Annotated in this window: 39 protein-coding genes (1 of these 39 only partly in view); 20 read left to right on the forward strand and 19 right to left on the reverse strand. The window is 74.8% G+C overall.

Features of this window, described 5'->3' with window-relative positions; all coding sequences use genetic code 11:
* The 5 genes from ACFV1L_RS05310 to ACFV1L_RS05330 all read right to left on the reverse strand — a co-directional run.
* Positions 1–35, reverse strand: partial view of a carboxymuconolactone decarboxylase gene (locus tag ACFV1L_RS05310; RefSeq protein ID WP_380363059.1) — the 5' portion only. It extends 1,003 nt beyond the left edge of the window; the window shows 35 of its 1,038 coding nt (coding positions 1–35); it begins with the start codon at positions 33–35; its stop codon lies beyond the left edge, outside the window.
* A gap of 310 nt (positions 36–345) precedes the next feature.
* Positions 346–1,224, reverse strand: a complete 879-nt coding sequence (locus tag ACFV1L_RS05315; protein WP_380363061.1) for an SDR family NAD(P)-dependent oxidoreductase — start codon at positions 1,222–1,224, stop codon at positions 346–348.
* Complete coding sequence (locus ACFV1L_RS05320) at positions 1,221–1,856, reverse strand: carboxymuconolactone decarboxylase family protein (protein ID WP_380363062.1); 636 nt, start codon at positions 1,854–1,856, stop codon at positions 1,221–1,223. Before ACFV1L_RS05320 ends, ACFV1L_RS05315 begins: the two co-directional genes overlap by 4 nt.
* A 245-nt stretch (positions 1,857–2,101) precedes the next feature.
* A complete protein-coding gene (locus ACFV1L_RS05325; protein ID WP_380363064.1) occupies positions 2,102–3,649 on the reverse strand; it encodes a GMC family oxidoreductase in 1,548 nt (515 codons plus the stop codon).
* Positions 3,650–3,792: 143 nt separating this feature from the next.
* Positions 3,793–3,996 carry a hypothetical protein gene (locus ACFV1L_RS05330; protein ID WP_380363066.1) on the reverse strand — a complete coding sequence of 68 codons (204 nt, stop codon included), beginning with the start codon at positions 3,994–3,996 and terminating at the stop codon, positions 3,793–3,795.
* Here ACFV1L_RS05330 and ACFV1L_RS05335 point away from each other — a divergent pair.
* From ACFV1L_RS05335 to ACFV1L_RS05355, 5 genes are all read left to right on the forward strand, one after another.
* The gene (locus ACFV1L_RS05335; protein WP_380363068.1) at positions 3,983–5,899 is read left to right on the forward strand and encodes an ASPIC/UnbV domain-containing protein; all 1,917 of its coding nucleotides are present in this window, start codon (positions 3,983–3,985) and stop codon (positions 5,897–5,899) included. The genes ACFV1L_RS05330 and ACFV1L_RS05335 overlap by 14 nt on opposite strands.
* Positions 5,896–6,912: an enediyne biosynthesis protein gene (locus ACFV1L_RS05340; protein WP_380363070.1), complete on the forward strand. Its 1,017-nt coding sequence runs from the start codon at positions 5,896–5,898 to the stop codon at positions 6,910–6,912. The genes ACFV1L_RS05335 and ACFV1L_RS05340 overlap by 4 nt, the downstream gene beginning before the upstream one ends.
* Positions 6,913–6,983: 71 nt before the next feature.
* Positions 6,984–12,782, forward strand: coding sequence for an SDR family NAD(P)-dependent oxidoreductase (locus ACFV1L_RS05345; RefSeq protein WP_380363140.1), 5,799 nt, complete (start codon positions 6,984–6,986; stop codon positions 12,780–12,782).
* Positions 12,779–13,255, forward strand: a complete 477-nt coding sequence (locus ACFV1L_RS05350; protein ID WP_380363072.1) for an acyl-CoA thioesterase — start codon at positions 12,779–12,781, stop codon at positions 13,253–13,255. The genes ACFV1L_RS05345 and ACFV1L_RS05350 overlap by 4 nt, the downstream gene beginning before the upstream one ends.
* 5 nt (positions 13,256–13,260) lie before the next feature.
* Entirely contained in the window at positions 13,261–13,830 is a 570-nt protein-coding gene (locus ACFV1L_RS05355) for a flavin reductase family protein (RefSeq protein WP_380363074.1), read from the forward strand.
* 155 nt (positions 13,831–13,985) lie between these two features.
* Here the strand turns inward: ACFV1L_RS05355 and ACFV1L_RS05360 are convergent, their stop codons facing one another.
* Complete coding sequence (locus tag ACFV1L_RS05360; protein WP_380363076.1) at positions 13,986–15,383, reverse strand: cytochrome P450; 1,398 nt, start codon at positions 15,381–15,383, stop codon at positions 13,986–13,988.
* Positions 15,380–16,363, reverse strand: coding sequence for a DUF1702 family protein (locus tag ACFV1L_RS05365; protein ID WP_380363078.1), 984 nt, complete (start codon positions 16,361–16,363; stop codon positions 15,380–15,382). The genes ACFV1L_RS05360 and ACFV1L_RS05365 overlap by 4 nt, the downstream gene beginning before the upstream one ends.
* A 220-nt stretch (positions 16,364–16,583) precedes the next feature.
* Here ACFV1L_RS05365 and ACFV1L_RS05370 point away from each other — a divergent pair, with 220 nt between their 5' ends.
* Positions 16,584–17,555: a hypothetical protein gene (locus tag ACFV1L_RS05370; protein ID WP_380363080.1), complete on the forward strand. Its 972-nt coding sequence runs from the start codon at positions 16,584–16,586 to the stop codon at positions 17,553–17,555.
* Between the two features lie 100 nt (positions 17,556–17,655).
* Here the strand turns inward: ACFV1L_RS05370 and ACFV1L_RS05375 are convergent, their stop codons facing one another.
* The gene (locus ACFV1L_RS05375) at positions 17,656–18,297 is read right to left on the reverse strand and encodes a TetR/AcrR family transcriptional regulator (protein WP_380363082.1); all 642 of its coding nucleotides are present in this window, start codon (positions 18,295–18,297) and stop codon (positions 17,656–17,658) included.
* 79 nt (positions 18,298–18,376) lie between these two features.
* Between ACFV1L_RS05375 and ACFV1L_RS05380 the strand changes: the two genes are divergently transcribed.
* A complete protein-coding gene (locus ACFV1L_RS05380; RefSeq protein WP_380363084.1) occupies positions 18,377–19,762 on the forward strand; it encodes a carotenoid oxygenase family protein in 1,386 nt (461 codons plus the stop codon).
* Here the strand turns inward: ACFV1L_RS05380 and ACFV1L_RS05385 are convergent.
* Complete coding sequence (locus ACFV1L_RS05385) at positions 19,677–20,282, reverse strand: helix-turn-helix domain-containing protein (RefSeq protein ID WP_380363086.1); 606 nt, start codon at positions 20,280–20,282, stop codon at positions 19,677–19,679. The genes ACFV1L_RS05380 and ACFV1L_RS05385 overlap by 86 nt on opposite strands.
* A gap of 347 nt (positions 20,283–20,629) precedes the next feature.
* On the opposite strand from ACFV1L_RS05385, the gene ACFV1L_RS05390 reads away from it, so the two are divergent.
* The 4 genes from ACFV1L_RS05390 to ACFV1L_RS05405 all read left to right on the forward strand — a co-directional run bounded on the left by ACFV1L_RS05390 (position 20,630) and on the right by ACFV1L_RS05405 (position 25,064).
* On the forward strand, positions 20,630–22,480 hold the full coding sequence (locus tag ACFV1L_RS05390; protein ID WP_380363087.1) for an FAD/NAD(P)-binding protein: 1,851 nt from the start codon (positions 20,630–20,632) through the stop codon (positions 22,478–22,480).
* Positions 22,481–23,722, forward strand: coding sequence for a putative PEP-binding protein (locus ACFV1L_RS05395; RefSeq protein ID WP_380363088.1), 1,242 nt, complete (start codon positions 22,481–22,483; stop codon positions 23,720–23,722). It begins immediately after the preceding gene.
* Between the two features lie 173 nt (positions 23,723–23,895).
* Complete coding sequence (locus ACFV1L_RS05400) at positions 23,896–24,486, forward strand: hypothetical protein (RefSeq protein ID WP_380363090.1); 591 nt, start codon at positions 23,896–23,898, stop codon at positions 24,484–24,486.
* Entirely contained in the window at positions 24,483–25,064 is a 582-nt protein-coding gene (locus ACFV1L_RS05405; RefSeq protein ID WP_380363092.1) for a copper resistance protein CopC, read from the forward strand. The genes ACFV1L_RS05400 and ACFV1L_RS05405 overlap by 4 nt, the downstream gene beginning before the upstream one ends.
* A gap of 93 nt (positions 25,065–25,157) precedes the next feature.
* On the opposite strand, the gene ACFV1L_RS05410 is transcribed toward ACFV1L_RS05405, so the two are convergent.
* The gene (locus ACFV1L_RS05410; RefSeq protein WP_380363093.1) at positions 25,158–26,012 is read right to left on the reverse strand and encodes a helix-turn-helix transcriptional regulator; all 855 of its coding nucleotides are present in this window, start codon (positions 26,010–26,012) and stop codon (positions 25,158–25,160) included.
* A 140-nt stretch (positions 26,013–26,152) separates the two neighbouring features.
* On the opposite strand from ACFV1L_RS05410, the gene ACFV1L_RS05415 reads away from it, so the two are divergent.
* The 3 genes from ACFV1L_RS05415 (at position 26,153) to ACFV1L_RS05425 (ending at position 30,377) form a co-directional block, all read left to right on the forward strand.
* On the forward strand, positions 26,153–26,932 hold the full coding sequence (locus ACFV1L_RS05415) for an NAD(P)H-dependent oxidoreductase (protein WP_380363095.1): 780 nt from the start codon (positions 26,153–26,155) through the stop codon (positions 26,930–26,932).
* A gap of 178 nt (positions 26,933–27,110) precedes the next feature.
* A complete protein-coding gene (locus tag ACFV1L_RS05420; RefSeq protein WP_380363097.1) occupies positions 27,111–27,611 on the forward strand; it encodes a DUF6531 domain-containing protein in 501 nt (166 codons plus the stop codon).
* A 60-nt stretch (positions 27,612–27,671) separates the two neighbouring features.
* On the forward strand, positions 27,672–30,377 hold the full coding sequence (locus ACFV1L_RS05425; protein ID WP_380363099.1) for an ATP-binding protein: 2,706 nt from the start codon (positions 27,672–27,674) through the stop codon (positions 30,375–30,377).
* 12 nt (positions 30,378–30,389) lie between these two features.
* Here the strand turns inward: ACFV1L_RS05425 and ACFV1L_RS05430 are convergent, their stop codons facing one another.
* The gene (locus tag ACFV1L_RS05430) at positions 30,390–31,217 is read right to left on the reverse strand and encodes an alpha/beta fold hydrolase (protein ID WP_380363101.1); all 828 of its coding nucleotides are present in this window, start codon (positions 31,215–31,217) and stop codon (positions 30,390–30,392) included.
* Between the two features lie 186 nt (positions 31,218–31,403).
* Here ACFV1L_RS05430 and ACFV1L_RS05435 point away from each other — a divergent pair, with 186 nt between their 5' ends.
* From ACFV1L_RS05435 to ACFV1L_RS05445, 3 genes are read left to right on the forward strand one after another with little or no spacing between them, the layout of a single operon-like run.
* Complete coding sequence (locus tag ACFV1L_RS05435) at positions 31,404–33,014, forward strand: tannase/feruloyl esterase family alpha/beta hydrolase (RefSeq protein ID WP_380363103.1); 1,611 nt, start codon at positions 31,404–31,406, stop codon at positions 33,012–33,014.
* Positions 33,015–33,071: 57 nt separating this feature from the next.
* Positions 33,072–34,259, forward strand: a complete 1,188-nt coding sequence (locus ACFV1L_RS05440) for a hypothetical protein (RefSeq protein ID WP_380363105.1) — start codon at positions 33,072–33,074, stop codon at positions 34,257–34,259.
* 8 nt (positions 34,260–34,267) lie between these two features.
* Entirely contained in the window at positions 34,268–35,503 is a 1,236-nt protein-coding gene (locus ACFV1L_RS05445) for an ATP-grasp domain-containing protein (RefSeq protein WP_380363107.1), read from the forward strand.
* A 12-nt stretch (positions 35,504–35,515) separates the two neighbouring features.
* Here the strand turns inward: ACFV1L_RS05445 and ACFV1L_RS05450 are convergent, their stop codons facing one another.
* From ACFV1L_RS05450 to ACFV1L_RS05465, 4 genes are all read right to left on the reverse strand, one after another.
* A complete protein-coding gene (locus tag ACFV1L_RS05450) occupies positions 35,516–35,695 on the reverse strand; it encodes a hypothetical protein (RefSeq protein WP_380363109.1) in 180 nt (59 codons plus the stop codon).
* On the reverse strand, positions 35,692–36,750 hold the full coding sequence (locus ACFV1L_RS05455; RefSeq protein ID WP_380363111.1) for an alpha/beta fold hydrolase: 1,059 nt from the start codon (positions 36,748–36,750) through the stop codon (positions 35,692–35,694). The genes ACFV1L_RS05450 and ACFV1L_RS05455 overlap by 4 nt, the downstream gene beginning before the upstream one ends.
* Positions 36,751–36,917: 167 nt before the next feature.
* The gene (locus ACFV1L_RS05460; protein WP_380363112.1) at positions 36,918–37,844 is read right to left on the reverse strand and encodes an AAA family ATPase; all 927 of its coding nucleotides are present in this window, start codon (positions 37,842–37,844) and stop codon (positions 36,918–36,920) included.
* Between the two features lie 23 nt (positions 37,845–37,867).
* Positions 37,868–38,473: a VOC family protein gene (locus ACFV1L_RS05465; protein WP_380363114.1), complete on the reverse strand. Its 606-nt coding sequence runs from the start codon at positions 38,471–38,473 to the stop codon at positions 37,868–37,870.
* A gap of 264 nt (positions 38,474–38,737) precedes the next feature.
* Here ACFV1L_RS05465 and ACFV1L_RS05470 point away from each other — a divergent pair, with 264 nt between their 5' ends.
* Both ACFV1L_RS05470 and ACFV1L_RS05475 read left to right on the forward strand, forming a co-directional pair.
* Complete coding sequence (locus tag ACFV1L_RS05470; RefSeq protein ID WP_380363116.1) at positions 38,738–39,193, forward strand: SRPBCC family protein; 456 nt, start codon at positions 38,738–38,740, stop codon at positions 39,191–39,193.
* Between the two features lie 27 nt (positions 39,194–39,220).
* Complete coding sequence (locus ACFV1L_RS05475) at positions 39,221–39,646, forward strand: organic hydroperoxide resistance protein (protein ID WP_380363118.1); 426 nt, start codon at positions 39,221–39,223, stop codon at positions 39,644–39,646.
* Between the two features lie 6 nt (positions 39,647–39,652).
* On the opposite strand, the gene ACFV1L_RS05480 is transcribed toward ACFV1L_RS05475, so the two are convergent.
* On the reverse strand, positions 39,653–40,096 hold the full coding sequence (locus ACFV1L_RS05480; protein WP_380363119.1) for a nuclear transport factor 2 family protein: 444 nt from the start codon (positions 40,094–40,096) through the stop codon (positions 39,653–39,655).
* 197 nt (positions 40,097–40,293) lie between these two features.
* Positions 40,294–41,238, reverse strand: coding sequence for an alpha/beta hydrolase (locus ACFV1L_RS05485; RefSeq protein ID WP_380363121.1), 945 nt, complete (start codon positions 41,236–41,238; stop codon positions 40,294–40,296).
* A 132-nt stretch (positions 41,239–41,370) separates the two neighbouring features.
* On the opposite strand from ACFV1L_RS05485, the gene ACFV1L_RS05490 reads away from it, so the two are divergent.
* On the forward strand, positions 41,371–42,024 hold the full coding sequence (locus tag ACFV1L_RS05490) for a TetR/AcrR family transcriptional regulator (RefSeq protein WP_380363123.1): 654 nt from the start codon (positions 41,371–41,373) through the stop codon (positions 42,022–42,024).
* A gap of 34 nt (positions 42,025–42,058) precedes the next feature.
* Here ACFV1L_RS05490 and ACFV1L_RS05495 read toward each other — a convergent pair whose 3' ends face one another.
* Together ACFV1L_RS05495 and ACFV1L_RS05500 are read right to left on the reverse strand one after the other, a co-directional pair.
* Positions 42,059–44,827: an alkaline phosphatase family protein gene (locus ACFV1L_RS05495; RefSeq protein ID WP_380363125.1), complete on the reverse strand. Its 2,769-nt coding sequence runs from the start codon at positions 44,825–44,827 to the stop codon at positions 42,059–42,061.
* 5 nt (positions 44,828–44,832) lie between these two features.
* The coding region (locus tag ACFV1L_RS05500; protein ID WP_380363127.1) for an ABC transporter permease at positions 44,833–45,910 on the reverse strand (1,078 nt) is incomplete at its 5' end.

The following is a 45,910-nucleotide window of genomic DNA, read 5'->3' on the forward strand; positions in this document are numbered from 1 at the left end:
AGCGGCGCCTGGACGAGGCGCCGTCTGCCGCTCACGAGCCCGCTCCGGATCCGCTCACCGGGCCGCCGCGCTGCGCCCCCCGCTCGTCACCCGCAGGCATCCGCGAGTCCTCCCCTCCGGCTCGTCGTGTGTGCTGTCGGTGCTGCACCCGATCGTGACATCCGGACCGGGCTCTTCCTTCTCCGTCCTTGCGCTGTGCCCCGGCCGGGGCCGGGGCACGGCGCGGGGCCGACGGCTTCCGCGGGCGGGCGTGCGGGAGCGCGCACGGCAGGGGCGCCTCCGGGCCCGGGGGCCGGGGAGGCGCCTGCCGAGTCGGCGAGGTCCGAGGGGAATCCTCGGGCATGCCTAGGGAATTGGGAAGAACGCGCGGACGAACCGCTCGAAGAGCGCGTCGCCGATCGTCCACCGCATCCGCGGCAGCAGCCGGGACGGCACGCCGATCCGGTAGCGGATCCGCGGCCGGTCGCTGCTGACGGCCTTCTCGATGACCTTCGCCACCGTCTCGGCGCGGACCGCCATCCGGCCCCGGCCGGTGGGGTGGTCGGTCTCCCGGTAGGCGCCGTGCCAGTCGACGAAGTACTTCCAGAAGTCGTCGTACAGGCCGGTCCGCTCCTGCCCGGACATGCCGAGGTCGGCGACCGACATCGGCACGAACCCGCCGAGCACCGGCGACGGCTCGATCAGCACCACCTTGATGTTGTCCCGGGCCACCTCCAGGCGCAGCGAGTCGCCGACGGCCTCCAGGGCGTGCTTGGTGGCCTGGTAGTAGCCGCGGCCGGGGGTGGCGAACTGGCCGAAGATCGACGACATCATGACGACCCGTCCGCCGCCCTGGGCCCGCATGCCGGGCAGCACCAGCTGGGTCAGCCGGCACAGCCCGAACAGGTTGGTCTCGAACTGGCTGCGCACCTCGTCGATCGGGGTCTCGCCGATGGTGCCGTTGAGGCTGTACGCGGCGTTGTTGATCAGGGTGCCGACGGCGCCGTGCTCGGCGCTGATCTTCTCCACCGCGGCGGTCATCGACTCCTCGTCGTTGACGTCCAGGTGGAGCACCCGGATGCCCTCGGCGGCCAGGTCGGCGAGCGCCTCGGGGCGGCGGGCGGTGGCGTACACCGGCCAGCCGGCCCGGTGCAGCCGCAGGGCGGCGGCCCGGCCGGTGCCGGAGGACATGCCGGTGCTGGAGGAGGCGCCGGTCAGCAGGATCGCCCGCGAGCGCCCGCTCACCTGCCCTCCGCCAGGCGTTCCGCGGAGACCGTGGCGTCCTCCGGCTGGGAGGCGATCCGGCTGCGGGTGACGGAGTTGCCGAGGCCGAGGCCGTCGACCAGGCGGTTGATGAAGGCGAACAGGGCGGCGGTGAAGACGGCCTCCAGCATCTCCTCGTTGGTCCAGCCGGCGGCCTCGGTGGCGGCCCAGTCCTCGTCGGTGATCCGGAAGGCGCCGGTGCCGACCTTGGTGACCAGGCGCATCAGCACCTTGGTGCGCTCGTCGATCGGGAGCTCCTCCACCGAGGGGGCGTTCTCGATCGCGTCGGTGAGCTCCTGCGGGCCGCCGAACTGGGCCAGGAACCAGTTGTGGGTGCCGACGCAGTACGGGCAGCCGTTGACCTTGGAGCTCCAGGCGGAGATCATCTCGCGGGTCGCGCGCGGCAGCACGCCGTCGTTGAAGACGCCGCCGTAGCCGGCGATCACCACCTCCAGCAGGTCGGGGCGGCTGGAGACCAGCCGGAACATGTCCGGGACGAAGGGGATGCCCATCCGCGACTTGATCGCGTCGTACAGCTCCTTGGTGCGGCCCTCGGCGGCTGCCTCCTCGACCAGCGGGACGCGAACCGTGCTCAACACATTCGGATCGGTCATGGGTGATCGCCCTCCCTTTTCGACGGTGCGGACGCCCTGCGGAATTCCCGGGAAAAGCCGGGAGAATGCGCGGTATTTCCGGCCTGCGGGCGGCTGCGCGGTTTTTCCCATGGTGGCAGGAACGGGGGTGCGTTCCCGTCTCCCAGATTGCCCTGACCGGGCCGGCCCGGCGCACGCCGACGGCCGCCGCGGTGCGCGGGGCACCGGGGCGGCCGTCGGGTCGTGCGGGGTCGGGCGGGGCGGTCTCACTCGGCGCGCAGCCAGTCCGCCAGCCGCTCGCCGATCATGATCGAGGTGAGGTTGGTGTTGCAGTTGACGATCTGCGGCATGACCGAGGCGTCGGCGACGTACAGGCCCTCGACGCCGTGCACCCGCAGCCGCTGGTCGACCACCGCGCCCTCGTCCTCGGCGGTGCCCATCCGGGCCGTGCCGACCGGGTGGTAGCCGCTGTCCAGGCTGGTCCGGACGTACTGCTCGACCATCGCGTCCTTCTCGATCAGGCGGTCGCTCAGCACGATGAAGCCGTCGCCGCGGGAGGCGATCCCGGGGTGGTTGGCCAGTTCCCAGCAGGTGCGCACGCCCTCGACCATCTTCTCCAGGTCGCGCTCGGTGGAGAGGAAGTCCAGCTGGATGTCCGGCCCGGCGGCGGGGTCGGTGGAGGCCAGCCGCAGCCGGCCCACCGACTCGGGCTGCTGGTCGACCACCATCACGCCGAAGATCATCGGCGCCTGGGCCAGCATCTGGAGCTCGGGGAACAGCGTCAGGTCGAAGTGGTTGACCATGTAGTACTGCATGTCGTTGAAGTCGGCGGAGCCCTTGGAGGTGGTCCGCACCATCGACTGCAGGAACGGCACCTGCGCGTCCACCTCGCCGTCCTTGGGGCGCAGGAACACGCCGGTGCGCGGGTGGTCCTGCAGGTGGGCGCCGACGCCGGGGCGGTCGAGCCGCACGTCGACGCCGAGCCGGGCCAGGTCGGCGGCCGGGCCGATGCCCGAACGCATCAGCAGTGTCGGCGAGTTGACGGCGCCGGCGGACAGCACCACCTTTCGCGCGCGGAGCTCCTCGGGCTCCCCGCCGTCCCGCGCGGCCAGCACGCCGGCGGCCCGGTCGCCGTCGAACAGCACCCGGTGGACCAGGACGCCGCCGGCCACCGTCAGGTTGGGGCGGGAGCGCACCTCGGGGGTGAGGTAGGCCATCGCGGTGGAGACCCGGTAGCGCGGGTCGCGGCGGTTGGACGGGATCGGGCCGATGCCGGTCGCCTCGGGGTGGTTGTGGTCGGCGACCTCGGGGAACCCGGCGGCCAGGCTCGCCTCGGTGAACGCGGCCTGCATGGGCGTCATCTCGTCCGGCCCGAAGCGGCGGATCGGCACCGGGCCGCCGCTGCCGTGGTACCGGTCGGAGAAGTCGAGGTCGTCCTCCAGCCGCCGGTAGTACGGCAGCACCTGCTCGTACGTCCAGGCCGGGTTGCCGGCGGCCGCCCACCGCTCGAAGTTCTCGGGGACGCCGCGCAGCGCGATCGTGGCGCCGACCGCGGAGGAGCCGCCGGTGATCTTCCCGCGCGGGAAGATGATGCGCCGGCCGTCCAGGATCTCGGCGCGGTAGCGCCAGTCGTGCGCGTGCATCGACATTGCGTTGCCGTCGGTGATTTCGTGCGGGATGTCGGCCCGCTCGGGGAAGTCCGGACCGGCCTCCAGGAGAAGCACGGAACGGCCGGGATCCTCGCTCAGCCGGGCCGCGAGCGCTGCGCCGGCGGAGCCGGACCCGACGACTATCACGTCATACGTGTGCACCATGGATTAAACCTCGCCAGACGGGGATTCGAAGAGGCCGATCTCAGCCGAGTTTCTCAGCGGACCGGTGCCCGGTCTTCTCCGAGACTGCCCAACCGCGCACTCCCGGAAATCCCGCCCGGCGGCCGGTGCGAACCCCGGCAACGTCAGAGAAGCACGCTTTGCGGACCCGGGACATCCTCAAGTGTCAGGTCCGGCGGGGGATAGTCGCCGAATTGTTCGCAGCCGCCCCGGACAGCCGATTCACGTCGCCCACGGGAGGGAATGGAAATGTCGCCACGACGACGATTCCGCAGGCTCGTACCCGGGTTGGTCACCGTATTGGTGGCCGCCTCGATGTTCTTCGTCATCCGTTCCTCGGTGGCGGTCGCCGGCGGCGACGACGCGGCAGCGGCCTACAAATTCAAGGAACTGCCGATCGCCATGCCGCCCGGCTACGAGTCCCGGCAGATGAACACCATCCGCAAGGTCAATCCGGCGTACGAGAAGATCCGCGCCTGGATCTCGTCGGTCGGCGCCAGCATCGCCATCAACGACGTCACCGGCCACGGCCTCGCCGACGGCATGTGCATCGTCGACACCCGCACCGACTCCGTCGTGGTCACCTGGACCCCGACCGCGCCCGAGGCCGACCGGTTCACCCCGTTCCTGCTCGACGGCAAGCCGCTGCCGATGGACGACACCATGGCGCCCACCGGCTGCACGCCCGGCGACTTCAACGGCGACGGCCGCACCGACTTCCTGGTCACCTACTGGGGCCGCACGCCGATCCTGTTCATGGCGAAGGCGGACGCCGCCACCCCGTCCCCCGAGGCGTACGCGGCCCGCGAGCTGGTCGCCTCGGAGAGCCTCGACGGCCGCTACCACGGCCCGCGCTGGAACACCGACGCCGCGTACGTCGGCGACCTGGACGGCAGCGGCCACCCGTCGATCATCATCGGCAACTACTTCCCCGACTCCGACGTGCTCGACCCGAACGGCCTGCGCAACGTCCAGATGAACGACTCGCTGTCCAGCGCCAAGAACGCCGGCGGCGACCACGTGCTGCGCTTCCACTCCTCGACCACCGGCAACGAGCCGGACGCCCGGTTCGTCGAGGAGAAGGACGCCATCGCCTTCGACGCCTCCACCGGCTGGACGCTGGCCATCGCCGGCGCCGACCTGACCGGCGACGCCCTGCCCGAGGTGTACATCGCCAACGACTTCGGCCACGCCCACCTGCTGCACAACGTCTCCACCCCGGGCCGGATCCGGTTCGAGGAGGCCACCGGCGAGCGCACCCCGACCACCCCGAAGTCCTTCGTCCTCGGCAAGGGCTCGTTCAAGGGCATGGGCGTCGACTTCGGCGACGTCGACGCCAACGGCAGCTTCGACATGATGGTCAGCAACATCACCGTCGCCTGGGGCCTGGAGGAGAGCAACTTCCTCTGGATCAACCAGGCCAAGGACCAGGCCGAGATGAAGCGCAAGCTCTCCGCCGGCGTCGCCCCGTTCACCCAGGAGGCCGCCGACCACGGCGTCGCCTGGACCGGCTGGGGCTGGGACGCCAAGATGGGCGACTTCCTCAACAACGGGCAGCAGAACATCCTGCAGGCCGACGGCTTCGTCAAGGGCGACATCGACCGCTGGCCGTGGCTGCAGGAGATGGCCATGACCAACGACGACCTGCTGTCCAACCCGAAGATCTGGCCGAACGTCGGCCCCGGCGACGACCTGGCCGGCGGCGACGTGATGGCCTTCTACGCCCGCACCGCCGACGGCAAGTTCGCCAACATCAGCAAGCAGCTCGGCCTCGCCGTGCCGATCCCCACCCGCGGCATCGCCACCGCCGACACCACCGGCCGCGGCGCCCTCGACTTCGCGATCGCCCGGCAGTGGGGCCCGCCGGCCTTCTACGCCAACCAGTCCCCGGCCCTCGGCCACGACCTGACGCTGCGCCTGTACCGCCCCGCCGCCGGCTCCACCGCCGGCCAGGGCCTCGCCACCACCGGCGCCCCCGCCTACGGCGCCACCGTCACCGTCACCACCGCCGACGGGAAGAAGCAGATCGGCCAGCTCGACGGCGGCGGCGGCCACGGCGGCTTCCGCAGCTTCGAGGTCCGCTTCGGCCTCGGCGCCCAGAGCGGCCCCGTCACCGCCGACATCACCTGGCGCGACGCCACCGGAGGCGTGCACACCAAGACCCAGCAGCTCACCGCCGGGAGCCACACCCTCATGCTGACCGACGACATCAAGGAGGTGGCGGCCCGATGACCGCGACCGACATCGCCGGCGTGGCCGCCCGCCACGTCCGCCCCCGACCCGAGAAGAAGCAGCCCAACCGCGACCCGCGCTACCTGGCGCTGCGCAACTTCGCCATCTCGATGTCCGTCTTCAACATCTTCGGCTACACCCTGCTGGGCTTCGAGCAGCCCTGGCTGTGGCCGCTGATCTGCGCGCCGTTCGGCTACGTCGTCGAGCTCGTGCTGGAGATGATCAGCGCCTGGGCGCAGGAGCGCACCCCGCGCTTCCGCGGCAACGGCCTGCGCGGCCTGTACGAGTTCCTGCTGCCCTCGCACATCACCGCGCTCGCCGCGAACATGCTGCTCTACGCGAACGACCGGCTGCTGCCGATCCTGCTCGCCGTGTTCATCGGCGTCGCCGCCAAGCACGTCCTGCAGGCGCCGGTGTACGGCCGGATGCGGCACTTCATGAATCCGTCGAACTTCGGCATCACCATGGCGCTGGTGCTGTTCGGCTCCTGGGTCAGCATCGCCCCGCCCTACGAGTTCACCGAGAACGCCAACGGCTTCTTCCGGATCGGCATCCCGCTGATCATCACCACCGCCGGCACCGTCATCAACGCCATGCTGACCAAGCGCGTCCCGCTGATCGTCGGCTGGCTCGGCGGCTTCGTGATCCAGGCGCTGCTGCGGCACTGGATCTGGGACGTGGCGATCTTCTCCGCGCTCGGCCCGATGAGCGGCGTCGCCTTCGTCCTCTACACCAACTACATGATCACCGACCCGGGCACCACCCCGTCCAAGGGCCGCAACCAGTTCATGTTCGGCGCCTCGGTGGCCATGGTCTACGGCGTCCTGATGCTGTTCAACGTCGTCTACACGCTGTTCTTCGCCACCACGATCGTCTGCGGCCTGCGCGGCGCCGGCTGGTGGGTGGCGCACTTCCGGAACCGGAGCAAGCAGGGCAGCGGACCCGTCGCGGTCCCGTCCGGCCAGTCGGGGGCACCCGAGCGACCCATGGGCAACGAGGCGGTGGCGGCGTGACCGGCACGGAGCACGAGACCGACCCGGCCGGCGGGCAGCCGGCCGGCCGCGGCCGGATCGCGGTGGTCGGCATGGCCTGCCGCTACCCCGACGCGGAGAACCCCGAACAGCTGTGGCAGAACGTGCTCGCCGGCCGCCGGGCCTTCCGCCGGCTGCCCGACGTGCGGATGCGCGCCGAGGACTACTGGTCGCCCGACCCGGCCGCGCCCGACCGCTTCTACAGCGCCAAGGCCGCCGTCATCGAGGGCTTCGAGTTCGACCGGGTCCGGTACCGCGTCGCCGGCAGCACCTTCCGCGCCACCGACATGACGCACTGGCTGGCCCTCGACACCGCGGCCCGCGCCCTGGAGGACGCCGGCTTCCCGTTCGGCGAGGGCCTGGAGGACGCCAACACCGGCGTCGTCATCGGCAACACCCTCACCGGCGAGTTCAGCCGCGCCAACCTGATGCGCCTGCGCTGGCCGTACGTCCGCCGCACCGTCGGCGCCGCGCTGCGCGAACAGGGCTGGGACGACGCGCAGTTGAACGCCTTCCTGGACGGACTGGAGGGCCGCTACAAGAGCGCCTTCCCGCCGATCGGCGAGGACACCCTGGCCGGCGGACTCGCCAACACCATCGCCGGCCGGATCTGCAACCACTTCGACTTCAAGGGCGGCGGCTTCACCGTCGACGGCGCCTGCTCGTCCTCGCTGCTGTCCGTCTCCACCGCCTGCGACGCGCTGATCGACGGCCGGATGGACGTCGCCGTGGCCGGCGGCGTCGACCTCAGCATCGACCCGTTCGAGGTCATCGGCTTCGCCAAGACCGGGGCGCTCGCCACCGGCGAGATGCGGGTCTACGACAAGGGCTCCAACGGCTTCTGGCCCGGCGAGGGCTGCGGCATGGTGGTCCTGATGCGCGACGAGGACGCCCGCGCCCAGGGCCGGTTCCGCTACGCCACCATCCCCGGCTGGGGCTACTCCTCCGACGGCAAGGGCGGCATCACCCGCCCCGAGGCCAGCGGCCACCGCCTCGCCCTGACCCGCGCCTACCGGGCGGCGGGCTTCGGCATCGAGACGGTCGGCTACTTCGAGGGCCACGGCACCGGCACCGCCGTCGGCGACGCCACCGAACTGCGGGCCTTCTCCGAGGCCCGCCGCGCGGCCGGCGCGCAGGCCCCCGCCGCGATCAGCACCGTCAAGGGCAACTTCGGCCACACCAAGGCCGCGGCCGGCGTCGCCGGCCTGCTCAAGGCGATCCTGGCGGTCCGCCACCAGGTCATCCCGCCCGCCACCAGCCACGTCGACCCGCACCCCGAACTCACCGGCCCCGCACCGGCGGTGCGCGTCCCCGACCGGGCCGAGCTGTGGCCCGACGACGCGCCGATCCGGGCCGGCATCTCCTCCATGGGCTTCGGCGGCATCAACGCGCACGTCGTCGTCGAGCACGCCGACGGCGTCCGGCGCACCGCCGTGCCCGTCGTCGCCCACCGCCTGGTCTCCTCCCGGCAGGACACCGAGCTGTTCCTGCTCGACGGCGCCGACCCGGACGAGCTGCGCGCCAAGGCGGCCCGGCTCGCCGGGTTCAGCGCCCAGCTGTCCTACGCCGAACTCGGCGACCTCGCCGCCACCCTGCAGGCCGACCTCGCCGACCGGCCGCTGCGCGCCGCCGTGCTGGCCTCCTCGCCCGAGCAGGCCGTCGAACGGTTCACCGCGCTGACCCACCTGCTCGACTCCGGGGCCCGCTCCGCGCTCGGCACCGCCCAGGGGATCTTCCTCGGCAGCGCCGGACGGGCGCCCCGGATCGGGTTCCTCTTCCCCGGCCAGGGCGCCGGCCGGCGCGGCGACGGCGGGGCACTGCGCCGCCGCTTCGCCGCCGTCCAGGAGCTGTACGCGCGGCTGGGCCTGCCCGTCGACGGCGACCAGGTCGCCACCGACGTCGCCCAGCCCCGCATCGTCGCCGCCTCGGTGGCCGGCCTGCGGGTGCTGGAGCGGCTCGGCATCGAGGCGGTCCGGGCCACCGGCCACAGCCTCGGCGAGCTCACCGCCCTGCACTGGGCGGGCGCCATGGACCAGGACACCGTGCTGCGCGCCGCCGCCGCCCGCGGCCGGATCATGGCCACCGCCAGCGACGGCGGCGGCGCGATGGCGGCGCTGGCCACCACCCCGGCCCTGGCCGAGGCGCTGATCGTCGGCGAGCCGGTCGTCGTCGCGGGCTACAACAGCCCGGGCCAGACCGTGGTGTCCGGCCCCGCCGCGGCGGTCGAACGGGTCTGCGCGCTCGCCGAGCGGCAGGGCGTCGGCGTCGGACGCGTCCACGTCTCGCACGCCTTCCACTCGCCGGCCGTCGCCCCGGCCGCGGCCGGACTCGCCGACCACCTGGCGACGGAGACCTTCGGCGCGGTCGGCGACGGCCTGGTCTCCACCGTCACCGGCGACCTGCTGCCCGCCGACACCGACGTGGTGGACCTGTTGACCCGTCAGGTCGTCCAGCCGGTGCGCTTCACCGAGGCGCTGCAGGCGATGGCCGGCCAGGTCGACCTGCTGATCGAGGTCGGGCCCGGCCAGATCCTCAAGTCGCTGGCCGCCGACGTCCTGCCCGCCGTGCCCGCCGTCGCCACCGACGCCGACGCGGTCTCGCTGGCCGGGCTGCTCGGCGCCGTCGCCGCCGCCTGGACGATGGGTGCGCCGGTCCGCCACGGGGAGCTGTTCGCCGACCGCTTCACCCGGCCGCTGCCGCTCGACAAGGAGTTCCGGTTCTTCGCCAGCCCCTGCGAGGCCGGCGGCGAGGACTTCGTGCTGGAGCGCACCGAACGGGCGGCGGCGCCGCAGCCCGCCGCCGCCGGCGGCCCCGCCGCGGCCCGCGCCGGTGAGGGCGCCTCCAGCCTGGAGGTGCTGATCCGGCTGGCCGCCGAACGGGCCGAACTGCCCGTCGACACCGTCGACCCGTCCGCGAACCCGCTGGACGAACTGCACCTGAGCTCCATCACGGTCGGCCAGATCATGAACCAGGCCGCCCAGGAACTCGGCATCTCCGCCCCCATGGTCACCACCGCCTTCGCCACCTCCACCCTCGGCCAACTCGCCGAACTGCTCGACGAGTTGGCCCTGCAGTCGCCGGACGCCGGCCGCCAGCCGGCCGCCGCGGCCGGAGTGGCGCCCTGGGTCCGCCCGTTCGAGGTCGACCTCACCGGGACCGCCCCGCCCGCCCCCGCGGCCGGACCCGGCGGCCACTGGGAGGTGTTCGCCACCGACCGGCACCCGCTCGCCGCGCCGCTCGCCGAGCAGCTCACCGCCGCCGGCCCCGGCGACGGCGTCCTGCTCGCCCTGCCCCGCGACTGCGACGAGCGCCACGTCGGCCTGATGCTGGCCGCCGCCCGCGCCGCACTCGACCCGGCCCGGCGCGCCGCCGGCACCCGGTTCGTCGCGGTCGGCGACCGCCGCGGCGCGGCCGGCCTCGCCAAGACCCTCCACCTGGAGGCCCCCGACATCCCCGTCACCGTCGTCACCCTGCCCGTCGCCGACGACCTGCCCGCCGACGAGGCCGAGCGGATCGCCGCCCGGATCGCCGCCGACACCGCCGCCACCACCGCGTTCGCGGAGGTGCACTACGACGCCGACGGCACCCGCCGGGTCCCGGTGCTGCGCGCCGTCGACCTGCGGCCCGACCCCGAGCACCAGGCGCTCGGCCCGCAGGACGTCCTGCTGGTCACCGGCGGCGGCAAGGGCATCACCGCCGAGTGCGCCATCGCGCTGGCCGGCGCCAACGGCGCCGCGATCGGCCTGCTGGGCCGCTCCGACCCCGCCCTGGACACCGAACTCGCCGACAACCTGGCCCGGATGGCCGCCGCCGGCCTGCGCGTGCACTACGCCCGCGCCGACGTCACCTCCGCCGACCAGGTCAAGGCCGCCGTCGCCGAGATCGCCCGCGAACTCGGCCCCGTCACCGGCCTGCTGCACGGCGCCGGCCGCAACGAGCCGCAGTCGCTCGCCACCCTCGACGAGTCCTCGTTCCGCCGCACCCTCGCCACCAAGATCGACGGCGTGGAGGCCGTCCTCGCCGCCGTCGACCCGGCCGCGCTGCGCCTGTTCGTCACCTTCGGCAGCATCATCGGCCGGGCCGGCCTGCGCGGCGAGGCCGACTACGCGACCGCCAACGACTGGCTCACCGAGCTGACCGTCCGCTTCCAGCAGGACCACCCGGACTGCCGCTGCCTGGCCCTGGAGTGGTCGGTCTGGTCCGGCGCCGGCATGGGGGAGCGGCTCGGCGTCCTGGAGGCGCTGGTCCGCGAGGGCATCGAGCCGATCCCCGCCGACGACGGCGTGGCGCTGCTCGGCCGGCTGCTCGCCACCCCCGGCACCGCCCCGGCGCTGGTGGTGATGGGCCGCGCGGGCGGCCTGCCGACGATCGCCCTGGAGCGCAGCGAACTGCCGCTGCTGCGCTTCCTGGAACGCCCCCAGGTGCACTACCCCGGCATCGAGCTGGTGGTGGACGCCGAACTCACCGGCGGCGGCGACCGCTACCTGCCCGACCACCTGCTCGACGGCGACCTGCTGTTCCCCGCCGTCCTCGGCATGGAGGCGATGACCCAGGCGGCCACCGCGCTGACCGGCCGTCAGGGCGCCCCGGTACTGGAGGACCTGGAGTTCCTGCGGCCCATCGTCGTCCCGGTGAGCGGCGCGACCACGCTGCGGGTCGCCGTCCTCGCCACCGGGCCCGACACCGTGGAGGCGGTGCTGCGCAGCAGCGAGACCGGCTTCCGGGCCGACCACTTCCGGGCCGTGCTCCGGTTCGGCGTCCCGCGCCCGGCGGCCGAGCCCGCGCCGGTCGGCGACGAGGTGCCGCGGGTGCCGCTGACGCCCGGTCAGCTGTACGGGCCGGTGCTGTTCCAGGGCGACCGCTTCCAGCGGCTGCTCGCCTACCGGGACCTGGCCGCCAAGCACTGCCTCGCCGAGATCGACGACACCCCGCGCACCGACTGGTTCGCCGGCTACCACTCCGGCGACCTGCTGCTCGCCGACCCGGGCACCCGCGACGCGCTGATGCACTCCATCCAGGCGTGCGTCCCCGACGCGACCCTGCTGCCGGTCAGCGTCGAACGGCTGCACCTGGCCGACGCCGACGCCGCGCGCACCGGCCGCCTGCTGTTCCTGGACGCCCGCGAGCGCTCCCGGGACGGCGACAGCTACCTGTACGACCTGGCCGTCCGCGACGAGGCGGGCGCGACCGTCGAGAGCTGGGAGGGCCTGCTGCTGCGGGCGGTGCGCAAGCAGGACGGCTCCGGGCCGTGGCTGCCCGCCCTGCTCGGCCCGTTCCTGGAGCGGCGCGTCGAGGAGGCGTTCGGCCACCCGGTGCGGTGCGTGGTGCTGCCCGGCGGCGACGGCTCGGGCGGCCCGGTCGCCGACCGGCGCCGGCGCACCGCCGAGGCGGCGAGCTGGGCGCTCGGCCGGACCACCGAGGTGCACCACCGCCCCGACGGCCGGCCCGAACTGCCCGACGGGCGGCGGATCTCCTCCTCGCACGCGGCCGGCGTCACCTTCACCGTGGTCGCCGACGAGGCCGTCGCCTGCGACGTCGAGACGGCCGCCGGCCGCACCGCCGAGGAGTGGGCGGGGCTGCTGGGCGAGGACGGTGCCGCGCTGGCCGAACTGCTGGCCGCCGAGCGCGGCGAGCCGTACGGCACCGCCGCGACCCGGGTGTGGGGCGCGGTGGAGACGCTGCGCAAGGCGGGCCACGCGGTGGCGCGGCTCGGCCTGGACGACGCCCCCGGGCTGCCGGCCGGCTGGGTGGCGCTGCGCGGCGGCGCGCACCGGATCGTGAGCTTCGTGACGGCCCTGGACGGCGTCGCCGACCCGGTGGCCTTCACCGTCCTGACGGGAGGCGCCCGGTGACCGCACCGGACTACTACGAGTACCGCCACCTGGTGGGCTTCGAGGAGACCAACCTGGTCGGCAACGTCTACTACGTCAACTACCTGCGCTGGCAGGGGCGTTGCCGGGAGATGTTCCTGCTGGAGAAGGCCCCCGAGGTGCTCGCCGACGTCCGCGGCGACCTGAAGCTGTTCACCCTCAAGGTGGACTGCGAGTTCTTCGCCGAGATCACCGCGTTCGACGAGCTGTCCATCCGGATGCGGCTCGCCGACCTCACCCAGACCCAGGTCGCGTTCACCTTCGACTACGTCAAGATCGCCCCCGACGGCACCGAGTACCTGGTCGCCCGGGGCCAGCAGCGGGTCGCCTGCATGCGCGGCCCGAACACCGACACCCGCCCGACCAGGGTGCCCGAGCCGCTGCAGCTCGCCCTGGAGCCCTACGCCGTCGCCGCGACGGCGCCCGTCCTGACCGGCACCAGCACCGTGGGGTGATCGCCATGTCCTCCTTCCCGTCCGCGTCCGCGCCGCTGCCCCGCTCGCTCGACCTGCCGCCGCTGCCGGTGGAGGCGCCCGAGGCCGACCTGCACGACCCCCGGGAACTGCGCGGGGTGCTGGGGCGCTTCGCCACCGGCGTCACCGTGCTGACCGCCGGGCGCGACGTCCCGTGCGGCATGACGGCGAACTCCTTCACGTCCGTCTCGCTGGAACCGGCGCAGGTGCTGGTGTGCGTGGTGAAGTCGGCGGCGGTCCACGCGGCCGTGCTGGCCGAGGGGGCGTTCGCGGTGTCGGTGCTGGCCCGGGACCAGGAGTGGGTGGCGCGGCACTTCGCCGACCGTCGGCGCCCGCGCGGGCCGCGGGAGTTCGAGGGGATCGGCCACACCCGGGGCCGGCACACCGGGGCGCCCGTCCTGGACCACGTCCAGGCGTGGCTGGAGTGCCGGCTGGGCGACGTCCACGAGGGAGGTGACCACACCATCTTCGTCGGCACCGTGCTGGGCGCGGGCCGCTCCACCGGCGGCGACCCGCTGCTCTTCCACGGCGGCGCCTTCGCCCGGCTCGCCGGCTGACGGCACGCCTCCCCACCGACGCCCGGCCACCTCCCCGGCCGGGCGTTCGGCGTGCCCGCGCCCCGCTCCGCGGGTCGTGAAGTCCCGTGCGCGGGAAGCCGGAAGGGGCCCGGACCGCTCACCGGGAGCGGTCCGGGCCCCTTCCGGGCGGAGGGTCAGTCGCGCGGCCGCACCGTCATCGGCAGGCCGCCCTTGACCCGCAGGGTCAGCATCGGCTCGGCCCGCACCCGGTGGCCGGGCGGCACGGCCAGCCGCAGCCGGCGCAGCAGGACGACCAGCACCACGGTGGCCTCCAGCAGGCCCAGGCTGCTGCCCACGCAGACCCGCGGGCCGGCGCCGAACGGCACGTACGCGTAGCGGTGGCGGCCGGCCGCGCGGCCCTTGGCGAAGCGCTCCGGGTCGAACCGGTCCGGGTCGTCCCAGAACTCCGGGTGCCGGTGCAGGGTGTACGGGCAGAGCACGACGTCGGCGCCGGCGGGCACCCGGTAGCCGCCGATCTCGTCCTCGGCGAGGGCCTTGCGGGGCAGCAGCCAGACCGCCGGGTACAGGCGCATCACCTCCTGCAGGACCATCGAGGTGTAGGTCAGCCTGTGCATGTCCTCGATGCCGGGCAGCCGGTCGCCGAGCACCTCGTCGACCTCGGCGCGGACCCGGTCGCCGACCTCGGGGTGCCGGTCGAGCAGGTACAGGGTCCAGCTGAGGGTGCTCGCCGTGGTGTCGTGGCCGGCCAGCAGCAGGGTGACGAGTTCGTCGCGCATCCGGGTCCGCCGGGCCACCGGGTCGCGTTCGTCGGCGGTGGCGTCGACGAGCCGGGACAGCACGTCGTCGCGGGTGCCGTCGGAGGCGGGCCGGCGGCGGCGTTCGTCGGCCAGCGCGGCGACGATCCGGTCCAGTTCGGCGCGGGCCCTGCGGAACCGCAACTGGAGCGGGAGCGGTACCCAGGAGGGCACCGAACTCAGGCTCATCATCTCGAAGATGGCCTGGTCCTGGACGATCTCGAACGCCTCGCCGATGGATTCGTACGCGCCGAGGTCGGCGTCCAGCAGGGTGCGGCCGAGCACGCCCAGGGTGAGCGAGGTCATCTCCTGCCGGATGTCCACCGGGCCGGTGCCGGCGGTGCGGCGCAGCCGTTCGGCGAGCGCCGCCGCCTCCTCGGCGATGACGTCGGCCTGGCGGTTGATCCGGCGGGCCTGGAACACCGGCTGGATCACCTTGCGCTGGGCGCGCCAGAGTTCGCCCTCGCTGGTCAGCAGGCCGTCGCCGAGGGCGCGCCGGGCGTGCACCAGGCCGATGCCCTTGTGGTAGTTGGCGCTGTTGTCGGTGAGCACCCGGCGGACGTGGTCGGGGTGGTTGAAGAAGTACAGGGTCTTCGGGCCGAGCGGCAGGCGGACCGCGTCGCCGTAGGCCGCCGCCGCGCCGGTCATGACGGACAGCCGGTCGGCGGCCATCCGGGCCAGCAGCACGGGGGTGGCGGCCCGGGACGGCCCGGGGGGCCGCCGGCCCGCCGTGCCGCGCGGCCGGGCGGCGGCCGGCGCGGGTTCGGCGGCGGTCATGTGCGGGCCCCGGAGGCGCCGCTGACGATCCGTTCGGAGATGGCGCGCCGCCACACCTCGTACGCGGTCTCGGCGCCGTCGACGGCCGGCCGGGGCCGGGCCTGCGTGCACACCGCGGCGGCCTGCTGCGGGGTGAGGCCGCAGAGCACCGCGGTGGCGGCCTCGGCGTGCTCGGTGAGCAGCCCCGACTCGACCCGGGCGGTGGCGGCGAACGCCGCGCCCTGGGCGAGCTGCGGCCGGTGCGGGCCGGCCCGGTCGAGCAGCAGCCGCAGCTCGGCGTCGGTGGCGCCGGCGGCGTAGCAGGCGGCCAGGCCGACGCCGGCCCACAGGTCGGGGTGGCGGTCGGCCTGGTAGCCGTCGACCAGGTCGGCGACCACGGCCGGGTCGGTGCCGCCGATGAACCACAGGGCGCGGCCGATGCCCTGGTCGATGGCGTGCCCGGCGTAGCCGCGGGTCTCGTCGCCGGGCCACGGGAAAGCGGTTTCCCGGTGGTGTCCGTGCACGTACCGCGCGGTGCGGAAGTAGGCCTGGTGGAAGCCGTACCCGTCCAGGGCGAGCCAGCGCAGCAGCGGGTCGGCGGGTGCGACGGCCGCCCAGCGGAAGCGGGGGAGCCGGGCCATCGCCCAGCCGACGCCGACGTGCACCATGTAGTCGTGCGGTGCGCCGTGGCCCGCCAGGAACTCGGCGACCCGGCCGCTGCCGGGCAGCGGCAGGCCGTCCAGCATGGCCAGGCCCATGGCCGCGCCCTCGTAGGCGAAGCCCCGGTAGCGGACCGGGATCCGCTCCAGCCGGTGGTGCGCCTCGTCCTGGTCGCGCGCCTCGACGGCGATCGCGTAGCCGTCGAGGAAGGTCCCGCCGACGGTCTCCAGGTTGGTCCGCGCGGCTTCGTCCTTGAGGTGGAAGCCCCTGGTGGACAACTTCGTCTCGTTGTGGCTCGGTGTCAACAGGCGCCGTCGTGCCGCCCGCCAGCCTCCGCTCATCACTGCCTCCAGCCCGCCGCGCGCCCGGATGGCCGCAGCTCTCCGGTTACATGCTTGGGGCCCCGGGGAGGCGGGGGCTTCTCCGAGTGTGCCGATGCCGGGCAACACGGAAGTAGTCACCGGCCCGGGCCGATCCACGACACTCTGTCACGCCCCGCGCGCGCACCCTTTCCTGACGCCCCCTCAGGAGCGACCCTCCGTGAGCTGAGGAGACCCCACCTTGACCGAGACCATCACGGGCCGGACGGTGAAGGCGCCGCCCCGCGCCACCTCGCTGTTCGTCAACGGCCTGTTCCCGCGCCGCCGCGCCCTGGTCGTCCTGCTGGGCCTGCTGGGCGGGCTGCTGCTCGCCTGGGCCTGGTCCTCGAAGCTGGCCGACGACGAGATCGGCTTCACCACCGCCAACCACCTGCTGGGCCACGACGCCAAGTCCACCCCGCTGACCGGCATCGCGGCCGGCGTGCTGTTCGCCTTCGTCTCGGGCCTGGCCGGCTCGTTCACCGCGTGCAACGTGGCGGTGTTCGGCGCGGTCGGCCCGCTGGTCGGGCAGATGAGCCTGACCCGCCGTCAGCGGCTGGTGCACGCGCTGCGCCCGCTGGGCTGGCTGACCGCCGGCATGCTGCCGGTCTCGGCCGGGTACGGCGTGCTGGTCGGCCTGTTCGGCACCCACCTGCCGCAGTTCTCGACCGCGTCCGCGCACGGCACGCTGTCGCCGCGGATCCTCCAGGCGATGATCGTGTTCGGGGTGATCGGCCTGGTGATGCTGGTGATCGGGCTGGCCGCGGCCGGTGTGCTGCCCGATCCGCTGGCGGGGGTGGCCCGCCGGTTCCCGAACGCCCCGCTGGTGCTGATCGGCGCGCTGGTCGGCGGCTTCCTGATCGGCCGCCCGTACCCGCTGTTCCGCAACCTGTTCCGGCACGCCGCGCAGGAGCACAACCCGCTGTACGGGGCGGTGGCGTTCTCGCTCCAGTCGATCGGCAACATCCTGGTGATGGCGCTGCTGTTCCTGGTGCTGTCGTTCGCGCTGGGCACGCCGGTGCAGCGCTGGCTGGCCACCAAGCCGGGCCGGGCGGCGACGCTGACCGCGACCGCGTTCCTGGTGGCGGGCGCGTTCACGGTCATCTACTGGGACGTCCGGATCCTCGGCAACCTCGGCTACCTGTGGTGGCCGAAGGCGCCCTGGAACGCGTAGTCCACCGGTCCGGCGGGCGGCGGCGGGTCGGCTCCCCCCGGGGGGCGGGCCCGCCGCCGCGCTGTGCGGCCCGGAGCGGCCGCCGGGGTGCGGCGCGGGCTCAGACCGGCCGGCGCGCCGCGCGGGCGACCGATTCGCGGGCGCGCGCCGGTGCGTCGCCCGCGCCGAGGATCATGCCGCACACCTGGGCCTCGAAGCAGACGTCCGCGGTGAGCGGTTCCACCAGGTAGCCGCCGAGGTCGAGGGTGACCAGGCCGTGCAGGGCGATCCAGAGCTGATGGGCCACCAGTTCCGGCTCGGAGGGCAGGAAGCGCTCGGCGGCGACGCACCGCTTGACCGCGCGGACCAGGGCGTCCAGCGTGTAGCGGCCGTGCTGCCGGTCGGCGTCGGTGAGCGAGAACCCGCTGAGGCTGGAGCCGCCGAACATCACGTTGTAGAGGTGCCGGTGCTCGCGGGCGTTGGCCCGGTACGCCCAGCCGAGGGCGACCACGTCGGCGACCGGGTCGTCGGTCTCCTCGACGGCCTCCAGGCGCCGGTTGAGGAGCGTGAAGCCCTCGCGGACCATCGCCCGCACCAGGTCGTCCATGCCGCCGAAGTGGGTGTAGACCGCCATGGTGGAGGTGCCCACGGTGGCCGCCAGCTTGCGGGTGGACAGCGCGGCCGGTCCTTCCTCGCTGAGCAGCTTCGCCGCGGCCTCGATCAACTGGGCGCCGAGATTCGGGTCGACCTTGCGTGGGCTCACTCTTGACAGTATGTCAGCCGCCTGTGACCCTAATCAATGACGGCGTTATGTAACAGCGCTATTGACGGAGGGGGCGGTCATGCCCGGCACCACCGGCCACACCACCAGCAGCCACCCGCACAGCACCACCCACCTGCTCGGACCCGGCTACCGGCCGGTGCCCGCCGAGACCGCGCACACCGACCTCACCGTCCGCGGCACGCTGCCGCCCCAACTGGACGGCACCTTCCTGCGGATCGGTCCCAACACCCGCGGCGAGCACGACCCCGCCGTCCAGCACGCCTTCGCCGGCGCGGGCATGGTCCACGGACTGCGCCTCGGCGGCGGTCGCGCCCACTGGTACCGCAACCGCTGGCTGCGCGACGACGCGCTCGCCGCCGAACTCGGCGAACTCCCCGTCCCCGGACCCCGCAACGGCCTCGACGGCAACGTCAACGCCAACCTGGTCCGGCACGCCGGCCGCACCCTGGCCGTCACCGACGGCGGCGCCCTGCCCCTGGTCCTCGACGCTGAGCTGCGCACCGTCGCCCGCACCGACTTCGACGGCACCCTGCCGGCCGGCCTCTGCGCCCACCCGCTCACCGACCCGGTGACCGGCGAACTCCACGCCGTCGCCGTCGACCCGGCCGGCGACCGGGCCGTCCTGCTCACGGTCGGGACCGGGGGCCTGGTCCGCGCGGCGCTGCCGGTGCCGGTCAAGGGCCGCCCCTGGATGCACGCCTTCGCGCTGACCGAGCGCCACGCCGTCCTGTTCGACCTGCCGGTCGCGCACGACCCCGCCGAGGCCCGGGCCGGCTCGCCCGTCCCCTACGCCTGGCAGCCCGACCGCGACGCCCGGGTCGGCATCGTCCGCCGCGACCGCCCGGAAGCCGCCCCGCTCTGGCTGGACGTACCGCCCTGCTTCGTGTTCCACCCCGTCAACGCCTTCGAGGACGCCGACGGCCGGATCACCGTCGACGTCGTCCGCCACGAACGGGCCTTCGACCGCGACCGGCTGCACCCCAGCGAATCCGCCCCCACCCTGTGGCGCTGGACCCTCGACCCCCGCGAGGGCGCCGTCGTCGAACGCCGGCTCGACGACCGCGTCCAGGAGTTCCCGCGGATCGACGAACGGCGCACCGGACTCCCGTACCGCTACGCCTTCACCGTCGAACTCACCCCCGGGCAGGGGGCGGCCCTGTGCGGCCCCGCGCTGCTGCGGCACGACCTCGCCACCGGCCGCACCGACCGGCACGCCTTCGACGGCGGCCGGCAGGGCGGCGAGGCGGTGTTCGTCCCGCGCGACGCACTGGCCCCCGAGGGCGACGGCTGGCTGCTCACCCTGGTCCACGACCCGGCCGCCGACCGCAGCGAACTGCTGGTCCTGGACACCGCCGACTTCACCGGGCCGCCGGTCGCGGTCGTGCCGCTGCCGGTGCGGGTGCCGCACGGGTTCCACGCGCAGTGGGTGCCGTCGCGGTGGTGAACGGCCGGCCCGGGCGCGGCGGTCGGGCGGCGGAGGGCGGCGGGCCCGGGCGCAGCGCGCAGGTGGCGCCGACCAGCAGCATCCGGCCGAAGAACGCGGCCAGCGCCGGGTCCGGCAGGCCGGTCGTCGAGGCGACCGTCCGCCACAGCACGCCCCAGTGCCGGGCCGCCGCCGCGCGGATCACCGGGTCCGCGGCCGCCGCCGCGTGCAGCTGCCACTGGAAGGCGAAGGGGCTGCCCGCGCCGACCATCCGCCGCCAGGCCCGCTCCCCGGCCCGCAGCGCGGCGACGCCGTCCGCGTCCCCGGCCGCCGCCGTGAACGCCCGGGCGGCGTCGGCCGTCGCCAGTTCGGCGGCGGCCAGGAACACCGCCCGCTTGGAGTCGAACAGCCGGAACAGGTAGGGCTGCGAGACGCCCGCCAGGTCCGCGATCGCCACCGTGGTGGTCGCGTGGAAGCCCTCCCTGGCGAACACCTCGACCGCCACCCGCACCACCGCTTCCCGCCGCTGAACCGCTGTCATGCGCACCGGAACCCACCTCCAGCGCCGAGTGTCGCCCGCCGATCGAGGGCCCGGCTTCTTCGAGACTGCCGGGTGCGCCGCCGCCCGCGGCCGGCGGCGCGGCCCCGGGCAAGCAGGGAGAAGTCCGCGCCGGGCCCCCGGCGCTACCGTGCGGGGAAATCGACCGCACCGACTCCGGCCGGCGACCCGGCCCCGCCCGGAACCGCCTGAGCGCCGCGTCCGCCGACGCGGCGCTCAGGCGCTTTCCGGGCGCCCGCACGACCAGCGCCAACTACCCTGGTGGACACCGGTTCTGACGTCCAATCAGGTCCCTTCTCCACCCCGCCCCGCGACCGAGAGGCTCCCGCATGACCCGCACCGGAACCCGCCCCAGGATCGTCGTGGTGGGCGCTGGCCTGGCAGGCACCGCCACCGCCATCCGCATGCTCCGCTTCGCCCGCCGCCCGGTCGAGGTGGTGCTGCTGGAACGGCGCCCGGACTACCGCTCCGCCGGGGTCGCCTACCACCGGCGCGGCAACCCCTGGGACCACGTCTTCAACATCCAGGCCGGGCGGATGTCGGTGTTCCGCGAGGACGTCCTCGACTTCGTCCACTGGGCCAACCGGGAGGCCGACCGCGGGGACTGGCCCGCGCACTGGGCCGACCACGAGTTCACCGAACCGGGCCCGGCGCCCCGGCGGATCTTCCAGGACTACCTGGAGCAGCGGCTCGCCGAAGCCGCCCGGGAGGCCGCGCCCGGAGTGCAGCTCACCGAGGCCGACGGAGAGGCCGTCGACCTCGAACTCGCCGCGCAGGGTGTGGAGTTGACGGTACGTCATTGCAGCGGCGAGGAACAGGTGCTGTCCGCCGCGCACGTGGTTCTGGCCACCGGACTGGAGCTGAAGGACCTGCCGTTCGCCGCCGACGTGCTGGAGCACCCGCGCTTCGTCCGCCACCCCTACTCGGCCGAGGGCGTGCGCAGGCTGGAGGCACTGCCGCCGGACGCCGAGGTGGTGATCGTCGGCTCGGTGCTCAGCGCCTACGACTCGGCGGGGCTGCTGCTGCGCCGCGGCCACACCGGGACGATCCGGCTGGTCTCCCGCACCGGGACGATGTTCCGCTCCTACCCGGGCGCCCACGAGCACGGCGTCGTCGAACTCGCCTGCCCCCGGCGGCTGCTGGAGCCCTACCGGAACCGTGAGGAGTTCCTGCGCCGGGTCCGCGGCGAGTGGGCCGAGGCCTGCGGGACGGTCGCCCGCGAGTATCCGGACATCGCCCCCGAGGTGGTCGCCGAGCGGGTCGCCAAGGCCTGGGAGCCGCACCTGCCGGCCGCCGTCGAACGCATTCCGTCACCCGAACTCCGCGGTCTGCTCGACGAGTTCGGCACCACCATCGCCGCCCTCCGGGTCGGCGCGGTGCCCTACACCATCGAGGTCATCGAGCGGGCGATGGACCCCGGCCCGGTGCGGCTGCTGGTCGGCGGCGTCCAGGCGATCACCCCCGCCGAGTCCGGCCGGCTGGAGGTCACCGTCGCCACCGCCGACGAGAAGCAGACCGTCCTGGCGGACCTGGTGGTCTCCAACTTCGGCCGGGAGACCGACTACCGGCGCGTCGAGGAACCGCTGTGGCGCAACCTGCTGCGCCGCGAACTCGCCACCCCGCACGGGCGCACCGGCCGCGGCCTCGACGTCGACCACCGCGGCGTCCTGCTCACCCCGTCCGGGACGCCCGCCGGCCCGCTCACCGCCGTCGGCCCGCTGCGCGAGGGCGACGAGATCGTCCGCAACGGCCGCACCGGCGCGTTCGCCTTCAACCTGGCCGCCATCAAGAACCACTCGATCGCGGTCGCCGCCCACGTGATCGAGCAACTGGAGCTGGCGGGCGGCGAGTTCGGCTCCGGGGCCGATCACGAGTTGGCCGAATCCGGTGCCTCCGACGGCACGTTCGAGGAAGCAGCCGACCCCGCGTTCGAGCACGCTGTGAGTCTGGAGGTGAGGAGGATGGCGACCCGGGCCCGCTCCCAGCGGGAGCAGCTCGACGCCCACCTGGACGCCCTGATCGGCCCCCTCACCGCCCCGGACGACACCGGACGCCGCCGACTGCGCGCGGCGATCAGCCGGTCCGCCGTCCGGCGACTCACCGACGTCTCCATGACGCCGCGCCAACTGCGCCGTCACCTGGGGATCGCGGACACCGGGGACACCGACGAGGAGGACTGAATGGACGGGCGACGGATCCAGGGCTTCATGCTCACCGGTGGCACCCGAGCCACCCTGCGCGGCACCTGCAACCGCACCGGGCACCCGCAGGAGGGATCCATCCTGATCGCCCCCCACCTGGAGGCGGGCCTGTACGACGCCATCGTCACCGCCGGCGCCGTGGTCTGCGGCGGCGGCGGGCAGACCGGCCACATGCAGTCGCTCTGCCGCGGCCGCGGCATCCCCGTGCTCCGGGTCGACGAGGCCGACCTGGCCCACCTGGTCGGCGAGGTGACCCTCGACCTGGAGAACGGGTCGATCCTGCTCCACCCCGACCCGGCGCCCGCCCCCGGGCCGCGCGCCGAGCCCACCGCCGAGGACCTCGGCGCGGCCTGCGCCGTCATCGCCGACTTCCAGGACATCCGGACCGTCAACTCCTGCGGCCCGAACGCCAAGCGCGTCGAGTCGTTCTTCATCCGCGAGGAGTTCCTCTGCCTCGCCGCCGGCCTCAGCCCGTTCGACGCCCTCGACGGCGGCCCCGCCGAGATCGCCGGCTACGGGCGGGCCGTCGCCGAACGCCTCTGCTCCTTCGTCGAGGAACTGCTGCCCGACCAGCGGATCGTGCTGCGCCTGCTCGACCTGCGCTCCGACCACGCCGCCAGCGTCACCGAGCAGTCCGCCGTCGCCGTCGAACCCAACCCCGAACTGGGCCTGCACGGCGCCCGCTGGCTGCTCGGCTCCGCCCCCTACCGGGACGCGCTGCGCACGGTCCTCGACACGCTGCACAGCCGGCTCGGCGACCGGGCGCAGCGCGTCCACCTCTCGGTGCCGTTCCTCAACGACGCCGACGAGTACGCGCAACTGCGCGCCCACCTCGAACTGCCGCCCAGCGTCTCGCTGTCCGCCTTCATCGAGACCCCGGCCGCGGTGCACGCCACCCCGCAGATCTGCGCCGCCGGCGCCAGCGAACTGTTCGTCGGGGTCAAGGACCTGGTGCAGTTCTACCTGGCCGCCGATCGGGGCAACCACCTGGTCGCCGACTCCTACCAGACCCGGCACCCCGCCGTCCTGGACGGCGTCCGCCGGGTCGTCGAGGCCGCCCGCGCCGCCGGCACCCCGGTCCGGGTCTTCTCCCTCGGCACCGACCTCACCCACTACCTGGCCCGACTTCCCACCCCCGACGGCTACATGATGTGCACCGCCGAACTCACCGAGGTCATCCGGCCGCAGGCCGCGCCGGCCGCCGCCGCACTCGCCGGTTAACCCCGGTGCGGCAAGCGGTGGTTGACGTGGCGTCAACAGACCTGACCGGGGAGAATCTGAGCACTCTGGAAGAAGCCCGGTCCGGTGTGCGGCCACCACTCTGGGGCACGCGCCGCCACCCCGCGTGCCACCGGAGCTCCCGCCCTCCTCCGTCCGCTAGGAGAACCAGACTGATGACGACGCACACCGCCCCGCCGAGAACCGCGCCGCCCGGGCCGATCGGCCGCCTCAACGTCGGATCGCACCGCGCCGCCCTGAACGTCTTCATGGTGGTGGTCCTCGCCCACTGGGCCGAACACCTCGTGCAGGCCTACCAGATCTGGGGCCTCGGCTGGTCGCTCCCGAAGTCCAAGGGCCTGCTCGGGTACCAGTTCCCGTGGCTGGTGACCTCGGAGTGGATGCACTACGGCTACGCCCTGATCATGATCATCGGCCTGTTCCTGCTGCGCCCCGGATTCGTCGGCCGCGGCCGCACCTGGTGGACGGTGGCGCTGGCGATCCAGTTCTGGCACCACATCGAGCACCTGCTCCTGCTGCTCCAGGCGCAGACCGGGCACTTCCTGTTCGGCAAGGCCGTGCCCACCTCGGTGCTGCAACTGGTCTTCCCCCGGGTCGAACTGCACCTGTTCTACAACACGGTGGTGTTCATCCCGATGGTGATCGGGATGTACTACCACCTGCGGCCCAGCCGCGAGGAACTGGCCGGGATGACGTGCAGCTGCCGGCACGCGGTGCACCGCCACGAGGCCGCGGCGGCCGTGTGAGCGCCGCCGGATCGCCGCGCTCCTTCCAGCGCGCCGTCCTGCTCGGCGCCGGGGTCGCCGTCCTGCTCCTCGCCGGACTGCTCCTGGTCAGTGCCCGTCAGCCGGTCCGGCTGGCGGGCATCACCCCGGCCGACGGCAGCGCCCTGGAACGGGCCCCGCAGGAGGTCGCCCTCAGCTTCACCGGCGACGACTTCCGACCGGGCTCGGTCTACCTCCAGGTCAACGGGCCCGACGGCACCCCCGTCACCGACGGCCCGCCCCGGCTGGACGGCCGCCGCCTGGTCGCCCCGCTCCGGACCGACGCCCGGGGCGGCTACCGGGTCGTCTACCGGCTCGTCCTCGACGGCGGCCGCGAGGTGGCCGGCACCACCGGCTTCGACGTCGGCCCCGCCGCCCGCCCCGGCACGGCCCCGGTGAACGAGAACGCCGACGCCCACAACCACGCGATCGACGGAGCCTGGAACCTGCTGCTCCTCGTCGTCGACGCCGTCCTGCTGCCGGGCGCCGTCCTGCTGATGCTCCGCGGCCCCCGCCTGCGCCGGGCCCGCCCCGGCGGCCGCACCCGGGCGGCGTCGTAGCACGGTGCCGCGCCGCCGGGCGGCTGCTGCGAAAGGTGCGTCGACTCCGCTGTGCCGGGGCGCGATCGGCGGACTCGCAGCACCGCTCCGGCCTCAGTGCCGGGGGTGGACCCCGGCCTCCGTCGGGGTGCGCGCGCCCTCCGACTCCGCGCCGAGGCCCGCGAGCAGGCGCAGCCCGTCCTCGCTGGGGCTGCCGGGGGCGGCGGTCAGCACCAGCAGTTCGACGCCGGACTCGTCCGGGAGCGAGAAGTTCTCCTGGTGCAGCTCCAGCAGGCCGACCAGGGGGTGCCGGTACGTCTTGCTCCCGTGGGTGCGGGCGCGGACGTCCGCCCGCGCCCAGAGGCGGCGGAAGCGCTCGCTGCCCATCGCCAACTCGCCGATCAGGGAAGCCAGTCGGGGATCGTCCGGGTACTTGCCGGCGGCCAGCCGCAGGTGGCCGACCACGTCCAGGGTGCAGTGCTCCCGGTCCGCGTACAGGCCGTCGTCGGACTCCTCCAGGAAGAGGTGCCGGGCGACGTTCAGGCCCGGCAGCGGGCGGCCGTAGAGCAGTCCGGCGAGCCGGTTCCCGGCCAGCGCGTCCAGCCGGTGGTTCATGATCAGCGCGGGTGCGTCGGCGACCAGGTCGAGCACGCGCAGCAGCTCCGGCCGGACCCGGGTGCCGGGCGTCCTCGTCCCGCGGCGGCGCTGCCGGGCGAGGCGGTCGAGGTGCTCGCGCTCCGTCTCGTCGAGGTCCAGCACCCGGGCGAGCGCGTCCAGCACCTGCTCGGACGGCTGCGTCGCGCGGCCCTGCTCCAGGCGCACGTAGTAGTCGACGCTGACCCCGGACAGGTGCGCCACCTCCTCGCGGCGCAGCCCCGCGACCCGGCGGCGGCTGTCGGTGCGGATGCCGACGGCGGCCGGGTCGACCCGGGAGCGCCGGGTCCGCAGGAAGCCCGCGAGATCGTCCATGCGCTCAAGTATGGGCCCGGGCGGGCGCGGTGAGGGTGGCCCTGCCGATACCAGGAAGTCCGGACCGACGGTCGAGGAGCCCCTGAACGGCGGGCGCTCCGGCGGCCAGGATCGGAGGCAACCGATTCGAGGAGTTCCCCGTGAAGACGCTGATCGTCCACGCCCACCCGGAGCCGAAGTCGCTCAACGGCTCGCTCAAGGACCTCGCCGTCGCCACCCTGGAGGGCGCCGGCCACGAGGTGCGGGTGAGCGACCTGTACGCGATGAACTGGAAGGCCGTCGTGGACGCATCCGACTACGGCCCCGCCGCCTCCGCCCCGCTCAAGGTCGCCGCCGACTCCGGCCGGGCCTTCGAGGCCGGGACGCTCACCCCCGACGTCCTCGCCGAGCAGGAGAAGCTCCTGTGGGCGGACACGATCGTCTTCCAGTTCCCGCTGTGGTGGTACACCATGCCCGCCATCCTCAAGGGCTGGGTGGACCGGGTCTTCACCTACCGCTTCGCCTACGGCGTCGGCGAGCACAGCGAGACCAAGTACGGCGAGCGCTACGGCGAAGGGACGCTCGCCGGCCGCCGCGCCCTCCTCTCCGTCACCGTCGGCGGCCCCGCCTCCCACTACGCCGCCCGCGGCATCAACGGCCCCATCGACGACCTGCTCTTCCCGTTCCAGCACGGCATCCTCTACTACCCCGGCATCGAGGTCCTCCCGCCCTTCGTCCTCCACGGCACCGACCGCCTTACCCCCGAGGAGTACGCCGCCGCCACCGAGGCCTGGCGGCAGCGCCTCCTCACCCTGGAGACCACCGACCCCGTCCCCTACCGACGCCAGAACTTCGGCGACTACGAGATCCCGTCCCTCCACCTCAAGCCCGGCCTCGAACCCGCCGGCCGCTCCGGCTTCGCCCTCCACGTCCGAGGCTGACCGCCCCGCGCAGGGCGGCGAGTCGGCGCGACTTCGCCCCCGTGCCGGGGCGCGGTGGGCTGCCGTCGAAGCGCGGACGCACTCGGGGGAGGGCACGGTCCGTGGCCCGGCTGCCCGGCGGGGCGCCGCCATTCGCGCCCGGCCGGGCGGAGAAGCTCGGCAGGACGCCGGGAAGGCGTTGAAGAACCTCTACCGGCACGCGGGCGACAACCTGAGGAAGGTCGCCAGGAACGTCCGCGAGGTCGAGGAGAAGCACGCCAAGGACCTGGAGAAGATCCTCAAGGGCGAGGGCAAGGGAGGTGTCCCGCACCCGCGTCCCGGTGGCGGCGGGCGGCCCGGCAAGGGCGGCGGCTCCCACCCGAAGGGGCGCGGCCGCGACCAGGTGAAGAGCCCCCGCACCGAGGGACGGCCGCACGGCTCGCGCACGTGTCCGGGCGAGCCCGTCGACATCGCCACCGGCCGGATGTTCATCGACCAGGTCGACGCGGCCCTGCCCGGGTCGCTGCCGCTGGAGTTCCCGAGACGTGCACGGCCACGGACGTCGCCACCGGGGAGCGCCGCTTCCTCCGGTTCGGCCGGGAACTGCTGCAGGAGGCGGGCCCGCTCCCGCCGGACATCGGCTGACGGCAGGTCAACGCGGCCGCGGCCGGCGGCGATCGGGCGCGAACCGGGTTCGTAGGATGGGACGGAGCTCCTCCGGGAGGGAGATCGGGCCGGAGGGGTGCGGGTGGCGGGCGGGATGCGGCAACTGGTCGGGCGGGCCCGGGAGTCGGGGGTGCTGGACGGGCTGCTGCGGGAGGTGCGGGACGGGCGCAGCCGGGCTCTGGTGGTGCGCGGGGAGGCGGGGGTCGGGAAGTCGGCGCTGCTGGACCGGCTGGCGGGGCAGGCGGCCCGGATGCAGGTGGTGCGGGCGGCGGGTGTCGAGGCGGAGTCCGAGTTCGCGTACTCGGCGCTGCAGCGGCTGTGCGCGCCGCTGCTGCCGCAGCTCGACCGGCTGCCGGAGGTGCAGCGGGACGCCCTCGGGGTGGCGTTCGGGCTGAGCGCCGGGCCGCCGCCCGAGATGCTGCTGGTCGGGATCGCGGTGCTCGGCCTGTTCGCGGAGGCCGCCGCCGTCTCGCCACTGGTGTGCCTGGTCGACGACGCGCAGTGGCTGGACCTGATGTCGCTGCGGATCCTGGCGTTCGTCGGCCGCCGGCTGGACGCGGAGTCGGTGGCGCTGGTGTTCGCCGAGCGGAGCGCCGACGGCGCCGCCCGGGAGGAGTTCGCGGGCCTGCCGGAGCTCGTGCTGCACGGCCTGGCCGACGCCGACGCCCGGGCGCTGCTCGACACCGTGCTGCCCGGCCCGGTGGACGCCCGGGTGCGGGACCGGATCGTCGCCGAGACCGGCGGGAACCCGCTGGCCCTGCTGGAGCTGCCGCGCGGCCTGTCGCCCGCCGAGCTGGCGTTCGGCTTCGGCGGGCCGGGCGCCGGCCCGCTGGCGACCCGGCTGGAGGACGGCTTCCGGCGGCGGGTCGACGCCCTGCCGGCGGACACCCGGGCGCTGCTGCTGGTCGCGGCGGTCGAACCGGTCGGCGACGGCCCGCTGCTGTGGCACGCGCTGCGCCTGCTGGGCATCGGCCTGGAGGCGGCCGCGCCCGCCGAGGCCGCCGACCTGATCACCCTCGGCGCCACCATGCGGTTCCGGCACCCGCTGGTGCGTTCGGCGGTCTGGCGCGGCGCGGACGCCGCCGACCTGCGCGCGGCGCACCGGGCCCTGGCGGAGGCCACCGACGCGGAGCGCGACCCGGACCGGCGGGCCTGGCACCGGGCGCACGCCGCGGTCGGCCCGGACAAGGAGGTCGCCGAGGCCCTCGAACGCTCCGCCGACCGGGCCCTGGCGCGGGGCGGCCGGGCCGCCGCCGCCTGCTTCCTGGAGCGCGCCGCCGCACTCACCCCCGCCCCGACCGAACGGGCCCGGCGGGCGCTGGCTGCCGCCGGGGCGCACCTCGCCGCGGGCGCGGCGGCCCGGGTGCCCGACCTGGTGTCCGCCGCCGAACTCGGCCCGCTGGACCGCCGCCAGCAGGCCGACGCGCACCGGCTGCGCGCCAAGGCGTCGGCGCGGACCGACCAGGGCCTCGGCGTGGTGCAGCCGCTGCTGGACGCGGCGGCCCGGCTCCGCGACCTCGACCCGGCCGCCGCCCGGGAGACCTGCCTGGCCGCGTTCGGCGCGGCGGTCTGGGCCGGCCGGCACGGCGACGGCGCGCTGCGGCGGGTCGCCGACGCCGCCCGCGACCTGCCGCCCGGCGACGGGACGGCCGACGCCTTCCTGCACGCCCTGGCCGTCTGGGCGGCGGACGGTCCGGCCGCCGCCTTCCCGCTGCTGGCGCACGCCCTGCGCGCCCCCGCCGCGGACGCGGCCCCGGCCGTGCTGTGGCCGGCCGCCGACGCCGCCGCCGAACTCGGCGACCTGGCGGCCTGGTTGGACGTCACCGACCGGGCGGTCCGGGCCGCCCGGGCCACCGGCACGCTGTCGGTCCTGTCGACGGCGCTGCCGTCGCGGGCGGCGGCGCTCGGCTGCGCGGGCCGCTTCCCGGAGGCCTGGGACGTGCTCGCCGGGGCCCCGGCCGTGGAGGAGGCCGCGGGCGCGGCGAGCCGCACCGTCACCACGGCGCTGCTCACCGCGTACCGGGGGCAGCAGCGGCCGGCGCTGGACCTGATCGAGGCGATGGAGCGGGACGGCGAGCGGCGCGGCCTCGGCCGGCTCACCGCGACGGCGGCGTGCGCCCGCGCGGTGCTCCACAACGGCCTGGGCGCCTACCCGCAGGCGGTGGAGGCGGCGCTGCGCGGCGTCGAGCACCGGGACCTGGCGGTGCACAACTGGACGTGCCTCGAACTGGCCGAGGCGGCGGACCGGGCCGGCGACCCGGCCGCGGCCGCCCTCGCCCGCGGGCGGCTGGCCGAGTGGGCGGCCGCCGGGACGCCCTGGGCGCTCGGCGCGAACGCCGTCGCCGACGCCTTGGCGGCGCCGCCGGAGCGGGCCGAGGACCGGTACCGGGAGGCCGTCGACCACTTCGCCCGCGGCGGCCTCGGCGTGTTCGAGGCCCGGGCCCGGCTGCTGTACGGCGAGTGGCTGCGCCGGCAGAACCGGCGGGCCGGCGCCCGGGACGAACTGCGCGCCGCGCACGGGGCGTTCACCGGGATGGGCGCGGAGGCGTTCGCGGAGCGGGCCCGCCGGGAGCTGCTCGCCACCGGCGAGACCGTCCGCCGGCGCGCCCCCGGCGGGCCCGCCCTCACCCCGCAGGAGGCGCAGATCGCCCGGCTCGCGGCCGCCGGGCGCCCGAACGCGGAGATCGGCGCGCAGCTGTTCCTCAGCCCCCGCACGGTCGAGTGGCACCTGCGGAAGGTGTTCGCCAAGTTGGGGATCTCCTCCCGCCGGGAGATCGAGGGCGCGCTCGCCGACCGGTGAACCCGCCCGGGGTCAGCGGGTGGCGCGGGCCGCCTGCTCGACGACGCCGGCCACCACGCCGGGGTGGGACACCGCGACGGAGTGCGAGGCGGCGACCTCGGTGGTGCGGGCGTGCGCGCGCCGCGCCATGAACCGCTGGGCCTCGGCCGGGATGTTCAGGTCCTCGGTGGTGACCACGTCCCAGCTGGGGACGGTCCGCCAGGCGGCGGCGGTGGCCGGCTCGGTCAGCGCGGCCTGCGCGATCGGCCGCTGGGCCGCCGCCGAGAGCGCGGCCGCCCCGGCGGGCACGTCGGCGGCGAACTGGGCCCGGAACCGGTCCTGCCGGATGTACAGGTCGGTGCCGGTGCTGCCGTCCGGTGCGGTGAACGGCACCGGGTCCAGGGCGTCGGCCAGTGTCGACCCGGGGAACCGGCCGGTCAGTTCGAGCGCCGACTCGCCCGGTGCGGGCAGGAAGGCGGCGACGTACACCAGCGCCCTGACCCGGGGCTCGCCGACGGCGGCGGCGCTGATCACCGAGCCGCCGTAGGAATGGCCGACCAGCACGACGGGGCCCCGGACGTGGTCGATGACGCTGCGCAGCGCGGCGGCGTCGGCGGCCGGGCCGCGCAGCGGGTCGGCGGCGGCCACCACCGGGTAGCCGTCGTGGCGGAGCCGGGCGACGACTCCGTTCCAGCTGGAGGCGTCGGCGAACGCGCCGTGCACCAGCACGACCGTCGGCTTCGGCCCGCGGTCCGCGTCGGCCGGGTCGGCGGACGCGGAGGCGGCGCCCGTGACGGCGACGACCGCCGCGGCGGCGAGGGCGGCGGCGAACCGCCGGCAGGTCTGCCGGGTGGTGGACATGGCGGTGCTCCTGGCGGTGGAGGGCGGAACGGGGGAGGCGTCCACCCTCGCGCGCGCTCCGGACCGCCCGCATCCGTCATCCGACTGAGCCGACCTGCTTCCTGATCGGGCGTCAGTTGACCGATGCGCCGGGCCCGGTGGGGCCGCGACAGTGGGGTCGCGATTCCCGAGTACGAGGAGAGACCCATGGATCGACGGCTTCCGAGGCTCGCGGCGGCGGCGTTCGCGCTGGCGGCGGCCGCGGCCGTCAACGCACCGGCGAGCGCCGCGCCCGGCCCGCCGGCCGCCGCCGGGCCCGGCGCGTTCGCCTGCGCCCCGCCCCGGCTGTCGGCGCCGGAGGGCGCGGTGGTGGAGTCGGTGACGGCGACGGCCGTCCCGGCGGGCACGTTCCAGGTGCCGGGCGCCCCGCCGCTGGGCGGCTACCCGGTCGCGGACGTGCCGGCGCACTGCGAGGTGACGGTCACCCTGACCCACCCGGGCGCGAACGACCGGGTCAGGGTGTGGACCTGGCTGCCGGAGTCCGGCTGGAACGGACGCTTCCGGGCGGAGGGCGGCGCCGCCTACGCCGCGGGGAACATCGGCGCGGTCGCCGCGGCCGTCAAGCAGGGCTACGCCACCACGACCACCGACGCCGGCGTGGACACCGGCGGCCTGGACAGCAGTTGGGCGCTGGACCCGCAGGGGCGGGTCGACGAGGCGCTGCTGCGGAACTTCGCCTCGCGCTCGGTGCACGAGGCGGCCGTGGTCGGCAAGCAGGTGGTCGGCGGCGTGTACGGCCGGGCCGCGTCCTACGCCTACTTCAACGGCTGCTCCACCGGCGGCCGGCAGGGCTACGTGGAGGCGCAGCGGTACCCGACCGACTTCGACGGCATCAACGCCGCCGCGCCCGGCATCAACTGGAACCAGTTCGAAGTGGCCACGCTCTGGCCGCAGGTGGTGATGAACCAGGAGCGCACCTACCCGACCGGGTGCGAGTTCGACGCGTTCAACCGGGCCGCGGTGAAGGCCTGCGACCGGCTCGACGGCGTCGCCGACGGGCTGGTCTCCGACCCGGACCGGTGCGACTTCGACCCGCGCCGCCTGATCGGCACGAAGGTGGTGTGCGACGGCAAGGAGTACACGATCGGCGCCGCCGACGCCGAGGTGGTCCGCAAGATCTGGGACGGTCCGCGCGACAGCCGCGGCAAGCGGCTCTGGTACGGGCTGCCGGTCGGCGCCGACTTCTCCTACCTGGCGGCCAGCTCCACCACGGACGGCGTCACCACCGGCCTGCCGTTCACCGTCCCCGCCCAGTGGGTCGCCGAGTTCGTGCAGAAGCAGCCCGGGTTCAGCTCGGCGAACCTGACGTACGCCCAGTTCGAGGACGTCTTCCGGAGGGCCCGCGCCGAGTACGACCCCGTCATCGGCGGCCGGGACGCGGACCTCACCGCGTTCCGCGGCGCCGGCGGCAAGCTGCTCACCTGGCACGGCGACAGCGACCAGCTGATCCCCACGGCGGGCACCGTCGACTACCGCAAGCGGGTCGACGCGCTGATGGGCGGCACCAGGAAGGTCGACGACTTCTACCGGCTCTTCCTGGCGCCCGGCACCGCGCACTGCGGCCTGAACGACGTCGACGACCTGGCCGCGCTGACCGCCTGGGTCGAGCACGGCAAGGCCCCGGACGTGCTGCACGCCACCCTGCCCACCGCCGACGGCCGGACCGTCGCCCGGGACGTGTGCCGCTACCCGGCGGTCTCCCGCTACACCCACGGCGACCCGGCCGCCGCGAGCAGCTTCCGCTGCGTCAAACCCTGACACCCGGGGGCGGGGCGGCCGGGCCGCCCCGCCCCACCTCGCGGACAAGGAGTGGAAGTGGACAGCAGCGATCTCTTCAACGGTTCCGCGGACCCCCGCCGGGACCTCCCGCCGACCGGACCCCGCGCGCTCGTCCGGTCCCCGTCGCCCTTTCGCGACTACGTCCTGCACGGCCTGCCGAAGGACCTCGCCGCGGTCGCGGACGGCGGTCTCAGCTACCCCCGACTGGCCGCCAAGCAGCGGGAGCTGCTGGCCGAGCACGGCCGGCTCTGCCTGGCCGGCGACGACCCGCGGGCGGCCCGGGTCACCCAGCTCGACCTGCTCTTCATGCACAACGGGTTCGCTCCGGCCGGCCCGCGGGCCGCTCCGCGCGAGCTGACGGAGCTGATCTCCGCGCAGTGCGGGAGGTTCGGCTCGCTCGACCCGCACCTCAGCTACGAGCTGCTGATCGACGTGAACAGCGAGGAGTACGGACGCTGCGGCGACATCAGGGTCTTCACCCGGGGCCGACTCGGCGTCCTGGAGCGGGACTTCTACGTCGGCCACCACCTGTCCGAGCCGTGGGCCAGGTCGGCCGCCTACGCCCTGCGCACGCTGGTCGGCGCGCCGGACGCGGTGAAACCGGCCGAGGTCCTCGACGCCGCCGCCCGCAGCGTCGCCGAGTTCACCTCGCACATGGCGAGCTACCGCAGGCTGTCCGGCGAGGCGTTCGGCAGCTTCCGGCCCTTCCACCAGGGCCACCCGGGCGGTCCGCGCGGCGCGAGCGGAGCGTTCATGCCCAGCGTCCAACTCCTCGAACTGGCCCTGCTGCCGCCGACCGCGGAGTACGGCAGCTACCTGGACCAGGCGATGTCGTACTTCCCGTCCTGGGCCCGCCCGGTGATCGCCCGGTGGCGGGCCGGCTCCACCGCGGGCGCCAACGTGTGGCAGTCCGTGCGGGACGGCAGGCTGGTGCTCGACGACGCCGGGACCGCCGGCCTGGTGCGGCTCATCGACCGGTTCGTCGACTTCCGCATGGTGCACCTCGGGATCACCCGGCGGATGCTGCCGGAGGCGTTCGCCGACCGGGCCGGGCTGACCCGCCGGGAGATCGGCGAACAGGCCGGCGAGCGCGACATCCTGAACGGCGAGCACCCCGGCACCTCCGGCTTCGGCGTGCGCGACGTCCTCACCAACGCCGTCCACCGGCTTCTCGAACTCCGCCGGGAGGTCCTGACCCGGCACGCCGTTCCGACCGACCAGTAGGAGGCAGCATGTCAACGTTCCGGGTGGCCGTCGTCGACGCGTTCGGCTCGGCCTACGGCCACGTCGACGCCTTCGGAGCCGTGGGCGGCGAGGTCGTCCAGGTCCGCAGCACGCCCGAACTCCCGGTCGGCGTCGACCCGGTGGACCACCGGCGGTTCACTCGCACCCTGGTCCACGACGGCGACCCGGACGCCCTGGCGGCACGGCTGGCGGAGCTGCGGCCCGTCGCCGTGCTGGCCGGCCGCGAGACCGGGGTGGAACTCGCCGACACCCTCTCGGAGAAGCTCGGCCTGCCCACCAACGGCACCGCGCTGAGCGAGGCCCGCCGCGACAAGTACCTGCAGATCGAGGCGCTCCGGGCCCGGGGCGTCCCCGCGATGCGCCAGCTCCGCACCGGCGACGAGGCCGAACTGCGCTCCTGGCACGCACAGTTGGGCGGCACAGCCGTGGTCAAGCCGCTGCGCGGATACTGGGGCGACGGCGTGTCGTTCTGCGACACCCCGGAGGAGTCGGTCGCCGCGCTGCGCCGGCTGCGCGGCCGGGGAACGATCCTCGGCGAGCCGATCCACCAGGTGGTGGCCCAGGAGTACCTGGTCGGCGCCGAGTACGTCCTGAACACCGTCAGCAGCGAGGGCGCCCACCAGCTGACCGACGCCTGGCGCACCGACCGGATCAGCGCCAACGGCGTGCGGGACCTGGTCGTCGCCCAGGTGCTGCTGCGCCCGGACGACCCGCCGGTCGCCGAACTCGCCGGGTACGGCCGCCGGGTGCTGGACGCGCTCGGCATCCGCCACGGCGCCGCCCACCTGGAGATCAAGCTGACGCCGGACGGACCGCGACTGGTCGAGGCGGGCGCCCGCATGTCGGGGCTGCCGTACTACACCCGCCACGCGGTGGGCGAGGGCCAGTTGGAGTGGATCGTCGACGCCTACGTCCGGCCGGAGCGGTTCCGGGCCCGGGCCGGCCGGGGCTACCGGCGGCGGCACGCGTTCGCCTGGGCCGCGCTGGTCGCCCCGGCGGCCGGACGGCTGGTCCGCTACCGGGCCCTCGACCGGATCCGGGACCTGGAGAGCTTCCGCGACCTCACCGTGCACGTCCGGCCCGGTGACCCGATCGGCCCGACCACGTACGACCGGGGCTACCCGGCCACCCTCACCCTGGAGCACCGGGTGGACGCCGTGCTCGACCGCGACCTCAACACGGTGCGCCAGCTCGACGGCGACGGCATGTACGAGATCGAGTGACCGGTCGCCCGGTCACAGGCCCAGGTCGGCGGCCAGGCAGGAGAACCTGGCGGAGGCGCTGTCGGGGTCGTACGCGGCCACCGGCCGGTCCGCCGGCGGCCGCTCCTCGACCATGTCCGCGAAGGCGACCCGCTCCGGGAGGGCGCCGAACCGGGCCCGGCGCACCTCCGCCGCCCGCTCGTTCGGGCTCATTTCCGCCCCGCCAGGCGGTCGGCGTCCACCACGGCCCGGGCGAACGCCGTCGGCGCCTCCTGCGGCGCGTTGTGGCCGATCCCGGCGAGCACCCGGTGCTCGTACGGGCCGGTGAAGAACCGCCGGTAGCCGGTGCCGTCGGTGGAGGACAGGAACGGGTCCAGGGCCGGGTCCAGGGCGATGGCCGGCACCGTGATCGCCGGCCGGGCGGCGAGCTGCTGCTCGTACCGGTCGTAGCGCCGCTCGCCGTCGGCCAGGCCCAGCCGCCAGCGGTAGTTGTGGACGACCACGGCGGCGTAGTCCGGGTTCTCGAACGCGGCGGCGGTGCGCGCGAAGGTGGCCTCGTCGAAGTCCCAGGTGGGGGAGGCCTCGTCCCACACCAGCCGGCACAGGTCGCGGCGGTACTGCGGGTTCTCCATGGCGACCCGGCCCCGGTCGGTGGCGAAGTAGTACTGGTACCACCAGGTGTGCTCGGCCTTCGGCGGCAGCGGGTCGCGCTGCGCCGCCACATTGGTGATCAGGTAGCCGCTCACCGACACCAGCGCCCGGACCCGCTCGGGCCACAGCGCCGCGACGATGTCGGCGGTCCGCGAACCCCAGTCGAAGCCGGCCAGCACCGCCTGACGGATCCCCAGGGCGTCCATCAGGGCGAGGACGTCCAGCGCCACCGCCGACTGCTGCCCGTTGCGGGCCGTCGTCGGCGACAGGAACGAGGTCGTGCCGTGGCCCCGCAGGTACGGCACCACCACCCGGTAGCCGGCGTCCGCGAGCAGCGGCGCCACATCGACGAAGCTGTGGATGTCGTACGGCCAGCCGTGCAGGCAGACCACCGCCGGCCCGTGCTTCGGCCCGAGCTCCGCGTAGCCGACGTCGAGGACGCCGGCCTGCACCCGCCGCAGATCCGGGAACGAGGTGTGGGTGCCCGGGGCGACGGCCGGCAGCACCGGAGCCGGACGGCCGGCGGCCGCGGACGAGGTGGCCGGCAGGCCGGCCGACACGGCGGTGGCACCCACGCCGAGCCCGACCGCCTTGGTGAACGTACGCCTGTTGATCATGTCTGTTCCTCTCCGGGGACGGCTTGGCGCCCCACTCTTCTTCCATCGGCGGCCCGGCGCATCAGTCGAACGACGCCGAGACGCCCGGCAACTCGCCGCGCACAGCTGCCCGGTGCGCGTCCTGGACCGCCCGGCGAGGCCCTCGCGCCGCCCGACCGGGCGCGCGCTCACCCGGCGGACAGCTGCTCGGCGCGGCTCAGCGCGTCGCGCAGCGCCGCCCGCGTGGTGACGCCCAGTTTCGGGAACGCCCGGTACAGGTGGGAGCCGACCGTCCGCGGCGACAGGTGCATCCGCTCGCCGATCTCCTTGTTCGTCAGGCCGCCGGCGGCCAGCTCGGCGATCCGGTGCTCCTGCCAGGTCAGCGCGGCGGGCTTCGGGCGCCGCCCGGTCGGCAGGCGCACCACGTCGGCGCCCTGCCGTGCGGCGACCGGCAGTTCCGGCAGCGCGGCGGTGTCGAACCGGGACGGCAGGTCCGCGCGGACCGCGACCAGCAGCTTCACCGGCCCGCCCGCCAGCCGGCGGCCGACGAAACCGCACACCTCGGCGCTGGAGCCGTCCAGCCAGTGCCCGTCGTCCAGGACCAGCAGCAGCGGCCGCCGTTCGGCGGCCCGGGCCAGCAGGCCCAGCACCGCGACGCCGAGCGCCAGCACCGACGGCGGCTCGACCGGCCGCCCGCCGAACACGGCGTCGAACACCGCCCGGGCCGGCTCCTCCAACCGCGCGACCTCGCCCAGCAGCGGGTGCAGCAGGTGGTGGAGCCCGGCGTACGGCAGCACGGACTCCACCTCGACGCCCGCCGCCCGGACGACCGTCGAGCCCGCCCGCTCCGCCGCCGCCCCGGCCTGCCCCAGCAGCGCGCTCTTGCCGGCCCCCGGGCCGCCGCGCAGCACCAGGGCCCGCCCGTCGGCGGCCGCCACGAACGCCGCCAGCTCCGCCTCCTCCGCCGCGCGGGCCGCTGTCGCGGACTCCGCCCCGGCCGTCGTCGTGGTGCGGCCCGGCAGCGCGCTCCGGCCGGCCCGCGTCCGGCCCCGCAGGACCAGGGCCTGCCCGTCGGCGGCGGCCGCGGTGGCGACCCGCCGCCCCAGTGCGGTCATGTTCGACTCCATCGGCTCGGCCCTCAGTTCCCCAGGCCGGCCGCGCGGGCCATGTGGGCGGCGTACCAGGCCGGCCAGTCGGGGTCCGGGTGGCCGAGTGCGGCCTCGTGCGCGCCGTGGGCGAGGGCGGCGTCGCGCAGGGCGGCCTCGACCTCGGCGGCGGAGCGGTACACCACGTGGCCGACCCGGCCCGGGCGGCGGGCGGTCACCTCCTGCAGGACGAAGGTGTTGCCGTCCGGGTCGGCGAACGACGCGAAGGAGCCGTACGACTGCCGCTCCGGGTGCGGGCCGGCGACCCGGCCGACGGTGCCCGCGCGGTGGAAGACGCCGCCCGCGTCGTGGAAGACCTCGCCGACCTCGACCCCGGCCGCCGCCAACTCGGCGCGGGCCGCGACGATGTCGTCGACGACCAGGTGCACGCCGTGTTCGGAGCCCGGCGCCGCGTCGGTCACCCCGCTGCCGATGATCAGTGACGCGGCCGAGCCGGGCGGGGTGAGGTGCACGACCCGGAAGCCGCCGTCGCCGGAGAAGTCGACGTCCTCGCGGAACCCGATCCGCCGGTAGAAGGCCTTGGCCCGGTCGACGTCCGACACCGGGACGACCACGACCTCGATCTTGAATTCCACCATCGCCGACTCCCGTGCCGCGAAGGGGGCCCGGTCGGCCCCGACACCGCCCACCCTCCCGGGAGCGGGGGTCCCGTCGCGCCCGTGCCGGACCCTGGTCGGCACCCGGGCCCCCGGCCCGGGGCCGGGACCGCCGGCCCGTGCCCGGTGGCCGGCCAGGGTCCGGGCCCGGGTCGACCAGTGGCCGGCACCGGCTCGACCGGGTGGCGCGGGCGGCCAGTCTTGGCGCAACCGGTCACCGACCCGAGGAGCGCAGGGAGCACCCCCATGGCAACCATCCGATTCACCGAGCGGACCTCGGCCACCCCCGAACAGTTCGTCGCCTGCCTCACCGACTTCTCGCCCGGCCGGCGCGACCTGTTCCCCAACAGCGCCGACGAATCGCTGCGGGTCCACGCGGAGGGCGACGGCCACGCCGACGTCACCGAAGGCTCCGGCGGCATCTGGGAGCGGCTGCGCTACGACTGGTCCGACCCGCACCGCGTGGTGATGACCACCACCGACTCCAACCTGTGGGGCGGCGCGTCCGGCCACACCTACACCTTCACGCCGCTGCCCGACGGGTCCACGCGACTGGACGTCGTGGTGGTCCGCGAAGGCAAGAACCTCAAGGGCCGCATCACCGGACTGCTGCTCGGCACCGTCGGCCGGGGCGTCCTGGCGAAGGCCCTGAGGACGACCGTCCGGGCCGTCGAGGCCCGCCACCGGCTCTCCCCCCGCTGACCACCGCCCCCGAAGGGAACCGCCACCATGGCCGTCACCTACACCGCCGCCGTCCACGTCACCGGCGAGGGCCGCAACGGCGGCACCGCCCGCTCCGACGACGGACTGCTCGACCACCGCCTGTCCATCCCGAAGCCGCTCGGCGGCGCCGGCGACGGCACCAACCCCGAACAGCTCCTCGCCGCCGGCTGGGCCGCCTGCTTCCTCGGGGCGCTCCGGCACGCCGCCGCCCAGCGCCGGATCCGGCTGACCAGCACCGACATCACCGCCGAGGTCACCCTCCGGCACGGCGACGACGGCGAGTTCGCACTGCTCGCCACACTCGCCCCGCGCCTCGGCGGCGTCGACCGGCGGACCGCCGAGGAACTCGCCGAGGCCGCGCACCGGATCTGCCCGTACTCGAAGGCGGTCCGCGGCAACATCCCCGTCACCGTCACCGCCACCGCGGTCTGAGGTCCGCTACGGCCGCAGGTGCCGGCTCACGTCCCCGACCAGGCGGATCCGGACCCGCCGCTCCGTGAACCGCCACCGCCCGTCCCGGCGCGCGAAGCGGTCGTGGTAGCGGCCGGCCGCGACGGCCTGCAGCGGCAGGTCCGGCAGCGCCTGGAAGACGGTGACGTACGAGCGCGCGGTCGCCGTGCCGGCCCGCTCGTCGACCTCGACGGCGAGGTTGCTGGTGACGTGGTGGGTCCGCGGGGTGCCGTCGTCGTGGACGATCAGCAGGCCGCGGAACATCCGCTCGATCCCGGCGCGCCCGCGCACCGGCCCGCCGCCGCCGACGAACACGGCGTCCGCGAGCAGCTCGCCGAGTCCGGCGAAGTCGCCGTCGTCGACGAGTTCGGCGTACCGGGCGATCAGGTTCCCGATCGCCCGCTCGGCGGGCGCCTCGGCGGGTGCGGACACGGTTCCTCCGGACGGTTCCTCGGGGGCAGGGCCCGCAGTCTGCCACCCTTCACGGGCGCCCGGACCGCCGGCCGGGCTCTGCTGCCGGATCGCCGCGTCCGAGCCGCCCCCGGGCGGACCGCGCCGCCCGGCTCCCGGCGGACCGGGCGTCCGGCGTGCTCACGCCGGGTGGCCGCCGCCTCTCCCCGGGGCCGGGCTCAGTGCGGCAGCAGCGCCGCGGCGAGGAAGCGCAGGATCCCCTCCTGCGCGGCCCCGGCCTGCGGTTCGAGGCCGGGCAGGCTGAGGAAGGCGTGCTTCGCGCCCGGGTACTCGGTGAGTTCGACGGGTGTGCCGGCCGCGCGCAGCCGCTCGGCGTAGCGGCGGCCGTGGTCGGCGAGGGCGTCCTGGGTGGGCACCACGACGAGGGTCGGGGGAAGGCCGCCGAGGTCGTCGGCGTGCAGCGGCGAGAGCGCGCGGGCGTCGGCGCCCGGCGGGACGGCGAGGCGCCGGACGAGGCGCAGGAGCGGCAGGGCCGGAGTCGGGTGGTGGGCGTACTCGGCGATCGAGGGGTGGTCGAGCATCGTCTCGCTCACGTCGACGGCGGGGTTGACCAGGACCTGGGCCGCGACGGCGAGGCCGGCGTCGCGGGCGCGGAGGGCGGTCAGGGCGGTGATCAGCGCGCCGCAGCTCTCGCCGAAGAGGGCCGTGCGGGCGGGGTCGACGCCCCAGTCGGCGGCATGCCGGAGCAGGTGGCGGAGCACGTCCCAGTCGTCGTCGACGGCGTCGGCGAGCGGGGCGCCGGGGCCGAGCAGGCGGTGCTCGACCGAGACGAGGACGGCGGGGAGCCGGGCGGCGAGGCGGCTGTTGACCCAGTCGGACTGCACTGCCGTGCCGACGAAGCCGCCGCCGTGGACGTGCAGCACGAGCGGCAGGCCGTCGCCGCCCGTCGCGGGCCGGTACACCCGGACCGGGAGGTCGCGGCCGGGCAGCGCGATCCGCTGCCAGTCGGCGGTGGCGCCGGGGTCCGGCACGCCGAGGACGGCCCGGGCGGCGCCGGACGCCCGGAAGCGGTTCTCGGCGTCGCGGTAGGCGAGCAGTTCCTCCGCGGTGACGGTGTCGAAGTCGGGTTCCTGTGGCCGGAGTTCGGCCGTCTTCTCGGTCATGTGCCGCTGTCCCTCCCCCGGCCGGCGGCCGGGTGCGCCGGTGGTGTCGAACGGTGCTGCGCCCATTAATGCACGCGGTGCGTGCAACGGCAAGCGCATGGTCTAGGCTGAGGTCTCGACGAGAGGAACGGGATGACGGCACGCAGGCGATGGTCGACCGAGGAGATCCTGGACGCGGCGGCGACCCTGCTGCGGACGGACGACGCCGAGTCGTTCAGCGTGCGCAGACTCGCCGCGACGCTCGGGACCGACTCCTCCAGCCTCTACCGGCACTTCCGCAACCGGACCGAGCTGCTGCGCGCGCTCGCCGACCGGATCCTGCGGGTCACCATGGACGGCCACCGGCCCGAGGGCGACTGGAAGCAGCGCCTCACCGCACTGGCCCTGCGCCTGCGCGAGGCCTTCGGCGAACAGCCCCAATTGGCCGCCGTCTGGGGGCGCTACGGCTCCGGCGGCACCGGGTCCCGGCTGGTCATGGAGGAGGTGCTGCAGGCCCTGCGCGCCTCCGGGCTGCCCGACCGGGAGATCCCGGAGCGCTACCACCGCCTCGTGGTCCTGCTGGTCGCGCTGATCTCCTCCGAGGCCGGCATCGGCGGCCTCACGCCCACCGAGTACGAGCACGGCATGGAGCAGTTCCGGGTCGCCGTGCTCGGCGCCGACCCCGAGCGGTTCCCCGCGCTGTCCCACTTCGCCCGCGACATCCGGCCGTTGGCGGCGGACCGCCCCGCCGTGTTCGAGGACCTGCTCGCGGCCCAGCTCGCCGACATCGAGCGCCGGATCCCGTAGCCTGCGCGGGCCCGGCGGCCCCGCAGCTGGTCGGTCAGCCGTCGAGTTCCGCGGACGGCAGGTACGCGCCGGGGACGTCGGCCGGGGCGAGGATCGACTGCTCGCCCGGGTAGGGCTGCTGCCAGTCGTGCGCCTCGTACCAGGTGAGGTGGTTCATCTGGGCCGGGTTGGCGTGGTCGGGCACGGCGTCGGTGCCGGTCAGCCGCTGCTGCTTCTTCCAGTCGGACCACTTCCGGGCGGTGTCCGCCTCGGCGGCCGGGACGGCGCCGGCCGGCGCGGCGGCCGAGGCCGGGTCCTGCGGGGCGGGGACGTCCAGGCCGCAGGACGGGGCGGTGGCCAGGCCGCTGGTCAGCGGGGTGCGGTTCGGCAGGGCGGTGTAGGGCGTGAAGTCCGGGGTGGCGGTGAACGCCGAGGCCATCGGGGTGGCCGCGGTGTCCTTCTGGTTCATCGGCTTGATCCCGAGGATCTGCTCGATGGTGCGGACCATGTTGATCTGCGAGTAGTAGCGGCTGTCGACGGCGCCGCGCTGCGCGTACGGGCTGATGACCTGGATCGGGGCGCGGTGGCCGTCCACGTGGTCCAGGCCGGCCTGCGAGTCGTCCTCGACGACGAAGATCGCCGAGTCCTTCCAGTACGGGCTGTGGCTGATCTCGTCGACGATCCGGCCGACCGCGAGGTCGTTGTCGGCGACCTGCGCGGCGGCGTTGGCGGGGCCGCCGGTGTGGTCGCTGGACAGCCACAGCATGTTCAGGTTGGCCGGGCCGTTCTGTTCGAAGTCCTGCTTCCAGATCTCGGCGCGGTAGACGTCCGGCACGGCGGTGTCGAACTTCGGGAAGGCCGGCACGGACACGCTGTTCAGCGACGGGATCGGCGAGGACGAGACCAGCCTGTACGCGGAGCCGCTGCCGGTCGCCCGCATGGCCTTGGTGTCGCAGTACAGGTTCTGCCAGGTCGCGCCGGCCGGCTTGGCGAGGAACTGGTGGAACTCGCCGAAGTCCCGCACGGTCTGCCCGGACGCCTGGGCGCCGCTCCACAGGGTGCCGCTGACCTGGTGGCCGAGCGCGTCGTCCTCGGTGTCGTAGCTGCGGGCGTACTCGCCGGCCGAGGACTCGGTGTACTCCGGATTGTCGGCCTGCATCAGCCAGTTGTGGCCCTCGGCGGAGTTGGTGCCGATGTCGTACGTGTTGTCGTACAGGCCGAACTGGCGGGCCAGCGCGTGCTGGTTGGGCGTCACGTTCTCGCCGAACTGGGCCAGCGCCGGGTCGCCGTTGCCCTGCGGCAGGTCGCCGAAGACCTGGTCGTAGGTGCGGTTCTCCTTGACGATCAGGAAGACGTGCTTGATCGTCGACGGGTCGCCGATCCGGTTCGGGACGGGCACGGCCTTGTTCTTCCTGCCGGCTGCGGTCTTCGCGGCGTTGCCGGTCCAGTTGTTCTGCGCGAACACCTTGGCCGTCTGCTGCCGGATCACCTTGTCGCCGGGCAGGGTGAAGCGCACCACGCTGGAGGTGGTGTCGTGGGTGGCGTGGCCGGCCGCGCCGGTCGGGCGGAGTGCGTCGATGCCGCGGGTGTGGGAGACCAGCACCTGGTTGCCGGAGGAGGAGATCTCCGCCGGGAAGTAGTCGGTCGGCAGCAGGCCGACGTAGCTCGCCGGCTCCTGCGGGCCCGCGTACCGGTAGACGGCGATCGCGTTGGCCCGGCCGAGGGCGACCAGCAGGCGGCCGTCGTCGGTGAGGGTCACCGCGTCGGGCTCGTAGCCGATCGACGCCTCGGACCACGGCCGGGTGGCGATGGTCTGGACGACCCGGTCCTTGGCGGTGTCGATCACCGAGACGCTGTTGGTGGCGGTGTTGGTGACGAACACCGCGCCGTTCTTGGCGTACACGGCGGTCGGGTGCAGGCCGACGTCGATGGTGGCGGGCGCGGCGGCCGGGTTCGCCAGGTCGATCACGCTGACCGTGCCGGTGGTGGTCGCACCGGTGTCCGGGTCGGCCGGCACCTGGGTGCCGTACGAGTTGAGGGTGCTCTCGCCGGGCTGCGCGGGGCGGCCGCCCTCGTTGCTGACGTACAGCTTGCCGCCGGCCAGTGCCAGGCCGCGCGGGGCGTTGCCGACCGTCCAGCTCTGCTGGACCGTCCCGGCGGCGGTGTCGATCGCCACCACCCGGTTCTGGCCGTTGACCGCCGCGTACGCGGTCGCGCCGTCCGCGGCGAAGACCAGGCCGGCCACCAGCGCCTGCTGCGCGCCGCTCTTGGCGATCCGGACGGTCTTCGGGTTGGCGACGCTGCCGTCCGGGTTCACGTCGAACCGGGTCCAGCCGTCGGGCTGGCCCAGCCACAGCTGCCGGCCGTCGGGCGAGTACGTCGGGCCCTCCTGGCCCACGCCGTTGCTGCCGATCCTCGGCACGGAGGAGGCGGCGCTGCCGACGACCTGCTGCACCTTCCAGTTCTTCACGTCCACGATCGCCAGCGCCGCGCCGCCGTCGGTGATCGAGGCCGCCAGGTGGGTGCCGTCCGGGCTCACCGCGGACGACATGATCTTGCCGTTGTCGATCACCAGCCGCTCGCCGTACGGGGCGAGGTACTGGTTGCTGGAGACCAGTTCGCCCCGGTCGTAGACCTGGCCGACCCGGTTCGTGCCGAACGGGTCGGTCTGCGCGAAGCCGACGCCCGCGCCGGCCGCCAGGACGACGGCGGTGGCGGCGGCGGTGACGAGGGTCCGGCGGCGGCTCCGGCGGCGTGCCGTGCTCGCGCCGGGAAGACCGGCGGCACCCTGCCCGTCGCGGACGCGACGACGTGTGACCTGCATGCTGCTCATCCCTTCGATGGGGCCGGAAGCAGCTCGACGCTGCCGTCGAACTGCCAGAGCGGGTTCGGCGCGTCGCCGGCGGGGGTGCGCACCAGGAAGTAGCCGTTGACCTCCTTCGGCCCGTCGCCGTCGGCGACGAACCGCCCGTCGGGGGCGACGTCGAGCTGGTACACGGCCGTCCCGGTGGCGTCGACGCCGGGCAGGTGCCAGGACACGACGCAGCGCCAGTCGTTGCCCGGCCCCTCCGGCTCGACGCTGCTGCTGCCCTTGTCGCAGGCGGCCGTGGCCCGCAGCTGCTCCTCGGTGACGTCGGGACGGTTCAGCTCGGCGGTCTGGATCCGGTACAGGTGGGCGAAGGCGGTGGCGACCGAGCGCTGCACCTTCTCCTGCCCGATCCCGGAGCCCGCGGACCCGGCCGCCGGGGTGAGCACGCCGACGGTGGCGGCGAGCAGCGCGGCGAGCGGCAGCACCCCGAGGGCGACCGCGCGGCGCCCGGAGCCGTCGTGCGCCGGGTTGGTGAAGTCCCGCCGCAGGAACAGCAGTCGGGCCAGCAGCGTGGCGGCCACCGCCCAGGCCAGGGCGACCGCGACGCCGATCAGCAGCGGGCCGAGCTGCGCCGGGCCGGTGAACAGGCCGTTCCAGGAGAGGAACGCGTAACCGGGCAGGGCGAGCCGGACGGCGACCGGCAGCGGCATCATCTGCGCCAGCTGCCCGGCGAGCGCGACCAGTGCGGGCAGCAGCAGCCCCATCGGGTTGCGGCCCAGCGCCACCGATCCGAGCAGCCCGATCCCGGCCAGCGCCAGGGTCGGGGCGAGCGCGCACAGCCAGGCCAGCAGCGCCCGCAGCGCGGCGTCGCCCGGCGCCAGCAGGTGCCCGTCCAGGCCGACCAGCGGGTGGTTGCCGACCGCCAGCAGCCCGCCGGCCGTGCCGGACACCGCCAGGCCCGTGATCAGCAGCAGCAGGACGGTCAGGGCGGCGAGCGCCTTCGCGGCGAAGATCCGCCCGGGCGAGCGGACCGCGACCAGCAGGTGGCGCCAGGTGCCGAGCCGGTCCTCGGCGGCGAACACGTCCCCGGCGACCACC

It is taken from the genome of Kitasatospora sp. NPDC059646, assembly GCF_042734615.1.
Classification (GTDB): Bacteria; Actinomycetota; Actinomycetes; order Streptomycetales; family Streptomycetaceae; genus Kitasatospora.

Bases quoted from the DNA above. Each gene is read 5' to 3' on its own strand.
- ACFV1L_RS05320 (WP_380363062.1), bottom strand. From the start codon at position 1,856: ATGACCGATCCGAATGTGTTGAGCACGGTTCGCGTCCCGCTGGTCGAG.
- ACFV1L_RS05325 (WP_380363064.1), bottom strand. From the start codon at position 3,649: ATGGTGCACACGTATGACGTGATAGTCGTCGGGTCCGGCTCCGCCGGC.
- ACFV1L_RS05335 (WP_380363068.1), top strand. From the start codon at position 3,983: ATGTTCTTCGTCATCCGTTCCTCGGTGGCGGTCGCCGGCGGCGACGAC.
- ACFV1L_RS05330 (WP_380363066.1), bottom strand. From the start codon at position 3,996: ATGACGAAGAACATCGAGGCGGCCACCAATACGGTGACCAACCCGGGT.
- ACFV1L_RS05340 (WP_380363070.1), top strand. From the start codon at position 5,896: ATGACCGCGACCGACATCGCCGGCGTGGCCGCCCGCCACGTCCGCCCC.
- ACFV1L_RS05345 (WP_380363140.1), top strand. From the start codon at position 6,984: ATGGCCTGCCGCTACCCCGACGCGGAGAACCCCGAACAGCTGTGGCAG.
- ACFV1L_RS05355 (WP_380363074.1), top strand. From the start codon at position 13,261: ATGTCCTCCTTCCCGTCCGCGTCCGCGCCGCTGCCCCGCTCGCTCGAC.
- ACFV1L_RS05360 (WP_380363076.1), bottom strand. From the start codon at position 15,383: ATGACCGCCGCCGAACCCGCGCCGGCCGCCGCCCGGCCGCGCGGCACG.
- ACFV1L_RS05365 (WP_380363078.1), bottom strand. From the start codon at position 16,363: ATGAGCGGAGGCTGGCGGGCGGCACGACGGCGCCTGTTGACACCGAGC.
- ACFV1L_RS05380 (WP_380363084.1), top strand. From the start codon at position 18,377: ATGCCCGGCACCACCGGCCACACCACCAGCAGCCACCCGCACAGCACC.
- ACFV1L_RS05385 (WP_380363086.1), bottom strand. From the start codon at position 20,282: ATGACAGCGGTTCAGCGGCGGGAAGCGGTGGTGCGGGTGGCGGTCGAG.
- ACFV1L_RS05390 (WP_380363087.1), top strand. From the start codon at position 20,630: ATGACCCGCACCGGAACCCGCCCCAGGATCGTCGTGGTGGGCGCTGGC.
- ACFV1L_RS05395 (WP_380363088.1), top strand. From the start codon at position 22,481: ATGGACGGGCGACGGATCCAGGGCTTCATGCTCACCGGTGGCACCCGA.
- ACFV1L_RS05400 (WP_380363090.1), top strand. From the start codon at position 23,896: ATGACGACGCACACCGCCCCGCCGAGAACCGCGCCGCCCGGGCCGATC.
- ACFV1L_RS05410 (WP_380363093.1), bottom strand. From the start codon at position 26,012: ATGGACGATCTCGCGGGCTTCCTGCGGACCCGGCGCTCCCGGGTCGAC.
- ACFV1L_RS05425 (WP_380363099.1), top strand. From the start codon at position 27,672: ATGCGGCAACTGGTCGGGCGGGCCCGGGAGTCGGGGGTGCTGGACGGG.
- ACFV1L_RS05430 (WP_380363101.1), bottom strand. From the start codon at position 31,217: ATGTCCACCACCCGGCAGACCTGCCGGCGGTTCGCCGCCGCCCTCGCC.
- ACFV1L_RS05435 (WP_380363103.1), top strand. From the start codon at position 31,404: ATGGATCGACGGCTTCCGAGGCTCGCGGCGGCGGCGTTCGCGCTGGCG.
- ACFV1L_RS05445 (WP_380363107.1), top strand. From the start codon at position 34,268: ATGTCAACGTTCCGGGTGGCCGTCGTCGACGCGTTCGGCTCGGCCTAC.
- ACFV1L_RS05450 (WP_380363109.1), bottom strand. From the start codon at position 35,695: ATGAGCCCGAACGAGCGGGCGGCGGAGGTGCGCCGGGCCCGGTTCGGC.
- ACFV1L_RS05455 (WP_380363111.1), bottom strand. From the start codon at position 36,750: ATGATCAACAGGCGTACGTTCACCAAGGCGGTCGGGCTCGGCGTGGGT.
- ACFV1L_RS05460 (WP_380363112.1), bottom strand. From the start codon at position 37,844: ATGACCGCACTGGGGCGGCGGGTCGCCACCGCGGCCGCCGCCGACGGG.
- ACFV1L_RS05465 (WP_380363114.1), bottom strand. From the start codon at position 38,473: ATGGTGGAATTCAAGATCGAGGTCGTGGTCGTCCCGGTGTCGGACGTC.
- ACFV1L_RS05470 (WP_380363116.1), top strand. From the start codon at position 38,738: ATGGCAACCATCCGATTCACCGAGCGGACCTCGGCCACCCCCGAACAG.
- ACFV1L_RS05475 (WP_380363118.1), top strand. From the start codon at position 39,221: ATGGCCGTCACCTACACCGCCGCCGTCCACGTCACCGGCGAGGGCCGC.
- ACFV1L_RS05485 (WP_380363121.1), bottom strand. From the start codon at position 41,238: ATGACCGAGAAGACGGCCGAACTCCGGCCACAGGAACCCGACTTCGAC.
- ACFV1L_RS05490 (WP_380363123.1), top strand. From the start codon at position 41,371: ATGACGGCACGCAGGCGATGGTCGACCGAGGAGATCCTGGACGCGGCG.
- ACFV1L_RS05495 (WP_380363125.1), bottom strand. From the start codon at position 44,827: ATGCAGGTCACACGTCGTCGCGTCCGCGACGGGCAGGGTGCCGCCGGT.